Source organism: Streptomyces sp. NPDC051172 (assembly GCF_040682555.1).
Lineage (GTDB): Bacteria > Actinomycetota > Actinomycetes > Streptomycetales > Streptomycetaceae > Streptomyces.
In genome coordinates this window covers 1-56652 of the sequence record NZ_JBFBBE010000056.1, presented here as the reverse complement: position 1 = coordinate 56652, position 56652 = coordinate 1, and the positions used below count along the sequence as shown (strand labels likewise).

The window sequence follows — 56652 nt, the reverse complement described above, 5'->3', positions numbered from 1 at the left end:
CCCGCCGCCCCCCCTCGGCGCCCCCGCACCGCCGCCGCCGCCGCCGCCGCCCCCCCGGCGCCGGAGGTGGCGACCCCTAGTCGTACGCGCAAGGCGGCCGCAGCCGCCGAGGCCGCTGTCGACACGGAGGCCAAGCCGCGCCGCACCCGCAAGACGGCCGCCGCCGCGGAGACCACCGAGGCCAAGCCTCGGCGTACCCGCAAGGCCGCCGCCGTGGCCGAGATCCCGGCGCAGGCCGCCGAGGAGCCCGAGGCCAAGCCGCGCACCCGTGCCCGCAAGGCCGCGGTACCCGCCGAGGCCGCTGCCGAGGCGAAGCCCAGGGTGCGTCGCACGCGGAAGGCCACGGCCGCCGCGGAGCCCGCGGAGAGCTGATCGCCCACCCACCGACGGCCCGGTCCCCCACCTCACGGGAGGGGCCGGGCCGTCGGCCTGTGTGCCTACGGCTGGATGCCGCAGCCCGTCACCGTCCCCGACACCCGAGGCGGATAACCTCACCCCATGAGCAGGCCCCCGACCTTCACCCCGCCCCCCGGCGCCCGCGCGTACTCGCTGCGCACCGCGCGCGGAGAGTTCGCCGTCGTCGACGCGCCCGTGGCGGACGGCGTCGCCGCCAGGGGAACCGCGCTGCTGCTGCCCGGGTTCACCGGCAGCAAGGAGGACTACAACCCGCTGCACGAGCCGCTCGCGGCCCGCGGTTACCGGACCGTCGCGGTGGACGGGCGGGGGCAGTACGAGTCCGACGGCCCCGAGACCGACGAATCGGCCTACGCCCAGGGCGAGTTGGCGCAGGACGTGCTCGCCCAGGCCGCCGCCCTCGGCACCCCCGTGCACCTCGTCGGCCACTCCCTCGGCGGACAGATCGCACGAGCCGCGGTCCTGCTGGACCACACCCCCTTCCTGTCGCTCACCCTCATGGCCTCCGGCCCCGCCCAGATCTCCGGCTCCCAGCAGGAGCGCGTGAAGCTGCTCCGCGACGCCCTTGCGGTGATGAGCATGGCCGAGGTGTGGGAGGCGATCCAGGCCATGGAGCCGCCGGAGGAGACCGAGACCGGCGAGTCCGGGGAACTGGACGGCGGCCTCGACGACCAGGACGACCTGCGCCGCCGCTGGCTCGGCAACAAACCGGCCCAACTCATCGCGACGGGCCGCCAGTTGTGCGTGGAACCGGACCGCGTGGCCGAGCTGACCGCCGTACCGCTGCCGTTCCACGTCCTGTCGGGTTCCAGCGACGACACCTGGCCGGTGCCCCTCCTCGACGACATGGCGCTGCGCCTGCACGCGCACCGCACCATCGTCGAGGGCGCCGAACACTCCCCCAACACCGACCGGCCCCTCGACACGGCTCGCGCCTTCGCGGACTTCTGGGACCGTACGCGGGCCCGCCCGTAGGCGCCGTCGCTAGTACTGCCCCTGCAGATGCTCCCAGAACCCGTCCCGCAGCGCGCGCCGCAGGTCCGCCTGGCCGCGCAGGGAGTACTGCAGCAGTCCCTCCGCCTCCACCAGCAGGTCCTGGTCCACCGAGCCCGGCAGATAGGGGTGGCCGGGCAGCAGCTCCGCCAGGGAGTCGCGGCCCCGCGCGGCCAGCCACTTCGCCGCGATCTGCGCGCCGACGAAGCGGACGTCGTCACGACCGGGCCGGGCGGTGGTGGCCTCGTAGGCGGCCCCGGTGCGCCGGGAGACGTACGGCTTGAAGAAGTCGAGGTCGAGGGTGCGCTGGCTGTCGACCTCCCAGAGCAGGGGCTCCGCCTGGTTGCGGCCCTCGGGGGCCTCGATGCCCCACAGGTGGACGCGCGCCCCGTACCCCTGCGCCGCCTCGACCGCCGACACCAGGTCCTCGTCGCCGCCCAGCAGTGCCGCGTCACTGATCGCCCGGTGTCTGGCCAGTGACTCCAGGTCCGTCCTGATCAGCGAGTCGACGCCCTTCTGCTGGTTGTTGGCGTTCAGGTTGCCCAGCCGGACCTTCACATCGGGAAGTTCGGCGATCGACTGCTGCTCGGCGGTGTGGATGCGGCGGCGCGCGCCGTCGTACCAGTAGACGCGGAGCAGCCGGCTGTCCGCGAAGATCGTGCGGGCCCGGTCGATGAGCGCCTCGATCAGGCCCTCGGCGTCCAGGTCGAAGGCGCGACGGTCCTCCGTCCCCGCCACCAGCCGGCCGGCGGCTGCATACAGGTACCCCGCGTCGACGAAGATCGCATGGGTCGAGGGCGTCTTCGCCACCTCGGCGAGCATGCGCTGCAGCAGCTCGTTCGTGCGGTCGATGCGGGCGCTGAGGGCCGCGAGGTCGTCGTTCATCGCCTCCCATTGTCCTGGCGGTCACGCTGCGAACACAACTGGTCCCGGTCGGTCTCCTCCGCCTCCTTGCAGTTCCTTACCGCCGAGTAGTTAGACGTTCGAAAAATTTCCTTAGCGTAGGGAATGTTTGTAACACGCAGCCCGTTGACTACGACGTACACAGCGCGACGAAGGGAGAGGCCAATGCGCTTCGAAATCATGCGACTCGACGAGGTCGACGGCACGACCGTGGACAGCACAGTCGTGGACGCCGCCTCCGTCAACCGGATCGTTCAGCAGGCGGCGGCCATCGGGCAGCGCCTCTGGATCCGTCCGGCCGAGGACTCGGCCGCATAACACCGACGCGAAGACGTAACGACGAAGACGCGGATCACCGCAGCAGCTTCAGAGCCCTCGTACGGCATCGACGCCGTACGGGGGCTCTGCGCTTGCCCGGCGCTCTGCGGGGCTCAGGCGCCCTTGATCACTTGCGTGATGCCGTTGATGATCTGCTGCACGGCGATCGCGGAGAGCATCATGCCCGCGAGCCGCGTCACCAGGACCACGCCCCCGTCCTTGATGACCCGGATGATCAGCAGCGAATACCGCATCACCAGCCACAGCACGACATGGATGGCGAGGATCGCCATCCACACCGACATCTGTGTGGCGACGCTGTCGGCCTTCTGGACGGCGAGGATGACGGACACGATGGCACCGGGGCCGGCCAGCAGCGGCATGCCCAGCGGTACGAGCGCCACATTGACGTCCTTGGTCTGCTTCGGCTCGTCGGTCTTGCCGGTCAGCAGGTCGAGGGCGATGAGCAGGAGCAGCAGCCCGCCCGCGATCATCAGCGCCGGCACGGAGACATGCAGGTAGTTGAGGATCTGGTGCCCGAGCAGCCCGAAGACGGTGATCACACCGCCCGCCACGCACACGGCCTGGAAGGCCATCCGCTTCTGGACCTTGCCGGGGCGCCCGGCGGTCAGCGCGAGGAAGATCGGAGTGATCCCGGGGGGATCCATGATGACAAAAAGGGTCAGGAACAGGGAGCCGAAGACGGCGACGTCGAACATGGGTGAGCTACACGCCTTGCAGGAAAAGGTGATGGACGGAAACGGGATTGCGGAGGGGTTCCTCAGGCTCCGCCGGTCCCCGGCACCGGGAACGCCCCGGTCGCCCGTCGCGTGATCTCCCCGTAGACCTCGGGGTCCGTGACGTACTCGCCGAGCACGCAGGTCTTCCGGCTGCCGTGGTAGTCGCTGGACCCGGTGGTCAGCAGCCCCAGTTCCTTGGCCAGCCCGCGCAGCCGCGCCCTGGTCTCCTCGTCGTGGTCCATGTGGTCGACCTCGATGCCGTCGAGCCCGGCGGCGGCCATCTCGGCGATCGCGGACTCCGGCACCGTACGGCCGCGCTTGCGGGCGCCCGGGTGCGCGAAGACGGTGACCCCGCCCGCAGCCTTGACCAGCCGGATCGCCTCGAAGGGATCCGTCTCGTGCTTCTCGACGAAGGCCCGCCCGCCGTCGGCCAGCCAGTCCTCGGTGAACGCGTCACTCACCGTCGGGACGACGCCGAGCTCGACGAGCGCGGTCGCGACATGCGGCCGCCCGACGGAACCGCCCCCGGCGATCCGCTCGACCTGCTCCCAGGTGACCGGCACACCCAGCCCGTTCAGCTTGGCGACCATGCCCTTGGCCCGCGGCACCCGGTCGTCCCGCACCAGCTCCCGCTCGGCCAGCAGCGCCGGCTCCTCGGGATCGAAGAGGTAGGCGAGCATGTGCATGGAGACACCGTCGACACGACAGGACAACTCGGCACCGGTGACCAGCGTGAGCCCCACCGGCACCGCGGCGATCGCCTCGGCGTACCCGCGAGTGCTGTCGTGATCGGTCAACGCCACCACCTCCAGCCCGGCCGCGGCAGCATTCCGCACCAGCTCAGCCGGGGAGTCCGTACCGTCGGAAGCAGTGGAGTGGGCGTGCAGATCGATACGCACTACGCAGACTCCAAGCGGTGACGGAACAGAAGCGGACGCTCAAGGATAACCGGATTTTCACGGGTCCCCTGTCATACCCGTAACCGCTAAGCGCCCCCTACCTGTACCGCCGGCAAGGGGCGCGGGGCTGTGCCGATTTGCGGCTCCGCCGCGTGGGCGCGATCAACCACCGACAAGCCGCAGACGCCGAACAACCCTGCACCCCACCCCGGTGGGCGCTACGGCTCGAGCAAGCGCGGCGACAACGCCCCGCAGGGCACCAGCTCGACCTCCGCCCCCGCATCCCGCAAATCCGTCAGCACCAGCTCGTCATACATCAGCAACCCCGACTGCTCGGGCCACACCACCGCCCACAGCCACAGCCCCCGCGCCTCGCCCGCGAACACCGCCCGGTCGTCGGGGCTGCCGGCGACATGCCACAGCGGGGTGGGCCGCCCGCCGGCCAGCACCTTCGCCTGAGGGGGCTTCTCGACGTTCATGTACGGCCCCGGGTCCGGACCGTCGATCCCCGCGTACCGCGCGCCGAGCCCGACCCCGAGCTCCTCGGCGACCAGGATCAGCTCCCCCATGCCACCGAGCGGCCCCGGGCCCGAGCAGGCCACAGCGGTGGCACGGCCGCCATGGCGGTCGTCACCCGCACAGGCCACGCCCGTGAACAGCCAGCCGATCGGCAGCGGCCACGGCATCCACACCGGCACCTGCGTGCGATGCACCACCACGCTGAGGGCCTCGACGCTGGGCGGGATCACGGGCTGCAGCGGATGCACGGTGCCGTGCACATCGCACTGCCAGGTGTCGGAGAAGAGACCGGGAGCCCTGACCCGGCCACCACACTTCGGGCAACTGGGTTCGCCCCTCATAGGGCCCCACGGTCCTACCCCCGCTCCGCCACGTCAAGGACGATCACCCGTCCGGACGGAACCCTTCACCGGAACCCTCACCACCGGTTCGGGATGTGCTGTGTCGCGGCCTTTGCCAACCGACCGGTTCCGGCCGTGTGTTGGTGAGCTTGCTCACTCGGCGTTCAGTCCAGCGGGACGGACCCGCGGGACGGATCCCTCAGGTCCGTGCCGTTCGTCAGCCACCGCTCCTGGAGGGCCTGGGCGCCGTGCACGCGCTTCCATGCGGCCTCGTTCGGCGTCATGGGCAGCAGGGGCAGGAAGCGCACCGGATCGAGGGGCTCGTCGAGATCGAGGTCCTCGACCAGGCCGCCCGGCTCGGCGACCAGGACGGAACTGAACGGGGCACCGGGCCACAGGGGTTCGCCGACGTCCAGTGAGGCACCCGGCGCCACGATCACGCCCTCGACCTGCGGGGACGCGGCGAGTACGGCGAGCGGGCGCAGCGCCTTGTCGGTGTCGGCGAGGCCGCCGCGCACCGAGAGGATCAGCTCCGCGCGCGGGCCCTTGACCGGGTCGGCGAGCACCCCGGTGGGGTCGCTCATCGGCTGTGCGGACATGCCGAGGGTGGCGTAGCGGACGATGCCGCCGTCCCCGGAGTCGCCCCGGAAACGCAGTACCTCGATGCGGTCCGTGCCCAGGAACGTGACCGCCGCGCGCGCGTCCGGTTCGCCCAGCGCGCTGCGCAACCGGGCCTCGACCAGCGGAAGAACATCAACCATGCGGCGAGCATAGAACTCGTCAGCACCGGGCAAAGCTGCGCCTTGACAGTTTGGGCGACTGATACTCTGGCCCGGTCGTTCGGGCAGCACGCAGAGGCGTCGCGATCGAGTCCCGACGCCGATTGAGACTCCCTTACGAGGGACCGGCCGGAGGAGGTGGGGCTGTCATGGATCGAAGTCACCCGTGCAGTACCACTCGCTCTTCCCGCCGCTGATACAGCTGATCCGGCTCCGGCTGACCGCCGCCTTTCACGCTCACGTCCTCATGCGGAAGAGCACTTCGTTTTGCCTGATCTGTCTGATCTGAATCAGTAACGAAGCTCGCCACCGCGATGGTGCGGTGCTCCCCGCTTTGTGGACGTGCCAAACACACGAAGTCAGGACGTCCCCATTCCGGGCAGTTCCATCCGTCGTCGGCGCCTTGCGTTGCCTGTCACGAAGGAGCCAGCCATGTCGATGATCCGTGACCTCCGCGCCGCGGTCCGGCCGTCCCGCATCTCCCTGCGCAAGGACACCGGCGTGTACGACACGACGCGCGACCCCTCGACGCCGTCCGCGGTCGTCGACTGCGCCGTCTACCGCGACGGGGCCCGCGTCGACACCGGCGAGCCGATGACCCCGCACGAGGCGATGCGCCTGGTGCGCCGCGACGGGGGCTTCGTGTGGATCGGGATGCACGAGCCGACCGAGGCCGAATTCGCCGGTGTCGCCCGCGAGTTCGGGCTGCACCCGCTGGCCGTCGAGGACGCCGTCCAGGCCCACCAGCGGCCCAAGCTGGAGCGGTACGACGACTCCCTGTTCACCGTCTTCAAGACCATCCACTACGTGGAGCACGACCAGCTGACCGCCAACAGCGAGGTCGTGGAGACCGGCGAGGTCATGTGCTTCACCGGGCGGGACTTCTTCATCACCGTCCGGCACGGCGGCCAGGGCTCGCTGCGGGCGCTGCGGCACCGGCTGCAGGACGACCCCGAGCTGCTCGCCAAGGGCCCCTCGGCGGTGCTGCACGCGATCGCCGACCATGTCGTCGACGGCTATGTCGCGGTCGCCGACGCCGTCCAGGACGACATCGACGAGGTGGAGACCGAGGTGTTCTCGCCGGGGCGCCGTGGCGGTGTCTCGCGCGGTGTGGACTCGGCGCGGATCTACCAGCTCAAGCGCGAGGTGCTGGAGTTCAAGCGGGCGGTGGCGCCGCTGCTGCGTCCCATGCAGCTGCTGAGCGAGCGGCCGATGCGGCTGGTCGACCCCGACATCCAGAAGTACTTCCGGGACGTCGCCGACCACCTCGCCCGGGTCCAGGAGCAGGTCATCGGCTTCGACGAGCTGCTCAACTCGATCCTCCAGGCCAACCTCGCGCAGGCGTCCGTCGCACAGAACGAGGACATGCGGAAGATCACCGCCTGGGCCGCGATCATCGCCGTACCGACGATGGTGACCGGTGTGTACGGCATGAACTTCGACTACATGCCGGAACTGCACTGGAAGTACGGCTACCCCCTGGTGCTGAGCCTCACGGTCACCATGTGTGTGGGCATCCACCGGGTGCTCAAGCGCAACGGCTGGCTGTGAGGCGCCTCGATAGGCTTGGCTCATGACAAGCGAGCTGCTCGACCAGGCCCTCGTCGAGGAGGCCACCAAGAAGTCCGGCCTCATCTGGGTCAGGGGTGCCGGTACCGCGGCCCGTGCGCTGTGGCATGTGTGGCACGAGGGTGCGGTGTGCCTGGTCGGCGACGGGCCCGGGGAGCAGCCGCTGCCGGGGCTGGCCGACGGCGGCTCTGCCGAGGTGACCGTGCGCAGCAAGGACAAGGGCGGGCGGCTGGTGACGTTCGCGGCGACCGTGTCCGAGCTGCCGTCCGGCTCCGCGGAATGGGAGGCGGCCGTCGCCGAGCTGAAGGGCAAGCGCCTGAACGCCCCCGACGGTGAGGCGATGACGGGCCGTTGGGCCCGTGAGTGCAGGGTGCTCCGCCTGGAGCCTGCGGGGGTGTCGGGCCCTCTGCCCGACGGCAGCCTGGCTCAGGCGCCGCTGCCGTCGCCGGCCACGACCCGTCAGCCGATCCCTGCGGGGTTGCCGCGGCTGCTCTTCCGGAAGCGCCGGCGCTGAGCGCTCCGCGGGAGTGCCGCCGTCTGATGTCTGCGGGTCCGTTGCGGCTTGGCGCGCCCACGGGCGGAGCCGCATATCGATACAGCCCCGCGTCCCTTCGGGGGCGCGGTTACGACGTCGGGAGTTTCCTGCCGTAGTCGACCGTCTCGTCCTTCTTCGGCTCGGTGAGGGGGAAGTCCTGTCCCCAGGAGGAGAAGGTGAGGGTGCCGGCGCCTCCTGCGCGTTCCAGGCGGAGGGGGTACGGGGTGCCCTCCAGGGAGACGTCCAGGGTTCCGCCGGAGCCCTTGTCGGCGGTGATGCGGATGGTGCGGGTGCCCGCCTGCTCGTGGTGACCGTCCGTGGCGAGCGCGCCGTGCAGCGTCAGCAGACCGTCGAGCAGGACGTCCTTGTCCGTGAACCCGCTGAACTTCTTGTACGAGGGGTCGCCCTGCGGCACCTTCACATACTTGCCGTCGAGCGTGCCCCCGGCCGACGCGTTGCCGTCCGCGTGGTTCCAGAACTCCGCGCCGGCCTTCAGATACAGCTGCTCGCCGATCCGCAGCAGCCCGAAGGCCACCCCCTTGGAGGTGACCGAGCCGCTGCCGCCGCCGGACTTCAGCCGCATGTCGAGGGTGTACGTCCGCCCGTTGGTCACCACGGTTCCGGCGAGCCGTACCGCTTCGGCGGATTCGGCCGCCGCCCTGGTCTTCGACTGGATCTTGTCGGCCGGCAGCTTGCCGACGCCGTTGGTGCCCGCGTCGGGGTCCTCGCTGCATCCCGCAAGCAGCCCCGTCCCCGCCACCACCAGCGCGCACACCGTGCTCACCAGCGAGGTCCGACGGGTTCGGCCGAGGGCAATCGCAGTCACAGGCGGGGCTGCCTTTCAGTCGGGGGACGTGGGGCAGGGCCCCAGCAGCGTACGGCAGAGTAACGGGTGCCCCAGCGGCCGAACGGAGCCGGTGCGTCCGGACCTCCCGCCGGGGCGGTGCCGATGGGTACGGGCTAGCCTGAAGCCCATCCGAGCGGGCAATTCGGAAAAGATGCACAGCAGCGACACGCAGCACTGGACACCCGTACGCAAAGGAGGCGCAGCCATGGCAGCGGGCGCGCCCCGGATCTTCGTCTCGCACCTCGCCGACGTCGCGGCCTTCGATCCCAACGGCGACCAGGTGGGCCGTGTGCGCGATCTGGTCGTCATGCTGCGCGTCGGGCGACGGCCCCCGCGGGTGCTCGGGCTGGTCGTCGAACTGCCCAGCCGGCGCCGCATCTTCCTGCCCATGACCCGGATCACCAGCATCGAGTCCGGCCAGGTCATCACCACCGGCGTGCTCAACGTCCGCCGCTTCGAACAGCGCCCCACCGAGCGCCTCGTCTTCGGCGAACTCCTCGACCGGCGCGTCACGCTCGCCGAGACGGGTGAGGAAGTCACCGTCCTCGATGTGTCGGTGCAGCAGCTCCCGGCCCGCCGGGACTGGGAGGTCGACCGTGTCTTCGTCCGCAAGGGCAAGAAGGGCGGCGCCTTCCGGCGGGCCAAGGGCGAGACGCTCACCGTCGAGTGGTCGGCCGTCACCGGCTTCTCCCTCGAGGAGCACGGGCAGGGCGCCGAGAGCCTGCTCGCCACCTTCGAGCAGCTGCGCCCGGCCGACCTGGCGAACGTCCTGCACCACCTCTCCGCCAAGCGTCGCGCCGAGGTGGCCGCCGCCCTCGACGACGACCGCCTGGCCGACGTACTGGAAGAGCTCCCCGAGGACGACCAGATCGAGATCCTCGGCAAGCTGAAGGAGGAGCGGGCCGCCGACGTCCTGGAGGCCATGGACCCGGACGATGCGGCCGACCTGCTCTCCGAGCTCCCCGAGGAGGACAAGGAGCGGCTGCTGAGCCTGATGCAGCCCTCCGACGCGGCCGACATGCGGCGCCTTATGTCGTACGAGGAGCACACCGCTGGCGGTCTGATGACGACCGAGCCGATCGTGCTGCGGCCCGACGCCACCGTCGCCGACGCCCTCGCGCGCGTGCGCAACCGCGACCTGTCGCCCGCTCTCGCCGCGCAGGTCTACGTCTGCCGCCCGCCCGACGAGACTCCGACCGGCAAGTACCTCGGCACGGTCCACTTCCAGCGGCTGCTGCGCGACCCGCCGTACACGCTGGTCAGCTCGATCATCGATGACGATCTGCAGCCCCTGGACCCCAACGACGCGCTGCCCCTGGTGGCCGGGTTCTTCGCGGCGTACGACATGGTCGCGGCACCCGTCGTCGACGAGGCCGGGTCGCTGCTCGGTGCGGTGACCGTGGACGACGTACTGGACCACATGCTGCCCGAGGACTGGCGGGAGACCGAGTTCCACCTGGAGGACGACGAGGGGGCGGCCCCGCATGCCTCCTGAGCGCGAGAGCGGCCGCGAGCGCATCCCGGCGGGTGCGACGGCGACCACGCGCACACGTCCCCGTCTCGACCAGCCGCGGCCGCCGCGCCGCCGGTTCCTGCCCGAGTGGGACCCGGAGGCCTTCGGACGGCTCTCGGAGCGCATCGCGCGCTTCCTGGGCACCGGGCGGTTCATCGTCTGGATGACGGTCGTCATCATCGCGTGGGTGCTGTGGAACGTCTTTGCGCCGCGCGAGCTGCGCTTCGACAACTACCCGTTCATCTTCCTGACCCTGATGCTGTCGCTGCAGGCCTCCTACGCGGCTCCGCTGATCCTGCTCGCGCAGAACCGGCAGGACGACCGGGACCGGGTCAACCTCGAACAGGACCGCAAGCAGAACGAGCGCTCCATCGCCGACACCGAGTATCTGACCCGCGAGATCGCCGCCCTGCGCATCGGCCTCGGCGAGGTCGCCACCCGCGACTGGATCCGCTCCGAGCTGCAGGACCTGGTCAAGGAGCTGGAGGGACGGCAGGACGGCCACCACGAACGTGCCGTATTCCCGGCAGAACGGTCGCGCGGACGTGACGTAGACGACCGCTGACGGGCTTTCCGGGGCCAGGCTACCGAGCCGTACCATCGTTCCTATGGCTAGCGAAGACGCGGTGCGCGAGGCACTGGCGACGGTGAACGACCCCGAGATCAACCGGCCCATCACCGAGCTCGGGATGGTGAAGTCGGTGGAGATCGGTGCGGACGGGGCGGTCGCGGTCTCCGTGTACCTGACCGTCTCCGGCTGCCCGATGCGCGAGACGATCACGCAGCGCGTGACCGAGGCGGTCTCCCGGGTCGACGGCGTCACCCGCGTCGAGGTCACGCTCGACGTCATGAGCGACGAGCAGCGCAAGGAGCTGGCGGCCGCGCTGCGCGGCGGTACGGCCGAGCGCGAGGTGCCCTTCGCCAAGCCGGGCTCGCTGACCCGTGTGTACGCGGTCGCGTCCGGCAAGGGCGGAGTCGGCAAGTCCTCGGTGACGGTGAACCTGGCGGCGGCGATGGCCGCCGACGGCCTCAAGGTGGGTGTCGTCGACGCCGACATCTACGGGCACTCGGTGCCGCGCATGCTGGGTGCGGACGGGCGTCCCACCCAGGTCGAGAACATGATCATGCCGCCGTCGGCCAACGGCGTGAAGGTCATCTCGATCGGCATGTTCACGCCGGGCAACGCGCCGGTGGTGTGGCGCGGCCCGATGCTCCACCGCGCGCTGCAGCAGTTCCTGGCGGACGTGTACTGGGGCGACCTGGACGTCCTGCTCCTCGACCTCCCGCCGGGCACGGGCGACATCGCCATCTCGGTCGCCCAGCTGGTCCCGAACGCCGAGATCCTGGTCGTGACGACCCCGCAGCAGGCGGCCGCCGAGGTCGCCGAGCGGGCCGGCTCCATCGCCGTGCAGACCCACCAGAAGATCGTCGGCGTGGTCGAGAACATGTCCGGACTGCCCTGTCCGCACTGCGGCGAGATGGTCGACGTCTTCGGCACGGGCGGCGGCCAGACGGTCGCGGACGGCCTGACCCGCACGACCGGCGCGACCGTCCCGGTCCTCGGCGCCATCCCGATCGACGTCCGCCTCCGCGAGGGCGGCGACGAGGGCAAGCCGGTGGTCCTGACCGACCCCGACTCCCCGGCGGGCGCGGCCCTGCGGGGCATCGCGGGCAAGCTGGGCGGCCGCCAGCGCGGCCTTTCGGGCCTGTCGCTGGGGATCACCCCGAAGAACAAGTTCTAGGGCTCCTACGGCTCAGAGGGCGCTGTCCGGCTGGACAGCGCCCCCTGAGCCGTATCCCCGACTAGGCGTACGTGCCGATGTCCTTGATCATGGCGAAGCCCAGGCCGTAAGCGCTCATGCCTCTCCCGTACGCCCCCAGGTGCACCCCTTGCTGCGTGGAACCCGCGAGGACCCAGCCGAACTCGGACTCGCGGTAGTGGAACGGCGTCGGGACGCCGTCCACCGGCAGCGACAGCGTCGACCAGTCCGGACCGGCCAGGTCGTCCGCGAGGGCCCAGGCGGTCTCGGTCTGCTGCTCCAGCCAGTCGTCACGCAGGGAGTGGTCCATCTGCCCCGGCCAGGTGAAGGACAGCAGCCCCACACCCGCGAGCCAGGCCGCCGAGGACACCGAGGTGGCCTCCAGGAGCCCCGTGCCGTCCGCGCTGCGCCGCACGGGGTTGGCGGCGACCGTGACGACGACCGCGAACTTCTCCTTGGGCTCTCCGGCCGTCCCGACCGCGTACTCGTTCTTCACGGAGGGCTCGTCGCCGTGCCCGATCGAACCGTGTTCGACAGCGTCGTCGGCCGCCGTCCCGACCTGCATCAGCCAGCGCGGGCCCGTGAAGGCCTCGTCGAGGCCGTACCACGGGAAGGGCGCCAGCAGGTAGCCGTCGACCGTGCGCCGGGCGGAGGGCAGCTGTTCCTGGCCCTCCGCGGCCGGCGCCTGCGCGACCGCCTGACTCGTCGTCTCCATGTGCCCGGACGCCTCCTCGTTCTCGTCGGACCGGAGCGGCCCGCCCCCCTTCGGGCGGCGTTACTCCTCGAAGTACGGTCCGCACAACAACTCGGCAGCATAGCCACCCCGCTCAGGACAGCACGGAAACCGCCCGGCGCGTGGGTCGCGCAGAGGACGGGTTTCAGGCCGTGCAGAGGCGCCGTGGACTATGAAACGCGTCACGTAGGGCGCGGGTACGGCGCAGGGGATCAGCCGGGGCGTACGGCTCAGGTGGCGTCCGAGTCGAACGGCGGGCGGTCGTCTTCCTCGGGCTTCTTCGTCATGTCGACGCGGCCGCCGGTGGAACCGGAGGAAGAGGGTGACGAGGAGGAAGAGGGGGACGAGGAGGACGGCGCTTCGGTGCCGTGGACGGCGTCCGTGACCTCGGCCATCTCCTTCTTCAGGTCGAAGCCGTTGCGGATCTCCTTGAGCCCCAGTTCGTCGTTGTCCAGGTGCTTGCGGACGAACGTCTTGGGGTTGAGGTCCTCGAACTCGAAGTCCTTGAACTCCGGGCCCAGTTCGCTGCGGATGTCCTGCTTCGCGCTCTCCGAGAACTCACGGATCTTGCGGATCGTCCGTGTGACGTCCTGGATGAACTTCGGGAGCTTGTCCGGACCGAAGACGAGCACGGCAAGGACAACGAGCGTCACCAGCTCGAGCGGTCCTATGTCATTGAACACCTGAAGCTCCTTGCGATGTCCTCGGTCCTCGGCCCTCGGTGGTCTGTGCGGGTCTTCCGTGGTCCGGGCCGGCTCCACGGTACCCGGCGATCCCGTACGACCGGTACTGTCCCGAGGTTTCCGAGTGCGTCTTCGTGCGCGGTTTTGGGGGTTGTTTGCCTTGTGGGGCGGTGGATGGGGGTCGTACCTGTGAGGTTCGTGTCCATCAGTCGCCGTCGGCGGAACCGAGCACCAGCGAGATCTTCTTCTCCTTGCCGTCGCGCCGCACGGTCAGCTCCAGGAGGTCGCCGGGGCGGTGCGCGCGGGTCTTGACGATCAGCTCCTCGCCGGAGTGCACACGCTCGCCGTCCACCGCGGTGATGATGTCGCCCGCCTTGATGCCGGCCTTGTCTCCCGGGCCGCCCTTGGTGACGGCGGGGCCGCCGCCGGAGGCCTTGGTGCCGACGCGGGCGCCGTCGCCGGTGTAGTCCAGGTCGAGGGTGACGCCGATGACGGGGTGGGTGGCCCTGCCGCTGTTGATGAGTTCCTCGGCGACCCGCTTGGCCTGGTTGACGGGGATGGCGAAGCCGAGGCCGATGGAACCGGCCTGGCCGCTCTCGTCGGTGGTGCTGTCGGCGGACCGGATGGCGGAGTTGATGCCGATGACGCGGGCCTTCGAGTCGAGGAGGGGCCCGCCGGAGTTGCCGGGGTTGATCGGCGCATCGGTCTGCAGCGCGTCGACGTACGACACATCGCTCCCGCCGGAGCTGTCGCCGCCGGCGGTGATGGGGCGTTCCTTGGCGCTGATGATGCCGGAGGTGACGGTGCCCTCCAGGTCGAAGGGGGCGCCGATGGCGACGACGGGGTCGCCGACCTGGACGTTGTCGGAATTGCCGAGGGCCATGGGCTTGAGGCCGTGCACATTGCTGACCTTGACGACGGCGAGGTCGTAGCCGCTGTCCCGGCCCACGACGGTTGCCTTGGCGGTGTCCCCGCTGTTGAAGGTCACGGATATCTCACCTGTGGCGCCCGCCGACCCGGCGGCCGGTTCGACGACGTGGTTGTTGGTGAGGATGTGCCCCTGGTCGTCGAGCACGAACCCGGTGCCCGTACCGGACTCGTCGGCGCCGGTCACATGCAGGGTCACCACGCTGGGCAGGGCCCGGGCGGCAATCCCGGCCACACTGTCCGGAGCCCGCCCGGCAGGCTCCTTCCCGGCCTGCGGCAGCTCCACGCCCCCCACGCCTCCGTTGCGTTCGAGGTACGCCCCGATCCCTCCACCGACCCCACCGGACACAAGGGCCAGCACCACAGCACCTCCCACCAGCCCCCTCCGCACCCGCCGCCGCTTGCCCTCCCCCTCGACAGCGGCCCCGGTCTGCTGGAGGGGGGCGGGAGCCCATGGGTCGTAGTTCTGCCAGGGGGTGGAGAGGAGTGCCGGGGCGCCGGCGGCCGGTGGTCCGGAGGGCTGCGTCGAGGCGGGCGCGCCGTGGGGGTCTGCAGCGGCGGGTGACGGCAGTTGGGAGGAGCCGGCGGGAAGCTGGGTGGGGTCGGGAGCGCTGGGGGGCTCGGGGGCTGTCAGGGGCACGGCAGCGGCAGGGGACGGCGGATGGGGGGATGTGCCGGGAGGCTGCGTGCGGTCGGGCAAGCTGTCCGGCTCGGGCGCCGGCGGTATGGGGGTCTGTATGGCGTGGGGCGGGGTCGGTGTCGGTATCGCCGTGGCCTGCGCGGGTCTGGCCGCCGGGTGCTGTACCGGCGGTGCGGGGGCCCACGGGCCGGGCTCGCCGTACGGCGGGGTGCTGTAGGGATCAGGGTCGTGCAGCGGTCGAGATCGCTCGGCGGCGGGCGGGGCGGAGGCGGTGACCGCAGCCGAGGCCTCGTCCGCGAAGGGGGCAGCCGCCTCAGCGGGCGGGTCCAGCTCGAAGTCGCCTCCGGTGCCGTTCCCCTCCGAGCCCGGTCCCTCGACGGCCGGGCCGCCCTCGGCACCGGCCCCGCCCGTGTCCTGCGGAGCCCTCAACTCGAAATCGCCGTCGGGACGCCCCGGCTCGGCCTCTCCGCCCGCGGAAACTGCGCCCTCGCCGTCGGCAACGGCCGCGCGCTCAGCGGAAAACCCTTCCGGCCGGCCCAGCTCGAAGTCACCGTCGGGGACGACCGCACGGTCACCGCCGGCGCCCTCCGGCCGACCCGGCTCCTCGGCAGCCGCGGAGGCGGCTGTCCCGCTGCGATGCCCGGCCGGCGGCTCCAACTCGAAGTCACCGTCGGCACCGTCCTGTGCCAGGGCCGCCCTGCCGTCCACGGGTCGCGGCCCCGCAGCCACGGGCCCGATCAGACCGGCCGAGGCGTCGGCGACCGCTGTCGAGCCCTCTGCCGCCGTTGGATCCGGAACCGCATCCACAGCACCGGCCGAACCGGCCGAGGCGTCGACGTCTCCCGTCGAGCCCGCAGCCGCAACCGCCGGCGAATCCGGAGCCGCACCCCCGGACATCGGCGAACCGGCAGCGCTGCCCGCAGCATCCGCGACCGCCGTCGAACCCAGTGCCGCCTCGGCAGCCCCTGGCGACCCGGCCGCCCCTGGTGCGGGCCCCGTGCCCGTCGGAGGCCCGGCAGGGGTCTGCGGGCGTGGTCGGTTCCACCACTTCGGCTTCGTGGGCTTCCCCTCGTTCATGCTCTCCCCACAGCTGGCCACGACGCGGCACGCCTCGTCGGCGGTGACCTCAGTTGTCGACTCCGCGCGCGGCTGACTGCCGTGGACGCGGTCCACCACGGATTCAACCAGGTTCGCGGGCCGTCGCGCAGGGGCCGGTCAGCGGGAGGGGTGGGGGGAGGGGGGAGCGGAGGCCGTGTCGGGGAGGGGTGCGGCCAGCAGGCCGTGGGACGGGACCTCGGGGTCCGCGGACCACGAGGTGAGGGTGAGCAGCGGGGTCACGGTGAGCGGGCGTATCAGCGGGGACATCACTGCGGCACCCGCCATCACGGGGGTGGTCAGCGTGTGCAGGGTCTGCGCCGCGCCGGCAGGGCTCGGTACCCCCGGCAGCAGCGGTGCGGACACCTCGGTCGGGGCCACCGGGGCGTCACCGAGCGACTGCCGGCCCTGCGCGAGCAGCGGGCCGCCGCCACGACGCCGCTGGGTCTCGGGGGCCGTGGCGGCGCCCGTCCCCTGCGTACGCATCGGGGTCACATTGCTGCCCGCCCCCGTGCCGCGCGCATCCGTGGTGTCGACCGGGGTGCCCGTCGTGACGCCGCCCAACGCGACCGCGGCGAGCGACACCGCACCGGCGGCGACGAACGCGAACCGCATCCCGCGCGAGGCCGACCGCTCGGCCTCGTGCCGGCGGACGTCGTGTATACGGAAGCCGCGGTCCGCCGCGGACGGCGGGAGCATCGGGGCGTGCGAGGAAGAGGAGGGGACGTAGTCGAAGTCGAAGCGCTCACCCCGCTTCAGGCCGAAGACCCCGGTGACGCCCGGTCTTCCGGAGGCCGTGCCGAGGAGTCCTGCCCCGCCGAACGGCGAGCCACCGCCGTCCGGATCGCCTCCCCCCGGAAGGCCCTGCAGCCGGGCCAGGAAACTCTCGGAGGGCGGCGGCGGAGCCGCCTCCGCGAACACGTTCTTCAACTGCCGCTGCGCATCGGCCTCCGCCTTGCACTTGGCACAGGTGGCCAGGTGGGCCAGGACCCGCTCGCGCGACTCATGACCGAGCTCTCCGTCCACCAGGGCGGAGAGTCGGTCTCCCAGATGCTGCTCGGCCAGACACCTCTCGGCGGGGCTGGGTCGTGTTCCACTCACGCGGTCGCGCCCCCTCCCCCCAGTGCGGGTACACGAGGTACGAAGGAGCGGCGCTCGGAGGCCCGGGCCTCCGGCGAACGGTGCGCGAGAGCCTTGCGCAGCTGCGAGCGGCCGCGGTGGATCCGGGAGCGGACCGTGCCGAGCTTGACGCCGAGGGTCGCGGCGATCTCCTCGTACGACAGTCCTTCGATGTCGCACAGGACGACCGCGGCGCGGAACTCGGGCGCGAGGGTGTCGAGGGCCTGCTGGACGTCCGCGTCGAAGTGGGCGTCGTTGAAGACCTGCTGGGGTGACGGCTCGCGGCTCGGCAGCCGCTCGGCCGCGTCGTCGCCCAGGGCGTCGAAGCGGATGCGCTGCTTGCGGCGGACCATGTCCAGGAAGAGGTTGGTGGTGATCCGGTGCAGCCAGCCCTCGAAAGTGCCCGGCGTGTAGGTCGACAGGGACCGGAAGACGCGGACGAAGACCTCCTGGGTGAGGTCCTCGGCGTCGTGCTGGTTGCCCGTCAGGCGGTAGGCAAGTCGGTAGACGCGGCCACTGTGGGTGCTGACGATCTCCTCCCAGGTGGGCGGAGTCCACGCCTGCCCGTCCGCGTCGGTGGAGAAAGTCGCGGTCTGGGCCTGGTCAGCGGCGTGGCTGGGGTCAGCAGCGGTGTCGTTCACGGATTTCGGCCTGCCTGCCGATCCGAGAAAGCGCCGCAGCACTCCTCCCCGATCCACAGGTGCAGCCGCACCTCCCCTGTCGGCTCTGGTGGTGTCCAGTGGAGCCCCTACCATAGCCACCTCGCCCGTTAGCTCCGGATAAGCGGTTTTACGAGAATTTGATCTGGGCTGATACCGCTCGGACCCCTGCTGCTGCAGTTGCTCGGGCCGCTGCCCCTCATCGTGATCCAACCGTGTCCCCCCGTGCCGTCTCCTACCCCTCTAAACGCCCGGTCCCATCTGCGGGTTCCCGGGCCCAACGGATACAGTCACGCCCAGGCAACCACGGGGACAGGAGAGGGTCATTACCGGCAACCGGCAGACGAGCTGGGCGTTCGCCGACGCCTACGTCGCCGAGGACGAAGTGCTGCGCTGGGCCCGCGACCGGGCCCGTGAGGCGGGCCTGCGCTCGGTGTCGCCCGGCACGGGCTCCGCGCTGCGGTTGCTGGCGGCTTCGGTGGACGCGAAGGCGGTGGCGGAGATCGGCACCGGCACCGGCGTCTCCGGCATCCATCTGCTGCACGGCATGCGCCCGGACGGGGTGCTGACCACGGTGGACCCCGAGCCCGAACACCAGCAGTTCGCCCGCCAGGCCTTCCGCGCCTCCGGTTTCGCCAGCAACCGCGCCCGGTTCATCCCGGGCCGCGCCCTGGACGTCCTGCCCCGGCTCGCGGACGCCGGCTACGACCTCGTCTTCTGCGACGGCGACCGCCTGGAATTCCTCGACTATCTCGCTGAATCGTTGCGCCTGCTGCGCCCCGGTGGCCTGGTCGTCTTCGAGGGCGTTTTCGCCAACGGCCGCACGGTGGACTCGGGCCCGCAGCCCACCGAGGTGCTGCGCCTGCGGGAGCTGCTGCGCGCGGTGCGCGAGAGCCAGGAGCTGGTGCCGTCACTGCTGCCGGTGGGCGACGGACTGCTGTGCGCGGTCAAGCGGTGAGCGGTCGCGGTCGAGCGGTGAGGGGCCGGGGAGTGAGCGGGGAAGGGCCGGGAAACAGCAACCCCGGCATCGCTTGGATGCCGGGGCAGCTGAAAGGGTATGGTCGCTTCCGCGTCAGCCGACGACCTTCTTGAGGGCGTCGCCGAGCGCGTCGGCCTCGTCAGGGGTCAGCTCGACGACGAGCCGACCGCCGCCTTCGAGCGGAACGCGCATGACGATGCCCCGCCCCTCCTTGGTCACCTCGAGCGGGCCATCGCCCGTCCGCGGCTTCATGGCCGCCATGCTCGTTCCCCTTCCTGAAACCAGCTCATCGTCAAAGCCGACGGCCCTGGCAGGGCACGCCTGTCCAGCGTGGGACACGCGACACCGGCATCGAACACATTGCTTCCAAGCCATTATCCCGCATCTCAGGACCCGATGACCAACATCAGTCGGCATCGCTTGGGCAACGCGCGCGAGCAAAACCACTCAATTCGGCGATGTGACTGCGATACTGCGCGGCCGCACGGAGTTCCGCCGACCGGGAACCGTCCAGGATTCTTTGACGCAGGTCACACGTCCGCTCCGGTCTCCCGGCGATGATCTCCGCCATGCTGTCCTACGGACAGGGGCGTACCGGCCGGTACGCCTGAACCGCGACAGCCGAGGGGACACACCATGGCCGACACCGTGCTCTACGAGGTGAGCGACGGACTCGCGACGATCACGCTGAACCGCCCCGAGGCGATGAACGCGCTGAACATCGCGACGAAGGTCGCCCTGCGGGAGGCGGTTCGCTCCGCGGCCGAGGACGACGCCGTACGGGCGGTGCTGCTGACCGCCGCCGGGGAGCGGGCGTTCTGTGTGGGGCAGGACCTCAAGGAGCACATCGGACTGCTGGCGCAGGACCGGGAGACGAGGTCCGGGCAGACGATGAGCACGGTGAAGGAGCACTACAACCCGGTGGTGCGGGCGATCGCCGGGATGCCGAAGCCGGTGGTGGCCGGGGTGAACGGAGTGGCCGCCGGGGCCGGCTTCGGTCTCGCCCTCGCCGCGGACTACCGCGTCGTCGCCGACACCGCTGCCTTCAACACGTCGTTCGCGGGGGTCGCGCTGACCGCCGACTCCGGCATGTCCTGGACCCTGCCGCGGGTCGTGGGGCCGGGTCGCGCCGCCGACCTGCTGCTCTTCCCGCGGAGCATCACGGCGCAGGAGGCGTACGAGCTGGGGATCGCGGGCCGGCTGGTGCCGGCCGGGGAGCTGCACTCCGAGGCGGAGAAGGTGGCGCGGGCGCTTGCCGAGGGGCCGACGGTGGCATATGCGGCGATCAAGGAGGCGGTGGCCTACGGGTTCTCGCACACCTTGTCCGAGACCTTGGACAAGGAGGACGAGCTGCAGTCGCGGGCCGGGTCGTCCGAGGACCATGTGATTGCGGTGCAGGCGTTTGTGAACAAGGAGAAGCCGAAGTACTTGGGCCGGTGAGCTCGGGGCTCGAGCACCCCCGGGGACTGCGGGTTCATCGGTGTTGATCGCGCCCCGCGGCGGAGCCGCATATCGATACAGCCCCGCGCCCCTTAGGGGGCGCTCCTCGCGACGCAGGTTTCCAAGTGGTCGTCCACCAGCCCGCACGCCTGCATCAATGCGTACGCCGTCGTCGGGCCGACGAAGCGCAGGCCCCGCTTCTTCAAGGCCTTGGAAAGGGCGGTCGACTCGGGGGTGACCGCGGGGATGTCACCCAGAGTCTTCGGCGCCGGGCCCGGCGCCGGTGCGTAGGACCAGATGAAGGTGTCCAGCTCACCCGGCTCCCACTCCGCCAGCACACGCGCGTTGGCCAGCGTTGCGTCGATCTTGGCTCGGTTTCGGATGATGCCGGGGTCGGTGAGGAGGCGGGCGCGGTCTGTTTCCGTGAAGGCGGCGACCTTGGCGATGCGGAAGTCGGCGAAGGCGGCGCGGAAGCCGGGGCGGCGGCGCAGGATCGTGATCCAGGACAGGCCCGACTGGAAGGCCTCGAGGCTGAGGCGCTCGTAGAGGGCGTCGTCGCCGTGGACCGGGCGGCCCCACTCCTCGTCGTGGTACGCCACGTAGTCCTCGGTGGACAGGGCCCAGGGGCAGCGCAGGGCGCCGTCCGGGCCGGCGATGGCGGTGCCGTCGCTCACTGCTGCTCCCCCTGCCCGTGCATCGGCTTGTCCATGGGGACGTGGTGCGCGGCGGCCTGGGCGCCCGCCAGTGCGGACTCCAGGTCGGCGATACGGGCGTCGCGCTCGGCGAGTTCGGCGCCGAGGCGGTTGAGGGCGTCGTCGACGTCCGACATGCGGTAGCCGCGGGCGGCGAGCGGGAAGCGGAGGCCGTCGACGTCGTCGCGGCCCACGGGCCGGTCCAGCGGCAGCGGGTCATGCAGCCGCTCGGGGGCGACCTCGGGCAACGGGCCCTCGCCCTCTGAGCCGCCCACCACGGCCAGTGTCACGGCGGCGACCACGACGGCGAGAGCGACGACCAGGAACAAGAACATAACCATCGCTGTGGTCCCCACGCTCGATGTTCGGAAGCTGGATGAAGCTGAAGATGAAGCCGGATGTGTCAGGGTCCGATCGTGCCATGCGAGTCTGACAGTTAGGGTCGCAGGCGGCCGAGGAACCGGTCCCACCCAGGTCGTACTACGAGAGGTCACAGCGGATGCTCAGGCTGGGCAGGCGCGCGTTCGAGGCGCACGAGCCGGTGATCATGGCGATCGTGAACCGGACCCCGGACTCCTTCTACGACCAGGGAGCGACCTTCCGGGACGAGCCCGCTCTCGCGCGCGTGGAGCAGGCGGTGTCGGAGGGTGCTGCCATCATCGACATCGGCGGGGTGAAGGCCGGGCCGGGCGACGAGGTGTCGGCCGAGGAGGAGGCGCGGCGGACGGTGGGCTTCGTCGCGGAGGTCCGGCGGCGCTTCCCGGACGTGGTCATCAGCGTGGACACCTGGCGGGCCGAGGTCGGCGAGGCCGTGTGCGAGGCCGGCGCGGATCTGCTGAACGACGCGTGGGGCGGCGTCGACCCCGGGCTGGCGGAGGTCGCGGCGCGGTACGGGGTCGGGCTGGTGTGCACGCACGCGGGGGGCGCCGAGCCGCGTACTCGTCCGCATCGGGTGACGTATGACGATGTCGTGGCCGACATCCTGCGGGTGACGCTGGGTCTTGCCGAGCGGGCGGTGGCGCTGGGGGTGCCCCGGGAGTCCGTGCTGATCGATCCCGGGCACGACTTCGGGAAGAACACCCGGCACAGCCTGGAGGCGACGCGACGGCTCGGCGAGATGGTCGACACGGGGTGGCCCGTCCTGGTCTCCCTGTCCAACAAGGACTTCGTGGGCGAGACCCTGGACAAGCCGCTGAAGGAGCGGGTGGTGGGGACGCTCGCCACCACGGCCGTGTCGGCGTGGCTGGGCGCGCAGGTCTACCGGGTGCACGAGGTCGCCGAGACCCGTCAGGTCCTGGACATGGTTGCGTCCATCGCGGGGCATCGGCCACCGGCCGTGGCGCGGCGGGGGCTGGCGTAGGCCCGCGGCGGAGCCGCTGACGGATGCAGCCTCGCCCCCGCCAGTGGTCAGCGGGCCGCCTCCTTCGACACCAACGCCACCGCCTCGTCCACGTCGTCCGTGACGTGGAAGAGGAGGAGGTCCTTCTCCGACGCCTTGCCCTGGGCGATCAGGGTGTTCTTGAGCCAGTCGACCAGGCCGCCCCAGTACTCGCTCCCGAACAGCACGATCGGGAAGCGGGTCACCTTCTGCGTCTGCACCAGGGTCAGGGCCTCGAAGAGCTCGTCCAGGGTGCCCAGGCCGCCGGGCAGGACCACGAAGCCCTGCGCGTACTTCACGAACATCATCTTGCGGACGAAGAAATAGCGGAAGTTCAGGCCGATGTCGACGTAGGCGTTCAGACCCTGTTCGAAGGGCAGCTCGATGCCGAGGCCGACCGAGATGCCCTTCGCCTCGCAGGCGCCCTTGTTGGCCGCCTCCATGGCGCCCGGGCCGCCGCCGGTGATCACCGCCCAGCCCGCCTCCACCAGGCCGCGGCCGAGCCGGACGCCCGACTCGTACTCCGGGGAGTCGACGGGTGTGCGCGCCGAGCCGAACACGCTGATCGCGGGCGGGAGTTCGGCGAGGGTGCCGAAGCCCTCGATGAACTCCGACTGGATGCGCAGCACCCGCCAGGGGTCCGTGTGGACCCAGTCGGTGGGAGCGCGCTCGTCCAGCAGCCGCTGGTCCGTCGTGCTCACCGTCACCTGGCCGCGCCTTCGGAGGACCGGTCCGAGCCGCTGCTCATCCGGCGGCACCTTCTTGCCCTCGGGGTTCCCGGTAGCCATGTGCGCTCCCTCCGCTTGCAGGTGTCTCCACCTCAGAGTAGATCTACGCGGGTTACGGACGGGGGACGTGAGCATGTCCGCCGTGAAGCGGCGTACGGGCTAGGCCGTCAGCCAGGCCCGCAGCCGCTGCTCACCCGCCAGGATCTTCGCGGTTTCGACCCGCTCGTCCCGCTTGTGCGCCAAGTGCGGGTTGCCGGGGCCGTAGTTGACCGCGGGGATGCCGAGGGAGGAGAAACGCGAGACGTCCGTCCAGCCGTACTTCGGCTGCGGGGTGCCGCCGACCGCCTCGATGAAGGCCGCCGCGGCCGGGTGCGAGAGGCCGGGCAGCGCCGCGCCGCTGTGGTCGTCCACCACGAACTCCGCCACCCCGCAGTCCGCGAAGACCTCCCTGACGTGGGCGATCGCCTCCTCCTCCGTGCGGTCGGGCGCATAGCGGAAGTTGACGGTCACGACGCATTCGTCGGGGATGACATTGCCGGCCACGCCGCCCGAGATGCCCACCGCGTTCAGCCCCTCCCGGTACTCCAGGCCGTCGATCACCGGGTAGCGGGGCTCGTACGAGGCCAGGCGGGCCAGGATCGGCGCGGCCGCGTGGATGGCGTTGGAGCCCATCCAGCTGCGCGCCGAGTGGGCCCGCTCACCCGTGGTCCTCAGCAGGACCCTGAGGGTGCCCTGGCAGCCGCCCTCGACCTCGCCGTCGGACGGCTCCAGCAGCACCGCGAAGTCGCCCTCCAGCCACTCGGGGTGCGCCTCGGCGACGTGCCTGAGGCCGTTGAGGTCCGCCGCCACCTCTTCGTTGTCGTAGAAGACGAAGGTCAGGTCGCGGTTGGGGGCCGGAACCGTGGCCGCGATGCGCAGCTGCACGGCCACGCCCGACTTCATGTCGCAGGTGCCGCAGCCCCACAGGACGCCGTCCGCGTCCAGCCGGGACGGGACGTTGCCGGCGATCGGCACGGTGTCGATGTGGCCGGCCAGGATCACCCGCTCCGGCCGGCCCAGGTCCGTCCGCGCGACGACGTTGTTGCCGTACCGCTCGACCCTCAGGTGCGGCAGGGCGCGCAGGGCGGACTCGATCGCGTCGGCGAGGGGCTTCTCGGTGCCGCTCTCGGACGGGAAGTCGACGAGCTGCGCGGTGAGCTCGGCGGCGTCCAGGGTGAGGTCAAGTGGGGTGTCGGCCATGCAGTCGACCCTAACCCGCCGGGGCTCCGGCCCACTGGCCACATCCGTCACGTGGGCCACAGAGCCCTCCGCTACCTTGTACGACGTGCCAGAGCCGTCATCCACCCTCAAACGCCGTGGCCGCTTCTTCCGTATCGGGGCGGCCTTCGTGATCCTGCTCGCCGTCGCGGGCTATCTCGCGGTGCAGTACGTCACCGGGGGCAGAGGCGGATCGGGCTGCAGAGTGGTCTCGGGCGAGGCCGGCGGCAAGGCGTACGACTTCACGCCGGAGCAGGCGGTGAACGCGGCGACGATCGCAGCGGTGGGCACCGGGCGCGGCATGCCCGAGCGGGCGGTGACCATCGCGATCGCGACCGCGCTGCAGGAGTCGCAGCTGCGCAACATCGAGCACGGCGACCGGGACTCGCTCGGCCTGTTCCAGCAGCGGCCCTCGCAGGGCTGGGGCACCAGGAAGCAGATCCTGGACCCGACGTACGCGGCGGGCATGTTCTACCGGCACCTGGCCAAGGTGCCCGACTACGCGAATCTCCCCCTCACGGTCGCCGCGCAGCGTGTGCAGCGCAGCGGCTATCCCGAGGCGTACGCCAAGCACGAGCCGGACGCCACCCTGCTCTCCGCCGCCCTCACCGGGAACTCACCGGCCACGCTGACCTGCGCCGGCCTCCCGGCCACCACCCAGGCGGCGGGTCCGGACGCGGTGCGGGCCGCTCTCGTACGGGACTTCGGGCGCGAGGCGCTGCAGCCGGCCGCCGCGGAAGTGGACGCCGTCTCGACACCGGCACCTTCGCCGGCCGGCAACTCGGGGACGAGCGCCCGCACCGTCACGCTCCCCGTCGCGGCCGGCAAGAGCCCCGCCAAGGGCCGCAGCGTCCGCCAGCGCGGCTGGCAGCTCGCCCACTGGGCCGTGGCCAACTCCTCCGCCCTGCACATCGAGCGGGTCTCCTACGGCGGGCGGGAGTGGACCGCCGGGAACGCCGACAACCCGTGGCACACGGCCGCCGCGGACGGCGTCGGCGGGGCGAGAAAGACCGCCGACGCGGTCCGAATCGTCACTGCGCAGTAGTACGGTCCTTCACTCGCACGGGTTATGCCAGGCATGCTTGATCCACGGTGTGGGCAGGTTTTCGCACCGTCACCCCTGCATCCGTCAAAGCCCTTGCCGACAAAGGGCTGTAAGGATTCGGCAGACTTTCCGGCCCGACGCTTTTTGCCCGTTTTTATCCGCAGCCGATAATGCGACGCATTGCCAACTCTTTACGTTGGGACGCCGCAACCTTCGGGGCCTTCGAGCGGTAGTCACATCGTCCGAGCCCGGACGATCAACATCCATCGAAGGAGCATCATGTCCCTCCCCCTGACCCGTCGGATCGCCCGTGCCGCGCTGCTCGTCGCAGCGGGAGCGGCTGCCGGGGTCGGTGCGGCCGGCTCCGCCAGCGCGGCCCCCGAACTGCCCGCTGCCCCGAACGTCGGCGGCCTGACCGCTCTGGACGGGGCGAGCGTCGGCAACACCGTCGACGGTGCGGCGCAGAACGTGACCGGGCTTGCGGGCGACGCCGGCAGCAACGCGGTCAAGAAGGCCGTCCCGAACGCGGGCAAGACCGGTGGCAGCGTGGCGAAGAAGGCGGCTCCGGCCGCGCAGCGTGCGGCGGGTGCCGCGGCGGGCTCCGTCGGGGAGATCGTCGGCGTCACCACGCAGACGGCGGCCGAGAACGGCGGCGCCCTGCCGGCGGGCTCGCTCAAGGGCGGCCTGCCGAGCACCGGCAACCTGCCGGTGAAGGGCCTGCCGATCGGCGGCTGAGCCACCGGTGGCACGGAGGGGGTCCGGGACATGTCCCGGACCCCCTCGTCACATCCACGGCGGCTACAGCCGCTCCACGGCCGCCCGCACCCGCTCGTCCGTCGCGGTCAGCGCCACGCGTACGAACTTCTCGCCCGCCGTGCCGTAGAAGTCGCCCGGCGCGACCAGGATGCCGAGCTCGGCCAGGTGGGCCACCGTGTCCCAGCAGGACTCGTCCCGCGTCGCCCACAGGTAGAGGCTGGCCTCGCTGTGCTCGATGCGGAAGCCGTGGCCGAGGAGCGCCGCGCGCAGGGCCGTGCGCCGGGCCGCGTACCGCTCGCGCTGCTCCTGGACATGGGCGTCGTCGCCCAGGGCCGCCACCACGGCCGCCTGCGTGGGCGCCGACGTCATCATGCCGCCGTGCTTGCGGATCTCGAGGAGCGGGCCGAGGACGGCCGGGTCACCCGCCAGGAAGGCCGCGCGGTAGCCCGCCAGGTTGGAGCGCTTGGAGAGGGAGTGGACGGACACGATGCCCTCGTACGAGCCGCCGTTCACGTCGGGGTGCAGAACCGAGACCGGGTCCGCCTCCCAGCCCAGCTCCAGGTAGCACTCGTCGGAGAAGAGCAGGATCCCGTGCTCGCGCGCCCATGCGACGATCCGCGTCAGCTCCTCCTTGCCCAGCACCCTGCCGGTCGGGTTCGACGGCGAGTTGAGCCAGAGCAGCTTCAGGTTCGTCGGATCGAGGTCCGCGGGGTCGTCGTAGACCTCGTGGTCGGCGCGGGCCAGGCGGGCGCCGACCTCGTACGTCGGGTACGCGAGGCGCGGGTACGCCACCTTGTCACCGGGGCCGAGGCCGAGCTGGGTGGGGAGCCAGGCGACGAGTTCCTTGGAGCCGACGATCGGCAGGACGTGCTTGTGCGTGACCTCGCGGGCGCCGAGGCGGCGCTCGACCCAGCCGGTGATCGCGTCGCGCAGGGCCGGGGTGCCCCAGACCGTCGGATAGCCCGGGGAGTCCGCCGCGTCGATGAGGGCCTTCTGGACCAGCTCGGGGACCGGGTCGACCGGGGTGCCGACGGAGAGGTCGACGATGCCGTCAGGGTGCGCGGCGGCCGTTTTCTTGTACGGCTCCAGCTTGTCCCAGGGGAAGGTGGGCAGGCGGTCGGAGACTGCGGACACGGGATCTGGCTCACTTTCTGGTACGGCAGACGGCCCAAGGGCCCTGGTACGGCAAACGCCTCGGCCCCGTACGGCGATCACCAGGGCGATCCGGCCGTACGGGACCGAGGCGGCACGGTCTGCGGGCCGCTTACGTGACTACTCGGCCTGCGGCGGCAGCGCGGCGATGAAGGGGTGGTCCCGCTCGATCAGACCCAGCTTGCTGGCGCCGCCGGGGGAGCCGAGCTCGTCGAAGAACTCGACGTTCGCCTTGTAGTAGTCCTTCCACTCCTCCGGAGTGTCGTCCTCGTAGAAGATCGCCTCGACCGGGCAGACCGGCTCACAGGCACCACAGTCGACGCATTCGTCCGGGTGGATGTACAAGGACCGCTGGCCCTCGTAGATGCAGTCGACCGGGCACTCCTCGATGCACGCCTTGTCCTTGACGTCGACACAAGGCTGCGCGATGACGTAGGTCACGCTGTCGTTCCTCCTCGATAGGGCGCTGGCGGGCCTCCGTAGGCTCCGCCGCCTGGCGCGCGGGAGCGCGGCGTCGTCGATGCCCGCCCCTAGTATCTCCGTTCTTGGGCATGATCCGAACAGGAGGGGTGAACTGACCTGTGGAAATCTCGGCCGGCGGACGTCTCGAGGTTCGTATCACCGCTGCTGACGTGGGGAAACGGGTCTCCGTACGACGCTTGATCGAACCTGCTCGCCCGGAAGAGAAGTTCACCGACACGGTGGGTGTTCTCACATCATGGGACGACGGTGTGCTGCTGATCACACGCAAGAGCGGCGAGAGCGTCCGGATTCCGGAATCTGCCCTGGTCGCGGGGAAAGTCGTGCCTTCGGCCCCGGCCCGCCGACGGGGTCCCGCCGCCTCGTACGAGGAACTCGCGCACGTCGCCTCGCGCGCATGGCGGCCGGTGGAGAGCGAGCGGCTCGGCGGGTGGGAGCTGCGGGCCGCTGCCGGATTCACCCGACGCGCCAATTCGGTGCTGCCGCTCGGCGACCCGGGCATGCCGCTCGACGAGGCGCTCGACGTCGTACGGCGCTGGTACGGCGACCGCGGGCTGCCCGCCTACCTCCAGACCGCGACCGGCGCCGAGGGCACGCAGGAGCTGCTGTGTGCGGAGCTGGAGCGGCGCGGGTGGGTGCGTGAGGTGACCGCCGAGCTGTGGATCGGGGCGCTGGCGCCGGTCGCGGACCGGGCGGAGGCCTCCGGGGTCGTGCTGTCCCGGGAGGCGGACGAGGCGTGGCTTGCGCGGTACCAGCGCAAGGGGGTGAGCGAGGTGGCGCTGAAGGTGCTGGGATGGGGGTCCCCCCGCTCGAGCGAAGCCGAGAGTGGGGGAGGTCCTTCGGTGTGGTTCGCGACGGTTCCCGGCTCGTCCGGGGATGCGGCGCCCGCGGCGATCGGTCGATGTGTCGTGGACGGGCGGTGGGCCTCTTTCGCGGCCGTCGAGGTGGATCCGCAGCTGCGGCGGCGCGGTCTGGCCACCACCGTCATGGCCGCGCTGGCCCGGCGGGCGCTCGACGAGGGCGCCTCGGCCGCCTGGCTGCAGGTCGAGGAGGACAACGCGGGGGCGCGGGCGCTGTACGCCGGGATGGGCTTCGCCGCGCACCACGCGTACCACCACTACCGGGAACCGGCGGCTCCCGGCAGCGGCCGGTAGTACCGATCACCGGGAGAGGGCACGAGGCTGCTATGCGTCCCCCATACCCCCCACCACCCGAGCGGTCCGCCGAACTACGGCGGCGGTTCGCCGAGGAGGCGCGGTCCGAGCGGCCCGATCTGTCGACGCTGTGCCTGCTGGTGGGCGCGGAGGCGGACGGGGCGCTGGACGAGGCGGGCCTGGACGCCGCCCAGATGGAGCTGGACCGGCTGGCGGGGCGGGTGCCGTTCCGGCCGGGCGGTCCGACGGCGTGGGCGACGGCGCTGCACCACCTGCTGGGGCTGCAGGACGGCTTCCGCGGCTCCCCGGCCGACTATCAGCGCCTGGAGTCCTCGCTGCTGCACGAGGTGCTGCGGCGGCGGCGCGGGCTGCCGATCCTGCTGTCGGTGGTGTGGATGGAGGTCGCGCGGCGGGCGGGGGCGCCGGTGTACGGGGTCGCGCTGCCGGGGCACTTCGTGGTCGGGTTCGGGCCTCAGGAGCAGCAGGTGCTGGTGGATCCGTTCGACGGGGGGCGGGTGCTCGGTGTCGGCGACGCCGAGCTGTTGGTGGCCGGGGCCACGGGGGCTGCGCTGGATCCGTCGATGTTGTCGCCGGCGGATCCGCTGGACGTCGTTCTGCGGATCCTCAACAACATCCGGGCGTGGGCGGCCGCTCGGCCGGAGCGGTCGGATGTTTCGTTGTGGGCGGTGGAGTTGTCGCTGTTGTTGCCTTCGCATCCTGCGCGGTTGCGGTATGAGCGGGCGCAGTTGCTTGTGCAGCGGGGCGACTTCGTCGAGGGGGCGGTGGAGCTTGAGGCTTACGCCGGTGTGGTGGCTGCGGTGGATGAGTCGGCCGCGGAGCGTGTGCGGGGGCAGGCCCGGGCGGCCCGGGCGTTGCTCAACTGAGTTCGCCCAATCGCCTTAGGGGGCTCGGTCATTGTGCGGGTGCGAGTCCGTGGTGGCTGATCGCGCCCACGCGGCGGAGCCGCAGATCGATACAGCCCTGCGCCCCTAGAAGACAAAAGCCGTTACAGCCAGCCCTTTTCCCGTGCGATCCGGACGGCTTCGGCTCTGTTTCGTACCGCCAGTTTCTGGATTGCCGTCGAGAGATAGTTGCGGACCGTTCCCTGCGACAAATGCAGGGCCGCCGCCAGCTCCGCGTTCGTCGAACCGTCCGCCGCCGCTCGCAGGACCTCGCGCTCTCGGTCGGTCAGCGGGTTGGCGCCCTCTGCCAGGGCCGCTGCCGCCAAGGTGGGGTCAATCACCCGCTCCCCCGCCAGGACCTTGCGTACCGCCTCTGCCAGTTGGGCTGCGGGGGCGTCCTTGACCAGGAAGGCGTCGGCGCCCGCCTCCATGGCGCTGCGGAGGTAGCCGGGGCGGCCGAAGGTGGTGAGGACGACCAGCTTCACGGCGGGCAGGGCCTTGTGGACCTGGGCCGCCGCCTCGATGCCGGTGCAGCCCGGCATCTCGATGTCGAGGAGGGCCACGTCCACGGCGTGCTCGCGGACTGCCGCCAACACCTCGTCGCCGCGCGCCACTTGGGCCACGACCTCGATGTCGTCCTCCAGGCCGAGGAGGGCGGCCAGCGCCTCGCGGACCATCGACTGGTCCTCGGCGAGGAGCACCTTGATCGTAGAGCTCATGCCCCGGATCCTACGGCCGCCGGGGTGTCGGCGGGGACGCGGGCGACGATGCGGAAGCCGTGCTTGATGCGGCCTGCCTCCAGGGTGCCGCCGGCCTTCTCCAGGCGTTCCGTCAGGCCCGTCAGACCGTTGCCCGGGCCCTTGCCGGGGCCGCCCGAGCCGTTGTCCTCCACGGCGAGTTCGAGGACCGGACCGTCCAGGGTCTGGCGGTGCAGCACCTCCACCGTGCAGCGGGTGGCGCCGCTGTGCCGTACGACGTTGGTGACCGCCTCGCGCAGCGCCCAGGCAAGGGCGGACTCGCTCTCCACGGAGACGCCGGTGAGGTCCGGTCGGTCGGGGACCTCGGCCGTGACGCCCGCTGCCGTCAAGGCGACCTGGGTGCCCGCGAGTTCCTCGGACAGGCGCGGGCGGCGGTAGCCGGTCACCGCCTCGCGGACGTCCACCAGGGCCTGGCGGCTGACCTGTTCGATGTCGGCGACCTGCTGGGCCGCCTTCTCGGGGTGGTCGGGGAGCATACGGCCCGCCAGTTCGCTCTTCAGCGTGATCAGGGAGAGCGAGTGGCCGAGGAGGTCGTGCAGGTCGCGGGCCAGGCGCAGACGTTCCTCGTTGGCGGCCAGCTGGGCGACCGTCGCGCGGGCCTTGCGCAGCTCTATGGTCGTGCGCACCAGCTGCTTCACTCCCATCATCGCGAAGCCCAGGAGCAGCACCACCAGGACGAGGCTCCAGTCGTCCAGCCCGACGCGCAGGCCGACCAGGACCATCGCGAGGGTGTTCAGCGCGACCGCCCCGTACGCGACCCGCTGCGGCAGCGTGGCGCCGTAGGTGACGGAGACATACACGAAGAGGCCGATCCACGCGCTGCCGAGGGTGAGGCTCAGGACGACGGCGAGGATTCCGAGCAGGGCGACGAGACCGGCTACGGTCCGTCCGCCGAACGGCCGGCCCATGTTCCGGAACACCACCGTCAGATAGGCACCGGTGAAGGAGACCAGGGCCACCCAGCCCGCCGCGGTCGCGGCGGGCGTGTGGCGGCCGGAGGTCAGGTCCTGCACCGGCGACCCGAGAAAGATCAGCCAGGGCAGGATCCAGAGCAGTTTGCGCGTGGCCTCGCCCCGGTCGCGGGGCGGCTGGCCGACCCGGATCGCGTTCTCGGCCCGGAGTTCCGCGGGCAGCCCGTCGTCCGTCATCGTGCTCACGCCTTCAGCGTGTCCTTCCGGTACAGCCACGCCGCGCCGCCCGCGAACAGGACGAAGTAGACGACGAGGAGGGCGAGGTCCTTGGTCTCGGGGGACCGGCTCTGTTCGATGGCCCGTCCGAGGGCAGCGTACGCGTGCGTGGGCAGCCACTTGGCGATGTCCTGCAGCCACTGCGGGAAGGTCGAGGACGGCATCCACAGGCCGCCGAGGATCGACAGACCGAAGTACGTGATCATCGTGATCGGACGGACCGCGTCCCCGGTGGCCAGGTAGCCGATGGCGACGCCGAGCGCGGCGAAGACCAGGCTGCCGGCCCAGATCGCCCCGGTGAGCGCGAACCACTGCCAGGCATCCAGCCGAACGCCCCGCACGGCCGCGGCGACCAGGAAGACCACCACGATGGACGGCAGGCTGACGACGGCGGCGCTGGCGGTCTTGGCGAGGACATAGCCGCGCCCGGGCAGCGTGGTCAGCCGCAGCTGCCGTACCCAGCCGCCCTCCCGCTCCTTGGCGATGCGCTCGCTGTTGCCCATGAGGACCGCGGTCAGAGCGCCGAAGGAGGCCATGGAGACCATGACGTACGAGGCGACGCTCAGTCCGGTGCCGTCGACCTTCCCGGTCTGGTTGGAGACCAGCAGGAAGATCACCGACGGGTAGATCACCGAGAAGAACAGGAACTTGCGGTTGCGCAGGGCGCGGGTGAGCTCCAGCTTGATGAGGCTGTTCACGACTGCTTCGCCTCCTCGGCGGCGGTGATGGCGACGAAGGCCTGCTCCAGACCGAGCCCGGCGACTTCGAGGTTGCGGGGGTAGACACCGAGGCCGTACAGGGCGTGCACGGTCGCGTCGGCGTCGGAGGACTGGATGCGGACGGTCTGGCCGGATATGTCCACAGAGGTCAGAAACGGGAGTGCCCTGATCGGTGCCTCGTCGATGGGCCCCTCCAGATCGAACGACACCCGCCGTGCCCCGGCCTTCGCCTTGATCTCGGCCGCCGTGCCGTCCGCCAGCAGCCGTCCCCGGTGCAGGACCAGCACACGGTCGGCGATGGCGTCGGCCTCCTCCAGGTAGTGCGTGGCGAACAGGACCGTACGGCCCTGGTCGGCCTGCTCGCGCATGGTGGCCCAGAAGGCCTGGCGGGCGGAGACGTCCATGCCGGTGGTCGGCTCGTCGAGGACGATCAGGTCGCTGTCGCCCGCCGTGGCGAGGGCGAACCGGACGCGCTGGGCCTGGCCGCCGGAGAGCTTGTTGACCTTTCGGTCGGCGATCTGCGAGATGCCGGCGCGGGCGAGCACGTCCTTGGCCTTGTACGGCTTGGGGTGCAGGTCGCAGGCGAGCTTCACCAGTTCGGCGACCGTGACCTCGTCCATCAGCCCGCCGCTCTGCAGCATGGCGCCCACGCGTCCGGCGACGATGGCCTCGCGCGGGCTGGCGCCGAAGACGCGGACCGTGCCGCTGTCGGCGAGCTTGAGGCCGAGCAGCAGGTCGAGGGTGGTCGACTTGCCGGCCCCGTTCGGCCCCAGCAGGGCCACGGTCTCCCCCGGGTGCAGGGCGAGGGTCAGCCCGTCGACGGCCCGTACGTTCCCGTAGGTCTTGCTCACCTGGTCGAAGCCGACCACCGGGGCGGTGGTCGCTTTCGCTGTCGTCGTCATGGGATCCATCGTCGCCGCGCAGGCCTGGGGCACGGCAGTGTCGGCGGTCCTGACTGCCGGATGACAGATGTCATACGGCGGACGGTGACCTACGGCGAAAGGGGCACCCGGCCGCCTGCCGGATGCCCCCTTCGCGGGAGTGATGTCAGCTGGGGTTCGTCTGGATGACCCCGACCCGGTTGGTCTTGCTCAGCAGGGCCTGGCGCAGGGCGACGTAGACGTCCTGGGGGGTGACGGCCGTCTTCTTTCCGGTGCCCCTGGTGATCAGGACGCCGTCGAAGGCGCCGCCGTAGAGGTTCTTCAGCGCGGTGAGGTCCGGCTTGTCGACGAGCTTGCCGCCCACGGCCTGGACCCTGAGGAACTTCCACAGCGAGTTCTGCGGGCTGAACTTGACCTGCGCCACGCCCGCCCGGACCGTGACGATGCCCGACATCGCGGGCTCGGCGAAGGCCTTCATCTCCCGGTCGACCTCGGCGTTCGTGACCGTCGGCTGCTGGGTCGTGGTGACGACCGCGACCGGTTCGGTGGAGTTGGTCTCCACCTGGCTGCGGTAGGCCTCCTCGACCGCCTGGGCCGACTTGGCGGCGTCGATGCCCTTGCCCGCCTTGCCGTAGACGGCGACAGCCTTGCCGGACTTGAACTCGATCGTGCCCTCGGTCATCGAGCCGGAGCCGCCCGCCGTGGACTGCAGGGCAGCGGTCAGCTTCTCCTCGTCGACGGGCATGACCGGGTCGACGACCCGGTGGTTGCCGAAGAGGGAGCCGATGACGGAGATCGGGTTGTAGTCGGCCTGTGCGGCCGCCGCGACCGTGGCCTGCTCGTCGAACTGCAGGCCCGCCTGGTCCGGCTTGAGCTCGACCGTCTTGCCGCCGACGGACAGCTTCAGCGGCTTGTTCACCCGGTCGCCAAAGGACGCGTCGAGCTTCTTCACGGCCTCGTCGCGGGTGCCGCCGCCGATGTCGACGCCGAGCACCGTGGTGCCCTTGGGCACGTCGGAGTGGTTCATCAGCAGCCCGGCGCCGTACGCGACACCGCCCACGATGACCACGCCGGTGCCGAGCAGCACCAGCTTGTTGCGCCCCTTCTTCTTTTTCTTGGGCGCTGAGGCCGAGGTGCTCTGGCCGCCCGGCTCGGGCAGCTTCGGCGGCGTGTGCGGCAGCGGGCCGTCGGTGTGGGAGCCGGGGCCGAACGGCGAGTTCCCGCCGGGCGACCCGACCGGGACGCCGCTGGTGACGGTGTGCCCGGAGATGTTGTCGGGCGCCGGGAAGCCCTGCTGGCCCGGCTCGGGGGCCGGCTTCTGCGGGGTGAGGATCGCGGTGTCGTCGCTGAGGCCGCCACCGGGGCCGAGGCCCGCGCCGTGCGCGCCGCCGATGGTCCCGGGGCCGCCGATGCCCGCGGGGCCGCCGAGCCCGGCAGGTGCGCCGGAGCCGCCGGGTCCCTTGGGCCCGGCAGGTCCGCCGGGTCCGGCACCGAAGGGCGAGGTCACGGGGCCGTCACCGGTGACCGGACCGACGGTCGGGCCTGCGGGGCCCTGGGCGCCCCCGCCCGGGCCGCCGCGGCCGCCCGGCCCGTTGAAGCCGCTCGCGCCGCCCGGGCCGCCGTAAGCGCCCTGGCCGTTCTGCCCGTTCTGGGTGCCGCGCTCGCCGTCCGAGAAGTACGGGAGGTCGTCACGGCGGGGCTCGCTGCCGGGGCGCGCGCCGTTGCCGAGCGGTCCGGCGGCCAGTGCCTCGGTGACGTCGAAGGAACCGGTGCCGCCGCCGTGCCCGGGGGCCACGGGGCCGCCGGTCGCTCCGGGGAGCCCGGCGCCGTTCGTCCCGCCCGGTCGGGGGGCGCCGCCGGGCCGGGAGCCGCCCGGCACGCTCATGGAGCCGACCACGCCACCGGGGCGGCCGGTGCCCGGACGGGCGCCGCCGGAAGGGGCACCCGCGCCGAAGGGCCCGGCGCCCGGGGCGGCCGGCGCGCCCGCGCCCGAACCGCCCGGCAGACCGGCTCCGTTGGTGGAGCCGCCGCCCTGACCGCCCTTGGCGGGCGCCGACTTGCGGGGCGCGAACCACCCGCTCGTCTTGTCCTCGGCGGGCTGAGCGGCCTCGGCCGGGGGCTCGACGGTGCCCATGGCCTGGGTGGCACCCGGCCCCGGAGCCTCGGTCTCCCCGGTGTCGTCGGAGCCCTCGGCGTCCGCGACGGGCGTACGCACGACGACCGGCGGAATGGGCCGCGACCCTGGGATGTTGATCCGGATCCGGGTCGTCAGTGTGGTCTCGGTCTTGCGGTCCTCCGGCTGCGCGGCCGAACGGCCCGCATCCGTACCGGCGTCGGAAGCCGTGGGGGTCCCGTACGGCGGCGTGCCCGACGGGTATGCGGCTTGGCCGCGCCCGTTGGGCCCGGAGGACGGAGTGTCAGTTTCACGACTCAAGGCAGGTTCTCCCGGTTGGCTCCGCCGCCCGACACAACCTCACGGGCGGCTCGGCGGCGCGCACCACCATACTGGCCACTTCTGGCGCGTATCCCATGACCGCCGGGGAAACCCACACGGGACTCCCACGCTCGGTTAATGGCGAAGTGGTACGTCACTCGCCAAGTCGGACGTCACGGGCACCTGGTTGCCGCCCCTGTCCAAGGGTGGCGCAGATCACAGCGACGGCCATCCCTCCGAAGAGGAAGAGATAGGAGCCGCCTCCCGCACCGAAGAGGAAGTCCCCCTCGGGTCTGCTGGCGGTGAGCAGGATGACGGAGATCATCCATCCGGCGGCAGGTGCGATCGCTCCGCCGCGGCTGCCGGTGGCCCGTCCGCCGCCGAGACAGAGCCCGGCCTCGCCCGCCAGCGCAAGCAGCAGCCCGCCGGGGAACCAGCCGGCCTGCACCAGCGCACCGGCCGCGCCGACGACCGCGCCGAGCATGAAGAGGCCCACGTACAGGAGCGTCCGCCCGGCGGAGGGCCGCTGCAGCGGCTGGGCGAGCAGGGGACCGCGCTCTGTCATGACGCCTCCTCGGCACCGGCGAAGTCGATCCCGGCGAAGAGATCGGTCTCTCTCGGCTCTCCGGCCGCCCCGCGCACCAATTCGTAGTACTCGGTGGTGAAGAGGGGCTGCGCCTGTTCGTTGGAGAGCGCGAAGTACGGTTCGGCGACCTCGATCTGAGTGGCGTGGGCCCGCATCGCGGCGGCCTTGGCGGCGGCGTACGCGGTGCCGTCGATCTCGGCGGTGATCCGGTCGTCCGGGACGACACCCGGTACGTCCTCGATGACGGCGACCTTGGAAAAGGGGGCGGAGGGCAGACCGGACAGATCCTCCGCAAGCCGGGCGAAGGCACTCTCGGCGACGGAGCGCGGCACGCGGTTCCAGTAGACCTTGGGGATCTCCCACCCGGCCCGCGCGGCCAGTTCGGCGGCGCGCATGGCCACGCGGTGGGCCTGGATGTGGTCGGGGTGGCCGTATCCGCCGTTGTCGTCATAGGTGACGAGGACCTGGGGGCGTACCTCCAGGATGACCTCGACGAGGTGTGCGGCCGCCTCGTCCACGTCCGCCTGCCAGAAGCAGGCCGGGTCGTCGTTGTCGGCCAGGCCCATCATTCCGGAGTCGCGGTAGCGGCCGGGGCCGCCGAGCTGACGGAAGTCCTCGACACCGAGCTCGCGCATGGCGGCCGTGAGCTCCTGCAGGCGGTACTCGCCCAGGGCGGTGCCGGTGAGGTGCCGCAGCTCCGGCGGTATGACCTCGCCGAGCTCGCCCAGGGTGCAGGTGACCAGTGTCACGCGGGCACCCCCGGCCGCGTACGCGGCCATGGTCGCGCCGTTGTTGATCGACTCGTCGTCCGGGTGCGCATGCACCAGCAGCAGACGCCGGGAGGGCTGTTCCGTCATGGAGCCACCCTACGAGGCGGCACCGACAGCGCAGCGCAGCCCCGGGTCAGAACTTGAGGCTGCCGATCATCCCCGCGATGTTCGTCGTCAGCTCGTGGATGGTGGGAGCGACGGTCGAGGAGGCGAGATAGAACCCGAGCAGCATGCAGACGATCGCATGCCCCGCCTTCAGTCCTGACTTCTTGATCAGAAGGAAGACGATGATCGCCAGCAGCACAACCGCCGAAATCGAGAGTGCCACGGCGGCTCACCTCCAAAGGTCCCAAGAGCGCGGGGGTCGAACTTAGGGGCCGGACAGAACCACACAACAACCAGCAGGTTCATACCCACTATGCGCTAGTGATCATAACTATCCGACCGCGCGCATCGATCGGCGCACGGCCGCACAAGGGGGCGCATGGCCAATATGGTCAGGGCATGACGACGACGTCCGACTCCTTCCCCCGCAGGCACGCCCGCACCCAGCGGTTCACCCTGGGCGCGCCGCGCGCCTTCACCGTGGCGCCCGACGGCACCCGTGTCGCTTTCCTGCGCTCCACCTCCGGTACGGACATGGCGAGTTCCCTGTGGGTTCTCGATGTACGGGACGGCGGGGAGCGCGTGGCGGCCGACCCGCGCGCCCTGCTCGGCGGCGCCTCCGAGGAGCTTCCGCCCGAGGAGCGGGCGCGCCGCGAGCGCAGCCGCGAGGGCGGCGCCGGCATCGTCGGCTACGCCACCGACGCAGCCGTGGAGTTGGCGTCTTTCGCCTTGTCAGGGCGGCTTTTCACGGCCGAACTGCGGGCCGGTACGGCACGCGAACTCCCCGCCCCCGGACCAGTGATCGACCCGCGCCCCTCCCCCGACGGCCGGCACGTCGCCTATGTCGCGCAGGGTGCGCTGCGCGTGGTGGGCGCCGAGGGCAAGGACGAACGGGCCCTGGCGGAGCCGGAGTCGGCGAACGTCACCTACGGTCTGGCCGAGTTCATCGCGGCCGAGGAGATGGGCCGATCGCGCGGCTTCTGGTGGTCGCCGGACTCAGACCTGCTGCTGGTCGCGCGCGTGGACGACACGCCGGTACGGCGCTGGTGGATCTCCGACCCGGCCCAGCCGGAACGTGAGCCACAGCACGTCGCCTACCCGGCGGCGGGCACCGACAACGCGGACGTACGGCTGTTCGTGATCGGTCTGGACGGGGCGCGCACGGAGGTCGTCTGGGACCGGGCACGCTATCCGTACCTGGCGCATGTGCACTGGTCAGAAGCGGGCGCGCCCCTGCTGCTCGTCCAAGCGCGCGACCAGCGCAGCCAGTTGTTCCTGGCCGTGAGCCCGCGGACGGGCGCGACCCGGCTGGTGCACGCGGATGAAGATCAGGTTTGGCTTGATCTCTTCCCCGGGGTGCCCTGCTGGAGCCCGTCCGGACATCTGGTGCGCATCGTCGACGAGGGCGGCGCCCGGGTCCTGGCGGTGGGTGAACGCCCGCTGACGGGACCGCAGTTGCACGTGCGCGCGGTGCTGGACGTCTCGGACGACAACGTGCTGATCGCCGCGTCCGCCGGCGAGGAGGCCGACGCCCCCGAGACCGGCGAGGTGCATGTCTACCGCGTCAACGAGCTCGGCCTGGAGCGCGTCTCGCAGGAGCCCGGCGTGCACTCGGCGGTGCGTGCGGGGAGCGTGACCGTACTGGTGTCCGCCGCACTGGACCGGCCGGGCGCCCGCGTGCGGGTCCTTCGCGAAGGCAAGCACACGGCGACCGTCGCCTCGTACGCGGAGGACCCCGGTATGACCCCGCGGGTGACCCTCACCGAGGGGGGCGCACGGCGCATCCCGTGCGCCGTGCTGCTTCCCCGCGACCACGACGGCGAGACCCCGCTCCCGGTCCTCATGGATCCCTACGGCGGTCCGCACGGCCAGCGGGTGGTCGCCGCGCACAATCCGCATCTGACCTCGCAGTGGTTCGCCGACCAGGGGTTCGCAGTCGTGGTCGCGGACGGCCGCGGCACCCCGGGCCGCTCCCCGGCCTGGGAGAAGGCGGTCCGCGACGACCTCGCGGGGGCCACGGTCGAGGACCAGGTGGACGCGCTCCGGGCGCTCGCCGACCGCTTCCCCCTGGACCTGGGCCGGGTCGGCATCCGCGGCTGGTCCTTCGGTGGCTATCTGGCGGCACTCGCGGTGCTGCGCCGACCGGACGTCTTCCACGCGGCCGTGGTGGGCGCCCCGGTCACCGATCTGCGCCTCTACGACACCCACTACCAGGAGCGCTACCTCGGCCACCCGGACGAGCAACCGGAGGTGTACCGCCGCAACTCGCTCATCGACGACGCGGGACTGGTGGACGCGGCCGAGCCGCACCGGCCGATGATGATCATCCATGGTTTCGCCGACGACAACGTGGTGGTCGCCCACTCGCTGCGGCTGTCCTCGGCCCTGCTGGCCGCCGGCCGTCCGCACGAGGTGCTGCCGCTGTCCGGCGTCACGCACATGACCCCGCAGGAGTCGGTCGCCGAGAACCTGCTGCGGCTCCAACTCGACTTCCTGAAGCGGTCGCTGGGGCCGGCCTAGGCACGGCAACGGGCCGGGGCTACATGGCGAGCCCCGGCCCGTTTACGGCACCCGCACGGCCGTACGCTCTAGAGACTGACGTGTCCGTATATCGGAACCGGGTCGGCCAAGTTGCCTGCGTGTTACTCATCGGTCGGCACGACACCCGGCGCGGAGGGCCTGGTCGACGGAGCTTCTTCCGCGAAGTGGCAGGCCGAGTCATGGGCGGCCGGGCCGCTCACGCCCCGGAACGCGGCCGGCACCGCCAGCAGCGGTACCTCCAGCGCGCACCGCTCCTGCGCCTTCCAGCACCGCGTGCGGAAGCGGCAGCCGGAGGGAACGTTCGTCGGTGACGGCACATCTCCCGCGAGGATGATCCGCTCCCGGCGCTCCCTCGCGACCGGGTCGGGCACGGGGACGGCGGACAGCAGCGCCTGGGTGTAGGGGTGCGTCGGATGGTCGTAGATCTCGGCGTCCTTGCCGGTCTCCACGATCCGCCCGAGGTACATCACCCCGACCCGGTCCGAGATGTGCCGGACGATCGACAGGTCGTGCGCGATGAAGACGTAGGACAGCTCGAACTCGCTCTGCAGCCGGTCCATCAGATTGATGACCTGGGCCTGCACGGAGACGTCCAGCGCGGAGACCGGCTCGTCGGCGACGATCACCTCGGGGCGCAGCGCCAGCCCCCGTGCGATGCCGATGCGTTGGCGCTGGCCGCCGGAGAACTGGTGCGGATAGCGGTTGATGTACTCGGGGTTGAGCCCGACCACCTCCAGCAGCTCCTGGACCTTCGTGCGCCGGTCGCCCTTGGGCGCCACCTCGGGGTGGATCTCGTACGGCTCCCCGATGATGTCGCCCACGGTCATCCGGGGGTTGAGGGAGGTGTACGGGTCCTGGAAGACCATCTGGATGTTGCGCCGCACGGCTCGCAGGGCCTTGGCGGACAGCTTGCCGATGTCCTCGCCCTTGTAGCGGATCTCCCCCGCCGTCGGCTTCTCCAGGTTGACCAGCATCTTGGCGACCGTCGACTTGCCGCAGCCGGACTCGCCGACGATGCCGAGGGTTTCGCCGCGGGCGAGTTCGAAGTCCACGCCGTCGACGGCCTTCACCGCGCCGACCTGCTTCTTGAAGAGAATTCCCTGAGTGAGCGGATAGTGCTTGAAGAGCCCTCTGACCTGCAGAATCGACTCAGCCATTCATGCACTCCCTCCAGAAGTGGCAGGCGCTGCGGCGGTCCGGCTCTTCGCCGTTCACCTCGTACAGGGGCGGTTCGTCGGTCCGGCACACGTCCTGGGCCATCGGGCAGCGGGGGTGGAAGGCGCAGCCCGGCGGGATGTGCATGAGGTTGGGCGGCAGGCCCTTGATGGCGTAGAGCTCCTGGCCCTTCTGGTCGAGCCGCGGGATCGACTCCAGCAGGCCCTTGGTGTACGGGTGCGCGGGCACCTTGTAGATGTCGTGCACCGGGGCCGACTCGACGATCCGGCCCGCGTACATCACGGCGATCCGGTCGGCGACGTCGGCGACCACGCCCAGGTCGTGGGTGATCAGGATGAGCCCCATGTTGTACTCGCGCTGCAGCTCGGCGAGCAGGTCCATCACCTGGGCCTGGACGGTGACGTCCAGCGCCGTCGTCGGTTCGTCGGCGATGATCAGCGCCGGTTCCAGTGCCAGCGCCATCGCGATCATGATGCGCTGGCGCATACCGCCGGAGAACTGGTGCGGGTAGTCCTTGACCCGCTCCCCGGCGGCCGGGATCCGCACCCGTTCCATCAGCTCGACGGCCTTCGCGCGCGCGTCCTTGCGCGACATCCCCCGGTGCACGACGAACATCTCGCCGAGCTGGTCGCCCACGGAGAGCACGGGGTTGAGGGAGGACAGCGCGTCCTGGAAGATCATGGCCATCTCGGCGCCGCGGACCTTCCTGCGTTCCTCCTCCTTCAGCTTCAGCAGGTCCTTGCCCTGGAAGAGGATCTCGCCGCCCGTGATCCTCCCGGGCGGCATGTCGAGGATGCCCATGACCGCCTGCGCGGTGACGGACTTCCCCGACCCGGACTCGCCGAGCACGGCGAGGGTCTCCCCCGCGTCCACGCCGTAGTCGACCCCGTTGACGGCCTTGGCGACCCCGTCCCGGGTCCGGAACTCCACGTGCAGGTCCCGCACTTCGAGCAGCATGGCGGCGACTCACCTCAGCTTCGGGTCGAGGGCGTCGCGGACCGCGTCGCCGAGCATGATGAACGCCAGCACGGTGACCGCCAGCGCGCCGGCCGGCCACAGGAGCATGTGGGGGGCGTTGCGGATGTAGGGGGAAGCCGCCGAGATGTCGATGCCCCAGCTGACCGTGGGCGGCTTCAGACCGACGCCGAGGTACGACAGGGTCGCCTCCAGCGCGATGTACGTACCGAGCGCGATGGTCGACACGACGATCACCGGAGCGACCGCGTTCGGTGTGATGTGCCGCAGCAGGATGCGGGAGTCGGAGGCGCCGAGCGCGCGGGCGGCCTGCACGTAGTCGTTCTGCTTGGCGGTGATGACCGAGCCGCGGGCGATGCGGTAGACCTGCGTCCAGCCGAGCAGCACGATGAACCCGATGACCGGCCAGATCGTGTTGCTGGTCACCACGGAGAGCAGGACGAGTCCGCCGAGCACGACCGGGATCGCGAAGAAGATGTCGGTGATCCGGGACATCAGCGAGTCCCAGCCCCCGCCGAAGTACCCGGCGAGCCCGCCGAGGACCGAGCCGAGGAGCGCGACACCGAGCGTGGCCAGGACACCCACGCTGATGGAGATGCGGGTCCCGTACACCGTGCGGGTGTAGACGTCGCAGCCCTGGCCGTCGTAGCCGAAGGGGTGCCCCGGCTGGGAGCCCTCCTGGGCCTTGGCGAGGTCGCACTTGAGGGGGTTGCCGGAGGCGATCAGGGACGGCCACAGGGAGATCACGACCAGGAACAGGATCACCAGTGCCGAGACGATGAAGACCGGGTTGCGGCGCAGGTCGCGCCAGGCGTCGGACCACAGGGAGCGCGGCTTGCCCGCCGGGCCGGTGCCCTCCGGGCCGCCGGGGGTCCGCTCCAGGGTCTCCGCCTCGGTCACGGCGAGGTCCATCGCACCGCCCATGCCGGTGGAGGAGATGGCGCCCTCGGACTCGTACTGCTCAGGCATAGCGGATCCTCGGGTCGAGTACGGCGTACAGGATGTCGACCAGCAGGTTGGCCACCAGGAAGACGAGGACGAGTACGGTCACGAAGCCGACGACGGTCTGGGTGTTCTGGCGCAGGATGCCCTGGTAGAGCTGGTAGCCGACGCCGTGGATGTTGAAGATCCGCTCGGTGACGATCGCACCGCCCATCAGCGCGCCGATGTCGGTGCCGATGAAGGTGACCACGGGGATCAGCGAGTTGCGCAGCAGATGGCGGATGATCACCCGCTGCCGGGGCAGGCCCTTGGCGACGGCCGTGCGGACGTAGTCGGAGCGCCGGTTCTCCGCGATGGAGGTACGGGTCAGCCGGGTGACGTAGGCCAGGGAGACGGACGCGAGGACCAGGCCCGGCACGATCAGCTCGCCGAAGGTGGCGTCGGGGGAGACCGACGGTTTGATCCAGCCCCACTCGACGCCGAGGAGCAGCTGGAGCAGCAGGCCGGTCACGAAGGTGGGGACGGAGATGACCACGAGGGTGGCCAGGAGGACCGAGGTGTCGACCGGCCGGCCACGCCGCAGGCCGGTGATCACCCCCAGCGTGATGCCGAAGACGATCTCGATGAGGATCGCGACGATCGTCAGCCGGATCGTGACCGGGAACGCCGTCGACATCAGCTCGGTGACCTTCTGGCCGTTGAACGCGGTGCCGAAGTCGCCGGTGAAGACGTTCCCCATGTAGGTCAGGTATTGCTGCCACACCGGCTTGTCGAGGCCGAACTCCTTCTTCAGCTGCGCGGCCGTGGCCGGGTCGCACTGCCGCTCACCGCACAGTCCCGCGATGGGGTCGCCCATCACGTTCACCATCAGGAAGATCAGCAGCGTGGCCCCGATGAACACCGGGATCATCTGGAGCAGACGCCGGACCACGTACCGTCCCATGCGCGGTCAGCCGACCTTGATCTCGTTGTAGACCGGGACGCTGAACGGGTTCAGCGCGACGTTCGAGAGCCGGTCGGACCAGCCCGCGCTGCCGTTCTGGTACCAGAGCGGGATGGCCGCCATGTTGTCGCGGACGACCTTCTCGGCCTTCTGGAAGAGCCCGATCGCCTTGCTGGTGTCGGTCTCGGAGTTGGCCTGGTTGACGAAGTTGTCGAACTCCTTGTTGGACCACTTGCCGTCGTTGGAGGAGGCGTTGGTGTAGTAGAGCGGCTGCAGGAAGTTCTGGATGAGCGGGTAGTCCATCTGCCAGCCCGCCCGGAACGGGCCGGTCATCTTGTGCTGCCCGATCTGGTTGCGGAAGTCGGCAAAGGTGCCGATCGGGTTGCCGACGCAGGCCTTGTCGTTGCCGAGCGCGTTGTTGATGGAGTTGCAGACGGCGTCCACCCACTCCTTGTGGGAGCCCGTGTCCGCGTTGTACGAGATCTTGACCTGGCCGCCGGGCAGCCCGCCGCCTTCCTGGACCAGCTTCTTGGCCTCGCTGGGGTTGTACTCGCAGCTGCTCCCGCACAGCCCGTCCTGGAAGCCGCCCTTCGTGCCGAGGACCGGGGAGGTCCAGTCGGTGGCCGGGGTGCGGGTCTTCTGGAAGATCGTGTCGGTGATCTGCTTGCGGTTGATCGCCATGGACAGGCCCTTGCGGACCTTCTCCGAGCCGCTCTTGTTCCAGGCCGGGTCGTAGAACGGGAAGGCGAGCGTCTGGATGATGCCGGCGGGCGTGTTGAGGTACCGGTTGCCGAGGTCGCTCTTGACGTTCTTGAGCTGGGCGGCCGGGACGTCGTCCACCAGGTCGAGGTTGCCGGCCATCAGGTCGGTGTAGGCGGTGTTGTTGTCGGTGTAGACCTTGAGGTCCACACCGCCGTTCTGCGCCTTGTCCGTGCCGGGGTACCCGTCCCACTTCCTGAGGGACATCTTCGAGCCCTTGGTGTACGACTGCACCGTGTACGGCCCGTTGCCGACCGGCTTCTTGATCCACGCGGCGTGGTCGGAGAAGAACGCCGCGGGCAGCGGGTCGAAGGCCGCGTAGCCGAGGGTGTCGGGGAACGTCGAGAACTTCTGTGTCAGCTTGACGGTGAAGGTCCTGGTGCCGGTGACCTTGAGGCCGGAGAGCGTGTCGGCGGTCTGGCTGCCTGTTTCCGGGTGGACCTTGTCGTAGCCCTCGATGTACCCGAAGAAGTACGCGTTCTTCTGGTTGTTCTTGAGGCTGGCGCCGTAGTTCCAGGCGTCCACGAAGGACTTCGCGGTGACGGCCTCGCCGTTGCTGAACTTCCAGCCGCTCTTGACGGTGACGGTGAAGTTCTTCGAGTCCGAGGTGTCGATCTTCTCGGCGAGCATGTTCTTGGCGGCGCCGGTCTTCGGGTCGTACCGCTTCAACCCGCGGAAGATCATGTCGAGGACCTTGCCGCCCTGCACCTCGTTGGTGTTGGCCGGCTCCAGCGGGTTCTGGGGGTCCCCCCAGGAGGAGCTGAGCACCGCACTGCTGTTGCCACCGCCGCCACCGCCACCACCGCCGCCGCAGCCCGTCGCGGCAAGTGCGAGCGCCGCGGCGCCTGCGGCCCATTTGGCGTGCGTGGCTGCGGGCATGGGGGCCTCCTCGGGATACTGTCCGTTACCGGTCAATATCGGGTCCGAGACGGCACACCGCACTCGCACGCCGCCCGTTGGGGGAACGCGCCATCCGGATGGGTCAGCTCCCTCCGCACCCTGATGGGGAGAGGTCGTACCCGGTGAAGTCCGCGACGGGGACGTATCCGATGCGGAGCATGCCGGCCACCATGGGGTTCGCGCCCGCCATGGCGACGGGCATGCCGTCCGGGATCTCCCAGAAGGTACAGCGCATCACACGCTCATGGTCTCCCTCGTCCACGAGCCGAACCCCGCCCTGTGGGACCGGCTCCGGCGGGGTGAGCGTGCCGAGTCGGTCGAGAAGGGGCCGCCGGTCGCGCACCGGCGCTGCGCCCGTGTGCCGTTTCCACGCCCCGGCGAAAGCCGTGGCGGTGTCGTGGTCCGAGGTGACGCCGGAGAAGGTGTGCCCGAGGCCGGCCAGGTGGGCGGCGAGCATGTCGGCCTGCTCGGCGGAGAGGATGGTGAGGGTGGTGAGGGTCAGTCGGCCGCGCGGAGGCGGGTACAAGACGGCCCGGGCCTCGCCGGCCGACTCCGGTCGGCCGAAGACCCTGGCCTCGGCGCCGTACGCGTCCGCGTCGCTGGTTCTCAGTTTCTCGAGCGTCGTCGGCGGCGTGTTGTGCATGACGGGCGGAAGCGCAGGAAGTCCCCGGCTCGGGCGAGGATGGGGCGGCGGGTCCTGACACTCCCCGCCGCCCCTGAGATCATCTCCGCGGTACGGCCGACCAGTTGGCCGTTACTCCCCGGCGCCCTCCTCCAGCGCCGCCAGCGCCGGATCGAGCACGATGTCCTCCGCCCGACCCTCGATGGTCGGCTCCTCCGGGAAGTGACAGGCCGTCAGATGCCCGTCGTGGTTGCCGGAGAGCTGGATCAGCGGGGGCTCCTGGGTCGCGCATTTGTCCTGCGCCTTCCAGCAGCGGGTACGGAAACGACACCCGGAGGGCGGAGCGATCGGGGACGGGACGTCGCCCGCCAGACGGATGCGCTCGCGCCCGCCGGTGTCCTCGCCGCTCAGACTCACCTCGGGAACGGCGGACAGCAGGGCGTGGGTGTACGGGTGGCGAGGGCGGGTGTAGATGGAGTCGCGGTCACCGACCTCGATGATCTTGCCGAGGTACATCACCGCCACGCGCTGCGAGAAGTGCCGTACGACGGCGAGGTCGTGGGCGATGAACAGGAACGCGATGCCGAGTTCGTCCTGCACCTTCTGGAGCAGGTTCACCACCTGGGCCTGGATCGACACGTCCAGGGCCGACACCGGCTCGTCCGCGACGATCAGCTTCGGTTCGAGCGCCAACGCCCGCGCCACGCCGATGCGCTGACGCTGGCCGCCGGAGAACTCGTGCGGGAAGCGGTTGTAGTGCTCCGGGTTCAGACCGACGATCTCGAGCAGCTCGCGTACGCGCTTCTCGCGGCCGCCCTCCGGCTCGATGCCGTTGATCTCCATCGGACCGGAGATGATCTTGCCGACCGTCTGCCGCGGGTTCAGCGACGAGTACGGGTCCTGGAAGATCATCTGGATCTCGGAGCGGATCGGCGCCAGCTCCTTGCGCGTGGCGTGCGTGATGTCCTGGCCGCGGTAGGAGATCTTGCCGCCGGTGGGCTCCATCAGCCGGGTGATCAGCCGGCCGGTGGTCGACTTGCCGCAGCCGGACTCCCCCACCAGGCCGAAGCTCTCACCGACGTGCACGGTGAGGTCGAGACCGTCGACGGCCTGCACGGCGCCGACCGTACGGCGGATCGGGAAGCCGCCCTTGATCGGGAAGTGCTTGGTCAGGCCGGTGACTTCGAGCAGCGGTTCCCCGCTGGGGCCGCTGCCCGCGTCGCGGGGGGCGGGAAGGACGAGGTCCTCTGTCATGACGTGTCCTCCTAGCCCAGACGGGGCTTGATCTCTTCAACGAAGATGGTGTGCTTCTGTTCCGCCGTGAGGTGGCACGCCGATGCGCGGTCCGCGGCGAGCAGCGGGCGCTCGGTGACGCAGCGGTTGCCGCCGACCCGGTCCTGGAAGGTGCAGCGCGGGTGGAAGCGGCAGCCGGAAGGCGGCGTGAGCAGCGAGGGCGGTGCGCCGGGGATCGGCGCGAGCGGGGCGTCGAGGTCCGAGTCGAGGCGCGGCATGGAGTTCAGCAGACCCCAGGTGTAGGGGTGTTGCGGGGCGCGCATCACCTCGTTCACCGTGCCGCGCTCGACCGCGCCGCCCGCGTACATCACCATGATGTCGTCGGCCATGTCGGCGATGACGCCCAGGTCGTGGGTGATGAAGATGATCGCCGAGCCGAACTCCTGCTGGAGGTCCTTCAGCAGGTCGAGGATCTGGGCCTGGACCGTCACGTCCAGGGCCGTCGTCGGCTCGTCGGCGATCAGCAGGTCGGGGTCGCAGACCAGCGCCATGGCGATCATCGCGCGCTGGCGCATACCGCCGGAGAACTGGTGCGGGTAGTCCTTCGCCCGCTCCTTGGGGTTCGGGATGCCGACCTTGCCGAGCATCTCGACGGCCCGGTCCCAGGCCGCCTTCTTCGAGGCCCCGGTGTGCTTGCGGTACGGCTCGGCGATCTGCCGGCCCACCGTGTAGTACGGCGAGAGCGCGGTGAGCGGGTCCTGGAAGATCATGGCGACCTTGTTGCCGCGCAGCTTCTCCAGCTCCGACTCCCGGGCGGTGGTGAGCTCCTTGCCCTCCAGCAGGATCTCGCCCTCGACGGTGGTGAACATCGGGTTGTGCAGGCCGAGGATCGTCAGGTTGGTGACGGACTTGCCGGAGCCCGACTCACCGACGATGCCGAGGGTCCGGCCCCGCTCCAGGTCGAAGGAGAGCCCGTTGACGGCCTTCACGACGCCGTCCTCGGTCTTGAAGCTGACGTGCAGGTCCCGCACGGAGAGGAAGGTGCCCGCGTCGGCCGGCACGGGGGCGCCGGCTTCCTTGGTCAATGTGGTCACGAGAGTGCTCCTCTTACCCGGCCTAGGAGAGCCGCACGCGCGGGTCGATGAAGGCGTAGCAGGCGTCGACGATGATGTTGAACAGCAGGATCATGGCGGCGGAGAACAGCATCACGCCCAGCAGCATCGGCAGATCGCTGAACTGAACGGAGTCCACGGCCAGTCGGCCGAGGCCGGCCAGTCCGAAGGTGTACTCCGTGATGATGGCGCCGCCCAGCAGCGAGCCGAGGTCGATGCCGAAGATGGTGACGATCGGGATCAGCGAGCCGCGCCAGGCGTAGCGGAAGAAGACGTACTTGCGCGACATGCCCTTGGCGCGGGCGGTGCGCACGTGCTCCTCCTGGAGCTGCTCGATCATCGACGAGCGCGCCATACGGGTGTACTGCGAGGCGAAGATCGTGGACAGCACCACCCACGGGATGATCAGCCCGGTGAACCAACTGACCGGGTTCGCGGTGAAGTCGTTGTAGACGGGCTTGTCGAAGAGGTGGGTCTGGTAGACGAGGGCCGCCAGCAACAGCGGACCGATGAAGTAGATCTGCAGCGACCCGATCACCATCGACCCCGCAGTGACCGACTTGTCGAAGAGTGTCCCCCGCTTCCAGGCGGCGAGCATGCCGGTGCCCAGACCCACGAACAGGAAGACCACCGCGGCACCCAGGGTGAGCGAGATGGTGGTGGGCAGGCGGTCCATCATGGTCGCCCAGACCTGGTCGTTGGTGTGGTACGAGTACCCGAAGCAGGGGGCGGGGCAGGGGCCCTGGGCGAACTGGTTGCTGCCGAGGACGAGGTTCTTCAGGAAGATCCCGTACTGCTCGGGAATCGACTTGTCCAGGCCGAGCACATGGTGGATGTTCGCGAGACTGGTCGGGTTGCAGGTCTTGCCGCACATCAGCAGCGCCGGATCACGAGGCATCCCGAAGAACAGCAAGAACGTCACGATGCTCAACAGGAAGAGGATGACGACGGCACCGAGGGTCCGGCGGACGAGGAAGCGCAGCATGACAGGGGCAGCTCTCTGACGTCAGCGGGCCGGGCGGTACCCGGTGCGACCACCGCGCGAGGCGGACGCACCGGGTACCGGTCGGACAGAGGGGTTACTTGATGAAGAGACGACGCGGGTCGATACCGCCGAGGACGTCGTCGTAGACCAGGCCGCCGACCTTGGAGCCGGAGATCTGGACCTGCTTGTAGTAGATGGTCGGGACGGCGTTGATGACGTCCTTGGCCAGGTACTGGTCGATCTTCTCCCACGCCTCGGCCGACTTGACCGGGTCCGCGATCTTGTTCGCGGCGTCGATGTCGGCGTTCACCTTGGGGTCGTTGACGTGCGAGTAGTTCGGCGAGCCGTCGGCGATCGTGCGGCCGTCGAACACCGGCGGGATCACGGTCGAGGCGGACGGCCAGTCGGCGCCCCAGGCGGAGGCGTAGATGTCGTAGTTGTTGTTGGCCTTGCCGACCTGGTCGTAGTACGTCTCGGCCGGGATGTCCTGGCGCTGAACGTTGAAGCCGGCGTTCTTCAGGGCCGCGGCGATGGCCGTGGAGTACTGCTGGCCCTCGGGCGTGTTCTGGTAGCCGTAGGTCAGCTTCAGGCCGAGCTTGCCGGCCTTCTTCAGCAGCGCCTTGGCCTTGGCCGCGTCACCGCCGGGGTTCTTCTTCTTGCCCCACGGGTCGAAGGAGGCGTCGTAGCCGCTGACGGTCGGGCTGATGTAGCCGCCGGCGACCTCCGCGGCCGAGCTGCCGCCGAAGGCGCGGATGATCGGCGTGATCGGCAGGGCGTAGGCGATGGCCTCACGGACCGTCTTGTCCTGCAGCGGCGCGTGGGACATGTTGATGTTGATCTGGCCGACGTAGGGCTGGTAGCCCGAGACCGTACGGGCCTTGATCGCCGCGTTGCCGCCGAGGACCGCGCTGATGTTGCCCGCGTCCACCGAGTTGTTGAAGCTGACGCCGGTCTGGTCGGTACCGGTGTCCGCGAGGAGCGCCTTGGTGGAGCCCTCGTACTGGACGTTGAAGGTGAAGTTGAACTGGTCCGGGTACTGGTTGCGGATCGGGTCCGTCTTCGGGTCCCAGTTGGTGTTCTTGACCAGCGTCATCGACTTGCCGGACTTGAACGACTGGATCTTGTACGGACCGGTCGCGAGCGGGGCCTTGTCGTACTTCTGCTGCGTGTCACCCTTCTTGGACACCACCGCGTAGCCCGCCATGGCGAGGGCGTACGGCAGGTCGGGGTGCGGCTTCTGGAAGTGGAAGACGATGGTCTTGGCGTCCGGCGTCTCGAGGACGCTGTCGGGCAGGTGCTTGCCCTTGTACGGGCCGTCCGGCAGCAGCTTGCGGTAGTCGGCGGCGCTGGAGGTGTTGGCCATCCACTGCTGGATGTACGTCGGGCCCTGGTTGATGAAGGGCGCGAACAGACGCTCGAAGGTCTGCCGGAAGTCCGCCGAGGTGATCGGCGTACCGTCCTGGAACTTGATGCCGTCCTTGAGGGTGTACTTCCAGGTCTTGCCGCCGTCCGTGGTGGTACCGGAGTCGGTGGCGAGGTCGCCGACGACCTCGTGCTTGCTGCCGTCGTTGCTGGTGGCCTTGTAGCCGGTGAGGCCTCTGAAGAGCAGCGTGGCCAGCGAGCCCTCGTCGGAGACGTATATCTGTCCCGGGTCGAGGTGGGCGTAGGAGTCGCGCTGCAGCACCTCCATGGCGCCGCCCTTCTTGGCGCCCGGGACGGCGGCGGCCGGACCCTGCGAGTCCGCCGCGTTGCCGAACTTGATGGACGCCTGCTGCCGCTTGGCGTTCTGCTGGTCCTTCTTCTCGTTGTCGCTGGCGTTGCTGCCGCCCTTGCTGCAGCCGGTGAGCACGAGTGCCCCCGCCGCGAGCACGGAGAGCGCGGCGTATGTCTGGCGTCCGCCCCTACTCATCACTGAAGTCTCCACCCATCTGTATGTCGCCTGATGCGAAGAAATTGCTGTGTGTATCCGGGCGAGGACGCCCAAACTCTCGGTCAGCGCGCTGCCCTGGGATCGAAGGCGTCCCTGACCGAGTCCCCGAACAGGTTGAACGCGACGACGAAGATGACCATCGAGACGCCGGGGAAGATCATGTAGGTGATGTCGTTCTGCAGGACGAGTTCGGTCGACGCCTTGGAGAACATCTGGCCCCAGTCGGGGGTCGGCTCGACGACGCCCACACCGAGGTAGGAGAGCCCCGCCTCGATGGTCACGAAGCTCGGCAGCATGTACGTCGCCTGCACGAGGATCGGCGTCACCACGTTCGGCAGGAGCTCCCTGCGGATGATCCGCCAGGGAGAGGCTCCGCTGACCTTCGCCGCCTCGATGAACTCCCTCTCGCGCAGGGCGAGAGTGGTGCCGCGCAGGATGCGGGCGAGGCTCATCCAGCCGAGGAACCACTGGACGATGATGAGCGCGAGCACGCGCACATAGGTCGGGGTCTCGTTGCGCGGGCTCACGAAGAGCGAGACCACCACCGGCATGCTGGCGATGAAGAACAGCTGCGAGGGGAAGGCCAGCAGGAAGTCGATGACCCGGCCGATCCAGTAGTCGGTCCTGCCCCCGAGGTAGCCGGCCGCGATGCCCAGCAGGATGCCCGTCACCACCGTGGCGACCGTCACCGCGAGGGAGATCATCAGCGAGGTGCGGATGCCGTAGATCAGCTTGGTGAACACGTCGTACCCGTTGCCGGGTTCGAGCCCGAACCAGAACTCGCTGCTGATGCCGCCGTTGGGCTGTACCGGTACACCCGCGCTGTCGAAGAGCTCCGGGCGCACGTCGGCGTAGATGGTGTACGGGTTCTTGCCGTACAGCTTCGCGATCAGTGGCGCGGCGGCCGCGATGACGAAGAAGAAGAGCACGACGAACGCCGAGATGACGCCGGTGCGGTCGCGCTTGAAGCGGATCCACATCAGCTGGCCGGGCGAGCGGCCCTCGAGCTTGGCCGCCGCGGCCTCCTTCGGAGGCTGGGGGGCGCCGTCGACGACGACCGACGTACCGCCGCCGTCAACCTCGATAGGACTGGTCACAGTTGGTCCATTTCAACAGGTGTGGGTGTGCCGAGCCGACGGCCGCCGCAGGGTGTGCGCGACCGGGGACCGGTTCATGAAGAAGTGTCGAAGCTCCCGAGGAAGCGAGAAATCCGCAGCCGGACGCGCGTAGGCGCTGGCCCGCGCTGAACGGCCGTCGAATCCCTCAGAGTGAACCGCCGCAACCAGCAGGGCAGTTGCCCATCGCGGGCGGCGTGGCCCACCTGGTGTTCATGACACCGCACATGGGGCTCCTCCTCATGACTCCACGTGTTCACCGACAGGCAGGGCATATGTCTGGTCCCCGCCACCCCTGACGGATAGACAGACATCCCTTGTGCTCGCGAGTCCACGCTGCCCCCACAGTGCGAGACCCGTCGACCCGAGCGCTACGCGCCTAACTATCTGCCATGAGCCATGGCCGAACCACACTCATAAGGTCTCGGTTCGATCACACCTTACGCGTACATCTTCCAAAATCCGGACAAAGGGTTTGCCGAAAGATCCCTGCGAAACGGACTTGTTACACACCTATCGGACCCGCATGTCCGTATACCGAACGCGACAGACATGAAAATTGAGTTGCGGATCTACGACCACTGTGCATAGGCCGCGCAGTCCATCACTTTCGGTCACCGGGCCTACGGCCCGGGGCCGTTCGCATCGCTCTCACGGCGGATGGCCAGAACTCACGCTGGCAGGAGCCTAGACCGGTTCGGTCCGCCTTTACGGATCCGGAACGAGAACTAGGGTTTTCCCTACATCTGTCTGAACACCGGGGAGTACTCGCTGACATGGACGGATGCGCCGGCCACGAGCCCGGCACCCCGCGGATGTCCAGACACGACTGGTGGGGAGTCGTGCTCCAGGCGCCCGATCCGCAGGCGCTGGCACGCTTCCATGCGGAGCTGCTGGGCTGGGAGGTCGCCAAGGAGGATTTCGACGCGGCGGCCATCGCACCGTCAGAGGGTGTGGCCTACATCGCCTTCCAGCGCGCGGACGGGTATGTCCCGCCGGTCTGGCCCGCTCGCACTCGGCGCACGGGAGAGTGGCCACCAGCCGCAGCACAACGTCAGGGTGCTGCTCGACCCGGCCGGGCACCCCTTCTGCCTCTACCAGGACGGCAGCAGTGGTTGGCGCAGTGACCCGGTTCGTTGCCGGGGGATGATGAGGCAGCAGGCGTGGGAAAGGAAGTGGGAGTCAGGTTTCTGAGGCGGCTGAGGCCGTGGATGCCAGGCCCGATCCTTCGGAGCCGGCATCCACGTGCCCTTGAGGTCAGCCGTGCTTGGCGCGGCTCGCCGCACGGGCGCGCTCGCGGGCGTCCAGGTTCACCTTGCGGATGCGGACCGCCTCCGGGGTGACCTCCACGCACTCGTCGTCGCGGCAGAACTCCAGCGACTGCTCCAGCGAGAGCTTGCGCGGCGGGACGATCGCCTCGAACGTGTCGGCCGAGGACGACCGCATGTTGGTGAGCTTCTTCTCCTTGGTGATGTTCACGTCCATGTCGTCGGAGCGCGAGTTCTCGCCGACGATCATGCCCTCGTACACCTCGGTGCCCGGCTCCACGAAGAGCACGCCGCGCTCCTGGAGGTTCGTCATCGCGAAGGCGGTGACGGCACCGGCGCGGTCGGCGACCAGCGAGCCGTTGTTGCGGGTCTGCAGCTGGCCGAACCAGGGCTCGTGGCCCTCGTGGATGGAGTGGCCGATGCCCGTGCCGCGGGTCTGGGTCAGGAACTCGGTACGGAAGCCGATCAGACCGCGGGAGGGGACCACGAACTCCATGCGGACCCAGCCCGAGCCGTGGTTGGACATGTTGTCCATGCGGCCCTTGCGGACGCCCATGAGCTGCGTCACCGCACCCATGTGCTCCTCGGGCACGTCGATCGTCATGCGCTCGACCGGCTCGTAGACCTTGCCGTCGACGTCCTTGGTGACGACCTGCGGCTTGCCGATGGTCAGCTCGAAGCCCTCGCGGCGCATCTGCTCGACCAGGATGGCGAGCGCCAGCTCACCGCGACCCTGGACCTCCCAGGCGTCCGGACGCTCGGTGTCGAGCACGCGGAGGGAGACGTTACCGATCAGCTCGCGGTCGAGGCGGTCCTTGACCTGACGCGCGGTGACCTTGCGGTCCTTGACCGCGGCCTTGTTGTCGGCGCCCTTGCCGGTACCGCCGCGACCGACCAGCGGCGAGGTGTTGGTGCCGATCGTCATCGAGATCGCCGGCTCGTCGACCGTGATCAGCGGCAGCGGGATCGGGTTCTCCGGGTCGGCCAGGGTCTCGCCGATCATGATGTCCGAGATACCGGCGACGGCGCAGATGTCACCGGGGCCGGCCTTCTCGGCGGGCTTGCGGGTGAGCGCCTCGGTCATCAGCAGCTCGGTGATGCGCACGTTGGACATCGTGCCGTCACGCTTGATCCACGTGACGGTCTGGCCCTTGCGCAGCTCGCCCTGCTCGACGCGGAGCAGCGCGATACGGCCGAGGAAGTTGTCGGCGTCCAGGTTGGTGACGTGCGCCTGGAGGGGGGCCTCCGCGTCGAACTCCGGGGCCGGGACGTGGGAGAGGATCGTGGAGAAGAACGGCTCCAGGCTGTCGCTGTCGGCCGGGACGGTGCCGTCCTCCGGCTTGGTCAGCGAGGCCACACCGTCACGCGCACACGCGTAGACGATCGGGAACTCGATCTGGTCCTCGTCGGCGTCCAGGTCGAGGAAGAGGTCGTAGGTCTCGTTGACCACCTCGTCGATCCGGGAGTCCGGGCGGTCCGTCTTGTTGATGCACAGGATGACGGGCAGGCGCTGCTGGAGGGCCTTGCGCAGCACGAACCGGGTCTGCGGCAGCGGGCCCTCGGAGGCGTCGACCAGCAGGACCACCGCGTCCACCATCGACAGACCGCGCTCGACCTCGCCACCGAAGTCGGCGTGACCCGGGGTGTCGATGATGTTGATGGTGATGACGTCGCCGCCATCCTTCGGGTGGTACTTCACGGCCGTGTTCTTGGCCAGGATCGTGATGCCCTTCTCACGCTCCAGGTCGTTCGAGTCCATCATTCGGTCGTCGAGCGACTCGGCGGCGTGCGCGGCGAAGGCACCGGCCTGCTTCAGCATGGCGTCGACGAGGGTCGTCTTGCCGTGGTCGACGTGGGCGACGATGGCGACGTTGCGGATGTCGTGGCGCGTGGCCATGAAGGCGTACTCCTGGAGTGTGAGGAAGGCCGACGCGTACGTCTGTGTTACGCGGACCCTGCCGGGCTGGACACGCCACGGCCTCACCCCATGGTACGGGGCCTCGGCCGCGGCGGCTCGCCCGGGCCGTCGGCTCAGGCGTCCCGCACTGCCGGGGAGCCCGCCGCACAGGAGTGCCGGGCCGCCTGGCGAGCGAGGCCGTCGCGGGCGACGTTCACCTGGCAGTCGAGGATGCCGGTCAGGTCGACCGTCCAGTTGCGTGCATGGCCCGTGGTGGTGCCGCCGTCGGCGCAGGAGTAGCGGAAGTCACCTTCCTCCATCCGCACTCCGGCGTACTGCACGAAGTGCCCGGCTCCGTCGATCCGGCTGGTGCGGCCGACCGGTGCCGGGGCCTTGGCGTGCACATCCGTGAAGGCGTACGTCGTGCCGTCGTCGTCCTCCGCAAGCGTGCGCGCGTCGGAGTCGATCGCGCCGATCCTCTTGCCCAGCGAGAAGAGGACCTCGGCGGCGGAGACGGCCGGTCCCGCGCCGCGCACCGAGGGCCGCGGGCTGGACACGCGCCGCATGCCGTGCCGCAGCGGCCCGCCGCCGACGCCCAGCACCTCCACGTCGGAGACGCCGGTCAGCTCGTCCGTGTGCCTGATACCGGACCAGGTGAAGCTGCCGTCGGCACAGGCCCTCACCGGTGCCTTCGCCTCATGGTGTCCGCTCGCGCCGCCGGTGCAGGCCGTGAGCCCGGCGAACAACACCGCCGCGGCCAGACCCGCCGTGCCACTACCGCGTGCGACACCACGCATGCCCCGCCCCCGTCCGCCCCGCGCACGGACGCCCGGCGCCCGCACCATGATCGATACCGACCTCATGG

General features: G+C 70.3%; 54 protein-coding genes and 2 pseudogenes. 17 read left to right on the top strand and 39 right to left on the bottom strand.

Annotated features, from left to right (window positions below; genetic code table 11):
• A pseudogene (locus tag AB0N07_RS29535) lies at positions 1-372 on the top strand (DEAD/DEAH box helicase); the annotation flags it as partial.
• A gap of 126 nt (positions 373-498) precedes the next feature.
• A complete protein-coding gene (locus AB0N07_RS29530; RefSeq protein WP_365840179.1) occupies positions 499-1389 on the top strand; it encodes an alpha/beta hydrolase in 891 nt (296 codons plus the stop codon).
• A 9-nt stretch (positions 1390-1398) separates the two neighbouring features.
• On the opposite strand, the gene AB0N07_RS29525 is transcribed toward AB0N07_RS29530, so the two are convergent.
• A complete protein-coding gene (locus AB0N07_RS29525; RefSeq protein ID WP_365840177.1) occupies positions 1399-2292 on the bottom strand; it encodes an NYN domain-containing protein in 894 nt (297 codons plus the stop codon).
• 183 nt (positions 2293-2475) lie between these two features.
• On the opposite strand from AB0N07_RS29525, the gene AB0N07_RS29520 reads away from it, so the two are divergent.
• Positions 2476-2628, top strand: a complete 153-nt coding sequence (locus AB0N07_RS29520) for a hypothetical protein (RefSeq protein WP_344405444.1) — start codon at positions 2476-2478, stop codon at positions 2626-2628.
• Between the two features lie 113 nt (positions 2629-2741).
• On the opposite strand, the gene AB0N07_RS29515 is transcribed toward AB0N07_RS29520, so the two are convergent.
• The 4 genes from AB0N07_RS29515 to AB0N07_RS29500 form a co-directional block, all read right to left on the bottom strand.
• The gene (locus AB0N07_RS29515) at positions 2742-3347 is read right to left on the bottom strand and encodes a MarC family protein (RefSeq protein WP_030929230.1); all 606 of its coding nucleotides are present in this window, start codon (positions 3345-3347) and stop codon (positions 2742-2744) included.
• A 62-nt stretch (positions 3348-3409) separates the two neighbouring features.
• Positions 3410-4267 (bottom strand): PHP domain-containing protein, encoded by an 858-nt coding sequence (locus AB0N07_RS29510; protein ID WP_365840174.1) that lies wholly within the window; start codon positions 4265-4267, stop codon positions 3410-3412.
• 218 nt (positions 4268-4485) lie between these two features.
• Positions 4486-5127, bottom strand: a complete 642-nt coding sequence (locus tag AB0N07_RS29505) for a DUF6758 family protein (RefSeq protein WP_365840172.1) — start codon at positions 5125-5127, stop codon at positions 4486-4488.
• A 164-nt stretch (positions 5128-5291) separates the two neighbouring features.
• Positions 5292-5888, bottom strand: coding sequence for a suppressor of fused domain protein (locus tag AB0N07_RS29500; RefSeq protein WP_365840170.1), 597 nt, complete (start codon positions 5886-5888; stop codon positions 5292-5294).
• A 450-nt stretch (positions 5889-6338) separates the two neighbouring features.
• Between AB0N07_RS29500 and AB0N07_RS29495 the strand changes: the two genes are divergently transcribed.
• Both AB0N07_RS29495 and AB0N07_RS29490 read left to right on the top strand, forming a co-directional pair.
• Positions 6339-7457, top strand: a complete 1119-nt coding sequence (locus tag AB0N07_RS29495; protein ID WP_365840168.1) for a magnesium and cobalt transport protein CorA — start codon at positions 6339-6341, stop codon at positions 7455-7457.
• A gap of 22 nt (positions 7458-7479) precedes the next feature.
• Complete coding sequence (locus tag AB0N07_RS29490) at positions 7480-7989, top strand: hypothetical protein (RefSeq protein WP_365840166.1); 510 nt, start codon at positions 7480-7482, stop codon at positions 7987-7989.
• Between the two features lie 109 nt (positions 7990-8098).
• Here the strand turns inward: AB0N07_RS29490 and AB0N07_RS29485 are convergent, their stop codons facing one another.
• A complete protein-coding gene (locus tag AB0N07_RS29485; protein WP_365840164.1) occupies positions 8099-8836 on the bottom strand; it encodes a hypothetical protein in 738 nt (245 codons plus the stop codon).
• 226 nt (positions 8837-9062) lie between these two features.
• Between AB0N07_RS29485 and AB0N07_RS29480 the strand changes: the two genes are divergently transcribed.
• From AB0N07_RS29480 to AB0N07_RS29470, 3 genes are read left to right on the top strand one after another with little or no spacing between them, the layout of a single operon-like run.
• Positions 9063-10352, top strand: coding sequence for a CBS domain-containing protein (locus AB0N07_RS29480; protein ID WP_365840162.1), 1290 nt, complete (start codon positions 9063-9065; stop codon positions 10350-10352).
• Positions 10342-10935: a DUF1003 domain-containing protein gene (locus tag AB0N07_RS29475; protein ID WP_365840160.1), complete on the top strand. Its 594-nt coding sequence runs from the start codon at positions 10342-10344 to the stop codon at positions 10933-10935. Before AB0N07_RS29480 ends, AB0N07_RS29475 begins: the two co-directional genes overlap by 11 nt.
• A 43-nt stretch (positions 10936-10978) precedes the next feature.
• Positions 10979-12112: an Mrp/NBP35 family ATP-binding protein gene (locus AB0N07_RS29470; protein ID WP_365840158.1), complete on the top strand. Its 1134-nt coding sequence runs from the start codon at positions 10979-10981 to the stop codon at positions 12110-12112.
• Positions 12113-12173: 61 nt separating this feature from the next.
• Here the strand turns inward: AB0N07_RS29470 and AB0N07_RS29465 are convergent, their stop codons facing one another.
• The 5 genes from AB0N07_RS29465 to sigE all read right to left on the bottom strand — a co-directional run bounded on the left by AB0N07_RS29465 (position 12174) and on the right by sigE (position 18010).
• Positions 12174-12845 (bottom strand): hypothetical protein, encoded by a 672-nt coding sequence (locus AB0N07_RS29465; protein WP_365840156.1) that lies wholly within the window; start codon positions 12843-12845, stop codon positions 12174-12176.
• 248 nt (positions 12846-13093) lie between these two features.
• Positions 13094-13546, bottom strand: a complete 453-nt coding sequence (locus AB0N07_RS29460; RefSeq protein ID WP_365840154.1) for a sec-independent translocase — start codon at positions 13544-13546, stop codon at positions 13094-13096.
• A gap of 205 nt (positions 13547-13751) precedes the next feature.
• Positions 13752-15842, bottom strand: coding sequence for a trypsin-like peptidase domain-containing protein (locus AB0N07_RS29455; protein ID WP_365840152.1), 2091 nt, complete (start codon positions 15840-15842; stop codon positions 13752-13754).
• Positions 15843-16328: 486 nt separating this feature from the next.
• Entirely contained in the window at positions 16329-17309 is a 981-nt protein-coding gene (locus tag AB0N07_RS29450; RefSeq protein ID WP_365840150.1) for a zf-HC2 domain-containing protein, read from the bottom strand.
• Positions 17306-18010: an RNA polymerase sigma factor SigE gene (sigE, locus tag AB0N07_RS29445; RefSeq protein ID WP_123967301.1), complete on the bottom strand. Its 705-nt coding sequence runs from the start codon at positions 18008-18010 to the stop codon at positions 17306-17308. Before sigE ends, AB0N07_RS29450 begins: the two co-directional genes overlap by 4 nt.
• 301 nt (positions 18011-18311) lie before the next feature.
• On the opposite strand from sigE, the gene AB0N07_RS29440 reads away from it, so the two are divergent.
• A complete protein-coding gene (locus AB0N07_RS29440) occupies positions 18312-18944 on the top strand; it encodes an O-methyltransferase (protein WP_099931145.1) in 633 nt (210 codons plus the stop codon).
• Between the two features lie 114 nt (positions 18945-19058).
• On the opposite strand, the gene AB0N07_RS29435 is transcribed toward AB0N07_RS29440, so the two are convergent.
• Positions 19059-19226, bottom strand: coding sequence for a DUF3117 domain-containing protein (locus AB0N07_RS29435; protein WP_003966491.1), 168 nt, complete (start codon positions 19224-19226; stop codon positions 19059-19061).
• 375 nt (positions 19227-19601) lie between these two features.
• Between AB0N07_RS29435 and AB0N07_RS29430 the strand changes: the two genes are divergently transcribed.
• On the top strand, positions 19602-20405 hold the full coding sequence (locus AB0N07_RS29430) for an enoyl-CoA hydratase-related protein (RefSeq protein ID WP_365840148.1): 804 nt from the start codon (positions 19602-19604) through the stop codon (positions 20403-20405).
• A gap of 92 nt (positions 20406-20497) precedes the next feature.
• Here the strand turns inward: AB0N07_RS29430 and AB0N07_RS29425 are convergent, their stop codons facing one another.
• Entirely contained in the window at positions 20498-21079 is a 582-nt protein-coding gene (locus tag AB0N07_RS29425; RefSeq protein ID WP_365840146.1) for a DNA-3-methyladenine glycosylase I, read from the bottom strand.
• On the bottom strand, positions 21076-21432 hold the full coding sequence (locus AB0N07_RS29420) for a DivIVA domain-containing protein (protein WP_365840187.1): 357 nt from the start codon (positions 21430-21432) through the stop codon (positions 21076-21078). Before AB0N07_RS29420 ends, AB0N07_RS29425 begins: the two co-directional genes overlap by 4 nt.
• A 164-nt stretch (positions 21433-21596) precedes the next feature.
• Here AB0N07_RS29420 and folP point away from each other — a divergent pair, with 164 nt between their 5' ends.
• Positions 21597-22457, top strand: coding sequence for a dihydropteroate synthase (gene folP / locus AB0N07_RS29415; RefSeq protein WP_365840144.1), 861 nt, complete (start codon positions 21597-21599; stop codon positions 22455-22457).
• 47 nt (positions 22458-22504) lie between these two features.
• Here the strand turns inward: folP and AB0N07_RS29410 are convergent, their stop codons facing one another.
• Both AB0N07_RS29410 and dapE read right to left on the bottom strand, forming a co-directional pair.
• Entirely contained in the window at positions 22505-23263 is a 759-nt protein-coding gene (locus AB0N07_RS29410; protein WP_365840142.1) for a TIGR00730 family Rossman fold protein, read from the bottom strand.
• Positions 23264-23362: 99 nt separating this feature from the next.
• Positions 23363-24442: a succinyl-diaminopimelate desuccinylase gene (dapE, locus tag AB0N07_RS29405; protein WP_365840140.1), complete on the bottom strand. Its 1080-nt coding sequence runs from the start codon at positions 24440-24442 to the stop codon at positions 23363-23365.
• Positions 24443-24527: 85 nt separating this feature from the next.
• Here dapE and AB0N07_RS29400 point away from each other — a divergent pair, with 85 nt between their 5' ends.
• Both AB0N07_RS29400 and AB0N07_RS29395 read left to right on the top strand, forming a co-directional pair.
• Positions 24528-25505 (top strand): heavy metal transporter, encoded by a 978-nt coding sequence (locus AB0N07_RS29400; protein WP_365840138.1) that lies wholly within the window; start codon positions 24528-24530, stop codon positions 25503-25505.
• Between the two features lie 279 nt (positions 25506-25784).
• The gene (locus AB0N07_RS29395; RefSeq protein WP_365840136.1) at positions 25785-26240 is read left to right on the top strand and encodes an ATP-binding protein; all 456 of its coding nucleotides are present in this window, start codon (positions 25785-25787) and stop codon (positions 26238-26240) included.
• Positions 26241-26303: 63 nt separating this feature from the next.
• Here the strand turns inward: AB0N07_RS29395 and AB0N07_RS29390 are convergent, their stop codons facing one another.
• Both AB0N07_RS29390 and fdxA read right to left on the bottom strand, forming a co-directional pair.
• Positions 26304-27395: a bifunctional succinyldiaminopimelate transaminase/glutamate-prephenate aminotransferase gene (locus tag AB0N07_RS29390; protein WP_365840134.1), complete on the bottom strand. Its 1092-nt coding sequence runs from the start codon at positions 27393-27395 to the stop codon at positions 26304-26306.
• Between the two features lie 138 nt (positions 27396-27533).
• A complete protein-coding gene (fdxA, locus tag AB0N07_RS29385) occupies positions 27534-27854 on the bottom strand; it encodes a ferredoxin (protein WP_030929316.1) in 321 nt (106 codons plus the stop codon).
• Positions 27855-27994: 140 nt separating this feature from the next.
• Between fdxA and AB0N07_RS29380 the strand changes: the two genes are divergently transcribed.
• Both AB0N07_RS29380 and AB0N07_RS29375 read left to right on the top strand, forming a co-directional pair.
• Complete coding sequence (locus AB0N07_RS29380; protein ID WP_365840131.1) at positions 27995-29047, top strand: GNAT family N-acetyltransferase; 1053 nt, start codon at positions 27995-27997, stop codon at positions 29045-29047.
• Positions 29048-29079: 32 nt separating this feature from the next.
• Positions 29080-29931 carry a transglutaminase-like domain-containing protein gene (locus tag AB0N07_RS29375; RefSeq protein WP_365840129.1) on the top strand — a complete coding sequence of 284 codons (852 nt, stop codon included), beginning with the start codon at positions 29080-29082 and terminating at the stop codon, positions 29929-29931.
• Between the two features lie 122 nt (positions 29932-30053).
• Here the strand turns inward: AB0N07_RS29375 and AB0N07_RS29370 are convergent, their stop codons facing one another.
• From AB0N07_RS29370 to AB0N07_RS29335, 8 genes are all read right to left on the bottom strand, one after another.
• Positions 30054-30668 (bottom strand): response regulator transcription factor, encoded by a 615-nt coding sequence (locus AB0N07_RS29370; RefSeq protein WP_365840127.1) that lies wholly within the window; start codon positions 30666-30668, stop codon positions 30054-30056.
• Positions 30665-31855, bottom strand: coding sequence for a histidine kinase (locus tag AB0N07_RS29365; RefSeq protein ID WP_365840185.1), 1191 nt, complete (start codon positions 31853-31855; stop codon positions 30665-30667). The genes AB0N07_RS29370 and AB0N07_RS29365 overlap by 4 nt, the downstream gene beginning before the upstream one ends.
• Positions 31856-31860: 5 nt before the next feature.
• On the bottom strand, positions 31861-32592 hold the full coding sequence (locus AB0N07_RS29360; protein ID WP_365840125.1) for an ABC transporter permease: 732 nt from the start codon (positions 32590-32592) through the stop codon (positions 31861-31863).
• Positions 32589-33515, bottom strand: a complete 927-nt coding sequence (locus AB0N07_RS29355; RefSeq protein ID WP_365840123.1) for an ABC transporter ATP-binding protein — start codon at positions 33513-33515, stop codon at positions 32589-32591. The genes AB0N07_RS29360 and AB0N07_RS29355 overlap by 4 nt, the downstream gene beginning before the upstream one ends.
• Positions 33516-33660: 145 nt before the next feature.
• On the bottom strand, positions 33661-35928 hold the full coding sequence (locus tag AB0N07_RS29350) for a hypothetical protein (RefSeq protein ID WP_365840121.1): 2268 nt from the start codon (positions 35926-35928) through the stop codon (positions 33661-33663).
• A gap of 154 nt (positions 35929-36082) precedes the next feature.
• The gene (locus AB0N07_RS29345; protein WP_365840119.1) at positions 36083-36493 is read right to left on the bottom strand and encodes a DUF6113 family protein; all 411 of its coding nucleotides are present in this window, start codon (positions 36491-36493) and stop codon (positions 36083-36085) included.
• The gene (gene mshB, locus AB0N07_RS29340; protein WP_365840117.1) at positions 36490-37371 is read right to left on the bottom strand and encodes an N-acetyl-1-D-myo-inositol-2-amino-2-deoxy-alpha-D-glucopyranoside deacetylase; all 882 of its coding nucleotides are present in this window, start codon (positions 37369-37371) and stop codon (positions 36490-36492) included. Before mshB ends, AB0N07_RS29345 begins: the two co-directional genes overlap by 4 nt.
• A 46-nt stretch (positions 37372-37417) precedes the next feature.
• Complete coding sequence (locus tag AB0N07_RS29335; RefSeq protein WP_276107604.1) at positions 37418-37612, bottom strand: hypothetical protein; 195 nt, start codon at positions 37610-37612, stop codon at positions 37418-37420.
• A gap of 176 nt (positions 37613-37788) precedes the next feature.
• Here AB0N07_RS29335 and AB0N07_RS29330 point away from each other — a divergent pair, with 176 nt between their 5' ends.
• Positions 37789-39909, top strand: coding sequence for a prolyl oligopeptidase family serine peptidase (locus AB0N07_RS29330; RefSeq protein ID WP_365840115.1), 2121 nt, complete (start codon positions 37789-37791; stop codon positions 39907-39909).
• A gap of 122 nt (positions 39910-40031) precedes the next feature.
• Here the strand turns inward: AB0N07_RS29330 and AB0N07_RS29325 are convergent, their stop codons facing one another.
• The 11 genes from AB0N07_RS29325 to AB0N07_RS29275 all read right to left on the bottom strand — a co-directional run bounded on the left by AB0N07_RS29325 (position 40032) and on the right by AB0N07_RS29275 (position 52604).
• Positions 40032-41087 (bottom strand): dipeptide ABC transporter ATP-binding protein, encoded by a 1056-nt coding sequence (locus AB0N07_RS29325; RefSeq protein ID WP_365840113.1) that lies wholly within the window; start codon positions 41085-41087, stop codon positions 40032-40034.
• Positions 41080-42063 (bottom strand): ABC transporter ATP-binding protein, encoded by a 984-nt coding sequence (locus AB0N07_RS29320; protein WP_365840111.1) that lies wholly within the window; start codon positions 42061-42063, stop codon positions 41080-41082. The genes AB0N07_RS29325 and AB0N07_RS29320 overlap by 8 nt, the downstream gene beginning before the upstream one ends.
• A 9-nt stretch (positions 42064-42072) precedes the next feature.
• On the bottom strand, positions 42073-43050 hold the full coding sequence (locus tag AB0N07_RS29315; protein WP_365840109.1) for an ABC transporter permease: 978 nt from the start codon (positions 43048-43050) through the stop codon (positions 42073-42075).
• Positions 43043-43966: an ABC transporter permease gene (locus AB0N07_RS29310; RefSeq protein ID WP_365840107.1), complete on the bottom strand. Its 924-nt coding sequence runs from the start codon at positions 43964-43966 to the stop codon at positions 43043-43045. The genes AB0N07_RS29315 and AB0N07_RS29310 overlap by 8 nt, the downstream gene beginning before the upstream one ends.
• A 6-nt stretch (positions 43967-43972) precedes the next feature.
• Positions 43973-45604, bottom strand: coding sequence for an ABC transporter substrate-binding protein (locus AB0N07_RS29305; RefSeq protein WP_365840105.1), 1632 nt, complete (start codon positions 45602-45604; stop codon positions 43973-43975).
• A gap of 103 nt (positions 45605-45707) precedes the next feature.
• Positions 45708-46268, bottom strand: coding sequence for a hypothetical protein (locus tag AB0N07_RS29300; RefSeq protein ID WP_365840103.1), 561 nt, complete (start codon positions 46266-46268; stop codon positions 45708-45710).
• A 111-nt stretch (positions 46269-46379) separates the two neighbouring features.
• The gene (locus AB0N07_RS29295) at positions 46380-47501 is read right to left on the bottom strand and encodes an oligopeptide/dipeptide ABC transporter ATP-binding protein (RefSeq protein ID WP_365840101.1); all 1122 of its coding nucleotides are present in this window, start codon (positions 47499-47501) and stop codon (positions 46380-46382) included.
• Between the two features lie 11 nt (positions 47502-47512).
• Positions 47513-48574 (bottom strand): ABC transporter ATP-binding protein, encoded by a 1062-nt coding sequence (locus AB0N07_RS29290; RefSeq protein ID WP_365840099.1) that lies wholly within the window; start codon positions 48572-48574, stop codon positions 47513-47515.
• A gap of 22 nt (positions 48575-48596) precedes the next feature.
• Positions 48597-49577 carry an ABC transporter permease gene (locus tag AB0N07_RS29285; protein WP_365840097.1) on the bottom strand — a complete coding sequence of 327 codons (981 nt, stop codon included), beginning with the start codon at positions 49575-49577 and terminating at the stop codon, positions 48597-48599.
• A gap of 94 nt (positions 49578-49671) precedes the next feature.
• Positions 49672-51486 (bottom strand): ABC transporter substrate-binding protein, encoded by a 1815-nt coding sequence (locus AB0N07_RS29280; protein WP_365840095.1) that lies wholly within the window; start codon positions 51484-51486, stop codon positions 49672-49674.
• 83 nt (positions 51487-51569) lie between these two features.
• Positions 51570-52604, bottom strand: coding sequence for an ABC transporter permease (locus AB0N07_RS29275; protein WP_365840093.1), 1035 nt, complete (start codon positions 52602-52604; stop codon positions 51570-51572).
• A gap of 833 nt (positions 52605-53437) precedes the next feature.
• Here AB0N07_RS29275 and AB0N07_RS29270 point away from each other — a divergent pair.
• Positions 53438-53726 (top strand): annotated as a pseudogene (locus AB0N07_RS29270) (VOC family protein); the annotation flags it as partial.
• 153 nt (positions 53727-53879) lie between these two features.
• Here AB0N07_RS29270 and typA read toward each other — a convergent pair.
• Both typA and AB0N07_RS29260 read right to left on the bottom strand, forming a co-directional pair.
• A complete protein-coding gene (gene typA, locus AB0N07_RS29265) occupies positions 53880-55787 on the bottom strand; it encodes a translational GTPase TypA (protein ID WP_365840091.1) in 1908 nt (635 codons plus the stop codon).
• A gap of 134 nt (positions 55788-55921) precedes the next feature.
• On the bottom strand, positions 55922-56652 hold a 731-nt coding region (locus AB0N07_RS29260), incomplete at its 5' end, for a hypothetical protein (RefSeq protein WP_365840088.1).

Coding starts and splice junctions, on each gene's coding strand:
- AB0N07_RS29315 (WP_365840109.1), bottom strand. CDS start 43,050: ATGCCTGAGCAGTACGAGTCCGAGGGCGCCATCTCCTCCACCGGCATG.
- AB0N07_RS29300 (WP_365840103.1), bottom strand. CDS start 46,268: ATGCACAACACGCCGCCGACGACGCTCGAGAAACTGAGAACCAGCGAC.
- AB0N07_RS29475 (WP_365840160.1), top strand. CDS start 10,342: ATGCCTCCTGAGCGCGAGAGCGGCCGCGAGCGCATCCCGGCGGGTGCG.
- AB0N07_RS29320 (WP_365840111.1), bottom strand. CDS start 42,063: ATGCTGCTCGAAGTGCGGGACCTGCACGTGGAGTTCCGGACCCGGGAC.
- AB0N07_RS29375 (WP_365840129.1), top strand. CDS start 29,080: ATGCGTCCCCCATACCCCCCACCACCCGAGCGGTCCGCCGAACTACGG.
- mshB (WP_365840117.1), bottom strand. CDS start 37,371: ATGACGGAACAGCCCTCCCGGCGTCTGCTGCTGGTGCATGCGCACCCG.
- AB0N07_RS29520 (WP_344405444.1), top strand. CDS start 2,476: ATGCGCTTCGAAATCATGCGACTCGACGAGGTCGACGGCACGACCGTG.
- AB0N07_RS29345 (WP_365840119.1), bottom strand. CDS start 36,493: ATGACAGAGCGCGGTCCCCTGCTCGCCCAGCCGCTGCAGCGGCCCTCC.
- AB0N07_RS29325 (WP_365840113.1), bottom strand. CDS start 41,087: ATGGCTGAGTCGATTCTGCAGGTCAGAGGGCTCTTCAAGCACTATCCG.
- AB0N07_RS29410 (WP_365840142.1), bottom strand. CDS start 23,263: ATGGCTACCGGGAACCCCGAGGGCAAGAAGGTGCCGCCGGATGAGCAG.
- AB0N07_RS29355 (WP_365840123.1), bottom strand. CDS start 33,515: ATGACGACGACAGCGAAAGCGACCACCGCCCCGGTGGTCGGCTTCGAC.
- AB0N07_RS29500 (WP_365840170.1), bottom strand. CDS start 5,888: ATGGTTGATGTTCTTCCGCTGGTCGAGGCCCGGTTGCGCAGCGCGCTG.
- AB0N07_RS29505 (WP_365840172.1), bottom strand. CDS start 5,127: ATGAGGGGCGAACCCAGTTGCCCGAAGTGTGGTGGCCGGGTCAGGGCT.
- AB0N07_RS29515 (WP_030929230.1), bottom strand. CDS start 3,347: ATGTTCGACGTCGCCGTCTTCGGCTCCCTGTTCCTGACCCTTTTTGTC.
- typA (WP_365840091.1), bottom strand. CDS start 55,787: ATGGCCACGCGCCACGACATCCGCAACGTCGCCATCGTCGCCCACGTC.
- AB0N07_RS29525 (WP_365840177.1), bottom strand. CDS start 2,292: ATGAACGACGACCTCGCGGCCCTCAGCGCCCGCATCGACCGCACGAAC.
- AB0N07_RS29430 (WP_365840148.1), top strand. CDS start 19,602: ATGGCCGACACCGTGCTCTACGAGGTGAGCGACGGACTCGCGACGATC.
- AB0N07_RS29470 (WP_365840158.1), top strand. CDS start 10,979: ATGGCTAGCGAAGACGCGGTGCGCGAGGCACTGGCGACGGTGAACGAC.
- AB0N07_RS29530 (WP_365840179.1), top strand. CDS start 499: ATGAGCAGGCCCCCGACCTTCACCCCGCCCCCCGGCGCCCGCGCGTAC.
- AB0N07_RS29435 (WP_003966491.1), bottom strand. CDS start 19,226: ATGGCGGCCATGAAGCCGCGGACGGGCGATGGCCCGCTCGAGGTGACC.
- folP (WP_365840144.1), top strand. CDS start 21,597: ATGCTCAGGCTGGGCAGGCGCGCGTTCGAGGCGCACGAGCCGGTGATC.
- AB0N07_RS29480 (WP_365840162.1), top strand. CDS start 9,063: ATGGCAGCGGGCGCGCCCCGGATCTTCGTCTCGCACCTCGCCGACGTC.
- AB0N07_RS29420 (WP_365840187.1), bottom strand. CDS start 21,432: ATGTTCTTGTTCCTGGTCGTCGCTCTCGCCGTCGTGGTCGCCGCCGTG.
- AB0N07_RS29465 (WP_365840156.1), bottom strand. CDS start 12,845: ATGGAGACGACGAGTCAGGCGGTCGCGCAGGCGCCGGCCGCGGAGGGC.
- dapE (WP_365840140.1), bottom strand. CDS start 24,442: ATGGCCGACACCCCACTTGACCTCACCCTGGACGCCGCCGAGCTCACC.
- AB0N07_RS29280 (WP_365840095.1), bottom strand. CDS start 51,486: ATGAGTAGGGGCGGACGCCAGACATACGCCGCGCTCTCCGTGCTCGCG.
- AB0N07_RS29295 (WP_365840101.1), bottom strand. CDS start 47,501: ATGACAGAGGACCTCGTCCTTCCCGCCCCCCGCGACGCGGGCAGCGGC.
- AB0N07_RS29310 (WP_365840107.1), bottom strand. CDS start 43,966: ATGGGACGGTACGTGGTCCGGCGTCTGCTCCAGATGATCCCGGTGTTC.
- AB0N07_RS29365 (WP_365840185.1), bottom strand. CDS start 31,855: ATGACGGACGACGGGCTGCCCGCGGAACTCCGGGCCGAGAACGCGATC.
- AB0N07_RS29370 (WP_365840127.1), bottom strand. CDS start 30,668: ATGAGCTCTACGATCAAGGTGCTCCTCGCCGAGGACCAGTCGATGGTC.
- AB0N07_RS29495 (WP_365840168.1), top strand. CDS start 6,339: ATGTCGATGATCCGTGACCTCCGCGCCGCGGTCCGGCCGTCCCGCATC.
- AB0N07_RS29395 (WP_365840136.1), top strand. CDS start 25,785: ATGTCCCTCCCCCTGACCCGTCGGATCGCCCGTGCCGCGCTGCTCGTC.
- AB0N07_RS29330 (WP_365840115.1), top strand. CDS start 37,789: ATGACGACGACGTCCGACTCCTTCCCCCGCAGGCACGCCCGCACCCAG.
- AB0N07_RS29285 (WP_365840097.1), bottom strand. CDS start 49,577: ATGCTGCGCTTCCTCGTCCGCCGGACCCTCGGTGCCGTCGTCATCCTC.
- AB0N07_RS29490 (WP_365840166.1), top strand. CDS start 7,480: ATGACAAGCGAGCTGCTCGACCAGGCCCTCGTCGAGGAGGCCACCAAG.
- AB0N07_RS29305 (WP_365840105.1), bottom strand. CDS start 45,604: ATGCCCGCAGCCACGCACGCCAAATGGGCCGCAGGCGCCGCGGCGCTC.